Genomic DNA, 55,939 nt, shown 5'->3' on the forward strand with positions numbered 1-55,939 from the left:
AGCCCGCACCGCCGCAACCGACTTACCCGAAACCACCAACGCCACCGGACCGCCCTCAGCGGACTCCGCCGCAGGCACCAACTCCTCTTCGGCGGACTGCTCCAGCACCACATGCGCATTCGTTCCGCTGATGCCGAACGAGGACACCGCCGCCCGGCGCGGACGCCCCTCAGGCTCCCAAGGACGCGCCTCGGCCAGCAGCTCCACCGCACCCGACGACCAGTCCACCTCACCGGTCGGACGGTCCGCGTACAGACTCTTCGGCATCACCCCGTGCCGCATCGCCTCCACCATCTTGATCACACCCGCCACACCCGCGGCGGCCTGCGCGTGACCGATGTTGGACTTCAGCGAACCGAGGCGGAGCGGTTCGCCGTCCCGGTCCCGGCCGTAGGTGGCGATCAGCGCCTGGGCCTCGATCGGGTCGCCGAGGCGCGTGCCGGTACCGTGCGCCTCCACCACGTCCACCTCACCGGGCCGCACACCGGCGTGGGCCAGCGCTTCGCGGATCACGCGCTGCTGGGACGGGCCGTTGGGCGCGGTCAGGCCGTTGGAGGCACCGTCCTGGTTGACGGCCGAACCCCGCACCACCGCCAGCACCTCGTGGCCCAGGCGGCGGGCGTCCGACAGACGCTCCACCACCAGGACACCCACGCCTTCGGCCATGCCGAAGCCGTCGGCGTCGGCGGAGAACGGCTTGGAGCGGCCGTCCGGGGACAGCGCCCGCTGCCGGCTGAACTCGATGAACATGCCCGGTTCGGCCATGACGGTGGCGCCGCCGGTGAAGGCCAGGTCACATTCGCCCTGGCGCAGCGACTGGCAGGCCAGGTGCAGCGCCACCAGCGACGACGAGCACGCCGTGTCCAGGGTCAGCGCCGGCCCCTCCAGGCCCAGGGCGTAGGACAGCCGGCCGGAGACGACGCTGGAGGCCGTGCCGGTCAGCACGTGGCCCTCCAGGTCGGGCCGGGCCTGGTGCAGCGGCCTGCCGTACGGCAGGTTCATGACCCCGGTGAACACGCCGGTGCGGCTGCCGCGTACGGCGGTGGCGTCGATGCCGGCGCGTTCCAGCGCCTCCCACGAGGTCTCCAGCAACATCCGCTGCTGGGGGTCCATCGCCAGCGCCTCGCGCGGCGAGATCCCGAAGAAGCCCGCGTCGAAGCGGTCCACGTCCGCCAGCAGCGCGGCCTCGCGCTGGTAGAAGGTGCCGGGACGGTCGGCGTCGGTGTGCTGGAGGGCGGCGAGGTCCCAGCCGCGGTCCGCGGGGAACTCCGTGACCGCGTCGCGGCCGTCGCGTACCAGCTCCCAGAGCTGCTCGGGGGAGGTGACGCCTCCGGGGAACCGGCAGGCCATGCCGACGATGGCGATCGGCTCGTCGGGGTCGGCCGGTACGGCGGGGGTGACGGCGGTGCGAGGATCGGTGGCGTCCGTGGTGTCGCCGAAGAGGAGCCGCAGCACCTCCCGGGCCAGGACGCGCGGGGTGGGGTGGTCGAACACGGAGGTGGCGGGCAGCCGCAGGCCCGTCGCGTCGTTGAGGCGGTTGCGCAGGGTGAGGGCGCCGAGGGAGTCCAGGCCCAGCGACCTGAAGTCGCGGTCCGCACCGGCGGGTTCGCCGTCGGGGGCGGCCAGCTCCCGGGTGATGAGGGTGGTGACGCGGGCCAGCCGCTGGGCTTCCGGCAGCGGGCGCAGTTCCTCGCGCAGGCCGGTGTCCCCGGTCTCCGCGGTGGCGGTGTCCCGGTCGTCGGTGTCCGCGACGTCCAACGGGTAGGCGGGCAGCGGCACGCGGTGGGCGCCGTCGAACACCCGGTTCCAGTCGGGGGTGACGCCGTGCAGGTGGGCGTGGGTGAGGGAGCGCACGACGCGGCCGTATCCGGCGGCGTCCCGGCGCATCGTGTCCAGCACGGCCGCGTCGTGCCCGTGCCGGGCGGCGGTGTCCTCGATCGCCATGGCGAGCACCGGGTGGGGGCTCATCTCGACGAACACCCGGTGGCCGTGGTTCAGGGCGGCCTCGGTGGCGCCCTGGAAGTCGGCGGTCCGGCGCAGGCTGCGGTACCAGTACGCGGCGTCGAGGTCCGCGGTGTCCACGCGGTCGGCGGTGGCGGAGGCGAACATCGGGACGGTGGCGGGGCGCGGCCGGATCGGTGCCAGTTCCCGCAGCAGGTAGGCGCGGATCTGTTCGATCTGCGGTGAGTGCGCGGCGATGCCGATGGGCAGGAGCCTGGCCCGGACGTCCGTGTCCTCCAGGCGCCGCACCAGGGCGGCGGCTTCCTCGGGGGCGCCCGCGACGACCGTGGCGCGCGGCCCGTTGACGACCGCGACCTCCAGGGAGAGTCCGCAGGCGTCGATGAGGTCCCGTGTCTCGGCCACGGACAGGTTCACCGCGACCATCTCGCCCTGGCCCTGGATCAGCGCCTGCGCCTTGCTGAAGGCGGCGGCCAGCCGGGCGCCGTCCGACAGGGACAGTCCGCCGGCCACGGTCGCCGCGGCGATCTCGCCCATGCTCACCCCGGCCACCGCCGCCGGCGCCACCCCGTGCGCGCGCCACAGTTCGGCCAGTGCGACCGTGACCGCGAACAACGCGGGCTGGGCGACGTCGATGCGTTCGAGGGGGACGCCGCCGCAGAGCGCGTCGTCCAGGGTGAAGTCCAGGAACGGGGCGAGCGCCCGGCCGCATTCGGCGAGCTTGGCGCGGAACAGCGGGGAGGTGTCGGCGAGTTCGCGGGCCATGCCGAGCCACTGGCCGCCCTGGCCGGGGAAGACGAACACGGCGGACGGGCCGGTGGCGCCGGTGCCGCGCGACACGGCGTCGTGGGAGCGCCCGGCCGCTAGGTCGCGCAGGGCGGCGACGGCGGTTGGGCGGTCGGTGGCGTGCACGGCGGCGCGGTGTTCCCAGACCGTGCGGGCGGTCGCCAGGGTGAAGGCGGCGTCGGTCAGGGAGGTTTCCGGCCGGGCGTCGAGGTGGCCGGCGAGGGCGTCGGCGTGTGCCCGCAGGGCGGTCTCGCTGCGGGCGGACAGCAGCAGCGGTGCCGCGAACGGCGCCTCCGGGGACGGGGTCGCGGTGTGCGGGCGCGGCGCCAGCCCCTGGAGCTGGGCGGTCCGCTTGGCGGCGCCGCGGGCGAGGACGCCGTAGTGGTCCAGGCCCGGCGCGTCGAGCGTCAGGGCCACGGCCGGGGTGCCGGGGCCTTCGTACACGACGACGACGCTGCGGTCCGTTCCCCGGCCGCTGTCCGTCTCCCCGGCCGACTCCCGGCCGCCGTCGCGGTCCGCCGTACGCAGGCGGGCGGTGGCGGCGGCGAACGGTTCCTGACGCCGTGGTGCGCGCACCTCGACGCCGGGGATGCCGTTCAGGCCCGCGGACAGGTCCTCGGCGTCCGCTCCGGCGAACACGATGACGGGACGCGCGGCCGAGGGCACCACCCCGGCGTCCTCGATCGCGGCCCATACGGTCCCGGCCGGCGAACCGGCGCCCGGGGGCGCGGAGTGCGCGACACCGGCGACGACGACGGGGCGGATGCCTTTTGCCATTTCCCGACCACTCCCGGGGGTCCAACGTTCAGCACGGACAGCTTTCCCGTGACGGGAAACGTTCCAGTAGCTGAACAAAGAGTGAACACCCGGCGACACCCCACCCTCCCCCCTAAACCACCCCTAAGCCCCGCACCCCCTAAGGGGATGACCCGCGCCCGCCCCATTTCCTTGCCCACCCCGTACCCGTTACGTCCGCCAAGCCCGCCTCGGGGCGCGGCGCGCGGGCTGTACACTCCGCCGAAACCGAAGGAACACCGGGCCGTCCGGCGGACCATCCGCCCCCACCGACGAGAACGGATAGACATGCCAGTTTTTGATCCCCTGCCCGACGCGCCGGGAGTCGGCGACCTGCCGCTGCATTTCTGGGACGGGGCGGATTTCACGGTGGTGCCGTGGCCGGCGGACACCTGGGAAATCGGCTACAACTCGCACACCTGGCTGCTGGAACGCGACGGGGACCGCGCGGTGCTGAAAGCCGTACCGAAGGCGTACGGCGTGAAGTTCGCCTCCGGGCTGCGGGCGGCGGAAATGGCGGAACGGGCGGGCATACCCTCCGGAGCGCCGCGTCGTACCCGGGACGGCGCGGTCGTCGCCGAGCACGGCGACTGGTGCTGGGGGCTGCTGGAACATCTCGACGGCCGGCCGACCGACACCGACAATCCGACGGAACTTGCCCTGGCCGGGCGGGCGTTGGGGAGCATTCACGCGAGTCTGCGCACGGTGCCGCCGCTGCCGGAGACCATGGTCTGGTCGCAGATGGACTGGCTGCTGGAACCGCAGCCGTTCCTGGCGGGCCTGGACTGGATCCAGCAGGCCATCCGTGAGGGATTCGCCGCGCTGCCCGCAAACCTGTCGGACGGCATCATCCACTGCGATCCCCGGCTCACCGAGTTCCGCTTCGACGGTGACAAGGTCGGACTGCTGGACTGGGGCGAGGTGATGCACGGCCCGCATATGCTGGACGTCGCGTCCACGCTGAGTTTCGCGGAAGAGGAAATCGACACGACGCCGTTCCTGACCGGTTATCTGGAGACGTCACCGGCTTCCCCCGAGGAATACGCGTACCTGCCGACGATGCTGAAGATGCGGGCCGCCATCGAAGGCTGGATCTATGCCCGGCGACGGCATTTCGACGTAGATCTCGGACAGACCGGCGAGCACACGAACGACACCCTGATCGAACGGGCCCGGGAAAACATCGCGGCGGCCGACGCGTTGCCGAAGGACCATTACCTGCTCTGAGCGGAAGGCTTCGGGCGGGCACCTGGAGCGTCCCGCCCGGCGGCCTTTCTCGCGCGGGAGACGTCACCCGTGAGGCCGGGGCCGCGCGCTCACATTTCCGCGACGGCTTCCCGGATCGGAACGTCCCCGGCACAGACGGCCAGCGTGCCGCGTACCGGTCGCGGGGCGGTGAGGATCGCGCAGAGGGTCGTGGCCAGGTCGGCCCGGCTGATGCGTCCCTCGGGGCGGGGGTCGGTTCCGGCCCGTACGCGGACGCGTCCGGTCGCGGCGGTGTCGTCGAGCCGCCCGGGGCGCAGCGCACACCAGTCCAGGTCCCGTTCGCGCAGGTCCCGCTCGGCGTTCTCCTTCTCCCGCAGGTACGCCGGGAGCAGGTCGCCCAGCTCGGCCCGGACGCCGTCGTCCGGCAGCAGCGCGCTCACCATCGCGTACCGGCGTACCCCGGCCCGCTCCGCGGCCTCCGCCAGCAGACCGGCCGGGGAGACGGAGCGGGTGGCCGCGCCCAGCGAGCCGGGTCCCGTGCCGGTGCCGGCGGCCAGGACCACCGCGCCGGCTCCGCCGACCGCCTCCCGCAGGCCGTCACGTACCCGGTCGCTCGCGGTGTCCAGCAGAACCGTCTCGACGCCCGCGGCCCGCAGCGGCTCCCGCTGTGCCGCCTTGCGGATCAGCCCGACCGGGGTGCAGCCGTACTCGGGCAGGGCCCGCGCCAGGCAGGTGCCGAGTCCCGTGGTGACGCCCAGGATGACCACACGCATCGTCAGCCCGCCTCCACCGTGGGCTCGGAGACGTTCTCGCCGGCCGCGTCGGGTTCCGCGGCTTCCTCCGTACGCCGGGGCAGGGTGACGGCCAGCACCGCGGCGAGCACCGCGGCCACCGCGCCGGATCCGATGGACGCGGCGGGCCCGGCCAGGTCCAGCAGCCGGCCGCTGAGCGGCAACATGACGGCGGCACCGCCGGTCATCGCGGTGGCCAGCCAGCCGAAGGCTTCGGCGCGCCGGTGCTCCGGCGTCAGGTCGCCGATCCGGGAATTGCACGCGCCCATGCTCGGCGAGACCACGCTGCCGGTGACGAGCATCGCCAGGGCCAGCAGCCATACGGGGGTGGAGTCGAACGCCGGTGACAGCAGGCAGGCGAAGACGCCGATGCCGATGGCCAGCCCGCCGATGCCCAGGGCGCTGTTGCGCTTTCCGCCGCGGCCCACGGACAGCAGGCCGCCGAGCGCGGACCCCAGGCCGAACAGGGCGATCAGCGCGCCCGCGATACCGGGCGTGCCGCGGTCCCGGCCCCAGGCGACCACCGAGAGGTCGATCGAGAACAGTGCCGCCATCAGGAAGAACGGGACGAGGACGGCTCGCACGAAGACCGGGTCGCGCAGCAGCGACCGCTGCCTGCCGGCCTTCCCGGTCTCCTCCTCGCCCTTGGCGGCCGGCTCGGACCGGTCCAGTCCGGCCGCCCGCAGCACCAGTCCGAGGAGCAGCGACCCGCCGACCGCGAGCACCGCGCAGACCACCACGGCGGCCGTGCCCCCGGAGAGGGTGACCACACCGGCCGCGAGCAGCGGACCGGCCATGGACACGATCTCGTACCCCGTGGCCTCCAGGGTGAACAGGGACTCCCGTACGTCGCCCTTCGCCAGCCGCGGCCACAGGGCCCGGGATATCTGGGAGATGGGGGGCAGCGTCAGGCCGGTGAAGAAGGCGATGACGACGGCCACGGGCCAGGCCCCGGCGGGCAGCAGCAGTGCCGCCAGGATCAGGGCGAGGAGCCCCACGGCGTAGCCGCCGCCGGTGACGAACAGCACCGCGCTGGCGGAACTGCGGTCGGCGACCCGGCCCCGGATCGGGCCGGCCACCGCCTGCCCGATCGCCATCGCCCCGGTCACCAGGCCGACGGTGGTGTACCCGCCGGTCCAGCCGGCGATGAGGAAGGACAGTGCGACCGGCAGGCCGCTCAGATGGATGCGGCTGATCAGTGACAGCGGTAGCAGCATGCCCAGTCTGGGGACCTCGGACAGCGCGCGCAGCGAACCGAACATTCCTGACTCTCCTAGGGGTGGTGCGCTCAGTGGGTGGGCGGGGCCGCGGCGTCCCGTCCGGGCCCCCGACGACGGGACGCCGCGCGGCCGCCCTCTTATGCGCGGACCGCGCGGCCGAGCATGCCGTCCAGCGCGTGGCCGATCAGGTCGAGGACGGTGCGGCGCTCGTTCTCGAAGAAGAAGTGGCCGCCCTCGACCTCGTGCACGGTGCAGGTGCCCGTGGTGTGCGTACGCCAGGCCGCGGCGTCCTCGGAGGAGACGCGCGGGTCGGTGGTGCCGGTCAGAACGGTCATCGGGCAGGAGACCGCCGCACCGGGCTCCGGGACGTAGGACTCGGCCAGCCGGTAGTCCGCGCGCAGCGCCGGAAGGATCAGTTCCAGGACGCCCGGGTCGTTCAGCAGGGCGGGGTCGATGCCGCCCAGGACGCGTGCCTCGGCAAGGACCTGCCGGGTGGTCATCTCGCGTGCGCGGCTCGGCGGCCGGACCGAGGGGGCGCGGCGGCCCGACACGATCAGTCCGCGCAGCGGCCCGGCGTCGTCCCCCAGCGCCAGCGCGGTCTCGTAAGCGATCAAGGAGCCGAGGCTGTGCCCGAACAGCACCAGCGGCAGGCGCGGGCGGGCGCGCAGCAGTTCCGTGACGGTCTCGACCATCGGGCCGAACCGTTCGACGGGGGCCTCCCGGTGGCGTTCCTGCCGCCCCGGATACTGCACGCACAGCAGTTCACCCGTCGGCGGTACCGCCGAGCGCAGCCACGGGTAGTACGAGGCGGAGCCGCCGGCGTGCGGGAAGCACACCACGCGGAACTCCGGCTCGGGGCAGGTCCCGTAGGGGACGAGCCAGCGGTCGGCCTGCGGGGCGCTGTGTGGCGTCACCGGTTTCCTTCCTTACGGTCCGCACGGCCGGTCACCGGCTGCTCACCTGAGCTCCCAGTTCGGAACGGCGGCGGATCTTGAGCTTGCGGTAGATGCGCGTCAGATGTTGTTCGACGGTGCTCGCGGTGACGTACAGCGCGTCCGCGATCTCCCGGTTGGTGTATCCCTCGGCCGCCAGGTCGGCGACCTTCCGCTCCGCGAGGGTCAGCAGCGTCCGCCCGGCGTCCCACGTGGGCCGGGTGGCGGCGCTCTTGCCCTCGGCCGGGGCGGGTGCTCCCGGCGCCGGAGCGGCGGTTGTCCGCGCGGCGGCGGGCGGTCCCGAGGGGGCGGCGGGCGGCGGGCCGCCGGCGGTCCGGGTGGGAGCGGCCGTCCTGATCTCCTCCAGGGCCCGGACGCCGCCGCATTCCCGGGCGAGCCGCTCCGCCCTGCGCAGCGTCCGGCGCCCGTAGGCGAGCTCACCGGCGTGCTGGTAGGTCTGCGCCAGGACGCCGAGCGTACGGGCCAGTTCGAGCAGGTCGCCGCAGCGTTCCAGCATCGTCGCCGATTCCCGCAGGCCCGCGGCCCGCCGTGCCGGTGGTCCGGCCATGGCGCGCAGCCGCAGTGCGATCCCGCGGGTGCGCGAGGGGGTGTCCGGGACGTCGGGGAACAGGTCGAGGTGCTCGTCGGCCAGCGCCCTCGCCTCCTCGCGCTCCCCCAGGCGCAGTAACGTTTCCGCAAGGTCCAGGCGCCAGGGCACCAGCCCCGGCAGCTCCGTCCTCCACGACCGCAGGATGTCCCCGCAGCTGCGGAAGTCGGTGACCGCGGCGCGCAGTCCGCCGGTGGCCAGGTGGTGACGGCCGCGGGCCCGCAGGTGAACCAGTCCGTACGGGCTGCGCGCGAAGAACGCCGGCATCGGCCGCGCCAGTTCCTTCGCGGCCTCCTGATGCCGCCCCTGCTCCGTCATGGCGAGGAGCTGAAGGCCACGGGGCAGCCCGAGCAGGATGCCCCACTTCGGGGCGTCGAGCTGGTCCAATGCCCTCTCCACGCAGTCCACCGCGCCGGCCGGGTCGCCCCGCCACCAGGCGGCGACCCCCTGGGCCACGGACAGCATCGCCGTCCACTGCACCGGTACCGCCGCCTCGCCGTCCTCGGTGACGGCCCGCACGGACCGGAGCCCGTCGCCGGGCAGCCGTTCCGCCGCCAGCAGGGAGAACAAGGCGGCCTGTGCCGCCTCCAGGTCCGAGTGGCCGGGCCCCACCCGTTCCAGGATTTCCTCCGCGTGACGTACCACGGTGTCCTGCCGGCCACCGGTGAGCAGCCCGGGCAGCTCGCTGGCGCTGGTCAGCCACGGAAATCCGCCGCTGACCAGTTCCGGACTCAGTTCGCATCCGTCGCAGGCCGTGGCGTGCGGCATCCCGGGGAAGAGGTGGCGGATCCAGAAGTCGCTGATGGCGAGTTCGATGGGCGTCTCGGGGTCGTCCCGGCCGACCGCCCTGGCCAGCCCGAACACCTCGTCCGCCTCGTCGGCCCGCCCCTGCCAGGCCAGGCGCCGGGACAGCCGGGACATCCACCACGCGGACAGGCAGCCCGCACGGGCACTGTCCACCAGGGAACTCAGGCGCCGGGACACCGTGGCCGGATCGACCCACCAGGTGATGTCCAGCAGCTTGGCCTCGACCTCCACCCGCGTCATGTAGTCCGTGCACCGGTCCGAGGCGAGTTTGAGGAGCGCTACGGCGTCCCGGTATCGGTAGCGCCGCGCCGCCTGCTCCGCCGCCTCGCACAGGATGCCCACCGCCCAGGGCCACGGGGCATCCCCGGCGGCGAGCAGGTGCCCGGCGACCTCGTCGGCCGGCGCGTCGTCCTCGTAGAGCACCTCGGCGGCGCGCAGCCGCAGCCGGCGCAGCGCCTCCTGGTCCATGGCCCCCGTCAGCACGGCCCGGACGTGCGGGTGCAGCACCCGGTCCCGCGACAGCACCCCGCTCGCGGTCAGCCCGTCCAGGACGCGGTGCAGGTCGCGCGCGTCCGCGCCGACGGTGCGGGCCAAACGGTCCTGGTCACAGGACGCGCCGAGGACCGACGCCGCCTCCATCACCGCGGACGTCATCGCGCAGGCGGACATGCGCACCTGCGCCAGTACGGCCTCCGCGAACGTGGGACCGAAGACCGGTTCGAGGCCGCCTCCGTCCGCGGCCGCGACGTCGTCGAAGGCGGCCTGGAGAAGCAGCGGGTTCCCGCCCGTCACGGCGAACAGTTCGTCGACCAGCCGGGGTGGGGGATTGCGGCCGAGCCGGCCGCGGGCCAGTTCGGCGACCCCCGTACGGGACAGCGGTTCCACGACGAACCGGCGCCTGCGGGAACGGGGGAAGAGGGGGACGGTGGGCGGAGCGTCGTGGGAGCCGTCCGTCCGCCGGAAATCGGAGACCAGGACGTTCACCGGCACGTTGCCGAGCCGCCGGGCCAATTCCCGGAGCAACTTCGCGGAGTCCGCGTCCACCCGGTGGACATCGTCCACCACCAGCAGCAACGGTTCCGACAAGGCGAGCGCCACCAGGTGTTCCGCCAGTTCACGGGGCTCCCGCGGCGGTGCGGCCTCCGGGACGCGGGGCAGCAGGTCACGGACCGCGCCCACCACATCGACCTCGGGTGTCCCGTCGAGTCCGGGGCCGGTCACGGACAGGACCCGCACGCCCTGCGCCCGGGCGAGCGCCGACACCGAGTCCAGCAGCGCGGTCTTGCCGCACCCCGCCGGACCGCTGACGACGAAGAACTCTCCCCGTCCCGACGCGCTCGTCCTGATCCGGTCGGCGAGCTCCAGGAGCTGCGCTTCCCGCTCGACTAAGTTCATGCCACCTCCTGCGATGAGTGTCGCCCAGGGCCCGTCACGCTCGGGCACACCCCGCAGGGAGGACGCGTCCGGAAGAACGCGGTACCGATACCGTCAAGCCCCCCCACCCGTCGATCGACGACAGACGCGGTGCCGATAGGCGAAGCAGCGACACCCGGGCCAACTCCCGCTGGGGGTCGGACAACTCTCACGCCATATGATCACAGCGTGATCGCCACGCTCAACATTGCTCAGGCAAAACCTTCTCACCAGTCGGCCACCCCGCGCCCACCGCCCCACGCGATCGGCCGACCTGCCCAAATGGCGGACACTTTTCCCCGGGCGGGAACCCCGCAAACACCGTTCACCGATTACCGCAAGGCGCCACGCCGCAGCGCACCGGGCCCCCGCCCCCACCACCACGAAGCCGACGGCACGATAAGTGGTCACGATTTACCGGAAGTTGATTTCCACCCCATTGCCGTGACCGTGCAATTCGCGCGCTTTCTTGCCGCGTTCGGAATCTCACGCGACCATTGCGTTCGCAAGCCGATGCCCACACACATCCCGATCCGGCACACCGGCGGGACCCGGCGCCGGGGGCGGTATCGACAGCCGGATGACCGCGCCTCGCGCCGCCCGGCACCACCTTCGACGCGCCCGACCGCCCCCCGCGGACACCTCCGCGCGGCCGTGCGAGGACCTGATCCGCATCGTGCACGGCCCCGGCTCGGACCATGGAATTCCCCGACCTGACCGGCACCTGCCAGGGTTCGCCACCGAGGCCGGCCGCCCGGCCCCCGCCCTGCGCTGACGGGAACTCTCCCCCTCGCCAACTGAGCTGTTGGCACGTCAGCCGGAGCAGGTCCGCGTCGTCCGTAACTCTCGCCTTCGCGGCGGGCGGATTTCGACCGCACACCTCGGACCCCCTCCGCTGCCTGCCCGGGAGGGTGGGGCATCCTGCGGAAGGGCAGCGGACGTGCCGGCCAGGGCCGCCCGGTAAGGTCAGCCGGATTCCGCCGGACGGCCGGCGCCGCCCTGCCGACGCGAGACACCCCAGGAGGAGCCGTGGACGAGAACGAGCTCCACAGGTGGGACGCGACCGGGCTGGCCGAGCTGATCGGCAGCCGGCAGGTGTCCGCCACCGAGGTGGCCGAGGCGCACCTGCGCCGGATCGAGGCCGTCAACCCGAAGATCAACGCCATGGTGACGGTACTCGCCGACCAGGCGCTCGCCGCGGCGGCAGCAGCGGACGCGGCAGTGGCCGCCGGTCAGGACCTCGGGCCGTTCCACGGCGTGCCGTTCACCGTCAAGGACTCGCTGGACGTGGCCGGTGCGGTGAGCGCCCGCGGCTCCGCCCTGTTCAAGGATCATGTCGCGGACGTGGACGCGACCGCGGTGGCGCGGCTGCGGGCGGCCGGGGCATCCCGTTGGCCAAGACCAACCTGCCCCGGCCGTGGCCGGCGTCGTCGGCCGCCCCGGACGTCGGCCGGACACACTCCTCGCCGGCCGCGGCTACGGCCACGACAAGTACCGCCGCGAAGCCTTCCTCGGCCTCGCCACCTGCCTGATCACCCACCGCCACGTCCAACGCCTGCGGTAGAACCTCAGACTTGCCTGGTTGCCGTGGTCAGCAGGGTGTGAAATCGGGGTAGTAGGCTGCGGCGGCGGTTGCGGTCTCGATGTTCCGTGGGAAGAGCGCGGCTTCGTAGGCGCGGATGGCCGCGTCGATGTCCTTGGGCTGTTCGGCGATGGCGTTGCCGAGCTGGCCTGCGTCGAAGAGGGCCCAGTTCGCTCCTTCGCCGTCCGGCGGTGCCAGGTGCGCGGCGTCTCCGATGAGCGTGACCCCGGGTACATGTTCCCAGCGGTGCCCGATCGGCAGCCCGTACAAGGGGCGAAAGATCGGCGGGATGTCGCTGTCCGCGACCAGGGCGACGAGCTCCGGCGCCCACCCCTCGAACATCGCGGCGATCGTGCGGGCGGCCGCAGGGCCGTCATTGAAGTCGATGCCGTCGAACCAGTCGAGCGGCTGGTCGAACATGGCGTAGGCGTGCAGGGTGTCCGCGCGCTCGCGCTGCACGCCGAGACCTATGCGGTTGGCTTCGTCGTAGGCGGTCATCGACCCGCCGCCGACCAGCGCCAGGGTGGCAGGGTGCCGGGTGTCGCTCTCATACAGGTACGTCTCGACCATCGAGCGTCCGGCATAGGCGGGCGTGGCATCGGAGAGCAGCGGCCGGACCTTCGACCAGGCGCCGTCGGCACCGACGAGGATGTCGGTGACGAGCGTCGATCCGTTGGTGAAGGTCACTTCGTGACGACCGTCAGCGAGGGTCCGCACGCTCCGGGTCCTGTGGCCCCAGACGACACTGTCGGCAGGCAGGGATTCCAGCAGCAACTGTCGCAGCTCGCCGCGCTGCACCTCGGGGCGGCCTCCGGCGGGGTCGTCGGGCCGGTCCGCCAAGATGGTGCCGTCGGGTGCCACGTCGCGGGATGCCTGGCGGCCTTCGAGGACGAGGGACCGGAAGCCGTCCATCAGGCCGGTGGCACGGATCCCGTGCTGGCCGTTGAAGTCGTGGATGTCGAGCATGCCGCCTTGGCCCCGGGCCTGGGCAGACGCCTCCGCTTCGTACACCGTGGCCGGTATTCCATGAACCGCCAGGGTGCGTGCCAGTGTCAGTCCCGCAAGACCGGCACCGATGATCGTGATCTGAGTCATGCATGCGTTCCTTGCTGCTGGTGGGTGAACCGGTGGCTTTGCCCGCTGGGGCTCCCGGCCGCCGTGCGGGTAGTAGAGCCGGGTCAGGGAGAGCGGGGTGGCTCGATCCGGGACGCGAGCTGCTCCAGCAATTCATGGAGCCGCGCCTGCCCTGCGGCGCCCAGCGGCGCGAGGATCGACTCCTCGACATGGTCCATGGCCTCTTCGAAACCCTGGATCAGTTCGGAGCCCGCTGGAGTGACAAGCACCCGACGGCTGCGCGTGTCATCCTCCTGGGTCTGGCGCTCCACGAGTCCGCGCCGCTCAAGTCCGGCCAGGAGCCGGGAAATGCTCGGCGCACTGGTGCGCATGGCCCGCGCGACGTCACGCTGAATGGCATCCGGGTTCTTCGTCAGGTACGCCAGCACGGCACTCTGCTCGTGCGTGAGGCCGCGTTCCCGTATCCATTCATCAGCGATGCGTCGCTGCCCCCACACCACCCACCGCATCAGCTCCAGCGTGCTCTCGCGCTTCACTCTCTCCATAGTTAACACACTAACTGTTGTCAGGTTAAGGAACAAGCCTTCGCGGACTTCGGCCACATCCGCGCGGGGACACGTTCTGCCCCTGTCAGCAGTAGGTGTGCTCCGCGTACCCGGCGCCGGCCCGGCTTCCGTCAGGGCCTCTCGGGTCCCGGGGCCGGGGCTTCGCCCCCTCGCGCTCGTGTCAGTGGTCGCGGACCGGTTCAAGGAATTCGAGCCGATTGCCCAGCTTGTCGGACGTGTGGAAGCGGTCGTGGCCCGGGAAGTCGTCGTCCCAGGTCACGCTTGCTCCGCTGGTTTCCAGCCGCTGGGCGAGTGCGTGGAGCGAGGTCACCAGGATGCCCGGGTGGGCCTTCCGGTTCGGGCGGAAATCCTCTTCGACACCCAGGTGGACCTCCAGTCCACCACCTCGGAACCAGCACCCGCCGCGAGCGGCCAGCGCCGGTGGCTTCTCAAGCTCCGTCATGCCGAGCACGTCTCGCCAGAACTCACGGCAGAGTTCTTCGGCGCCCGGAGGAATGGCGAGCGGCGGATACGGCCGAAGGCTCGGCCGCGCAGACGCGACAGCGGAAAACTGTGCGCGGTACCGCCAGTAGTGGTCCCTGTCGTGGAGTGCTGGAGCCGGCGGCTACGGTCAGGGCGCCTGGCTATGCCGTTGCGCGACTCGGGCACCTCCCGGTTACATCATCCAGTGGAAGTGCCGACGACCAGGGCCTGCGGGCCGTGGTCGCCAGACATGTGCTGTCTGATGCGTCGCTAGAGCGCGGTGAAGCCGCCGTCAGCGGCGACCACGGCTCCCGTGACGAAGCTGGAGCGGGGCGAGACGAGGAAGCACAGGACTTCGGCGATCTCCTCGGGCTGCGCCACACGTCCCAGTGGCTGCGCCGCGGCGAAGGACGCCAGGTAGGCGCGGCTGTCGGAGCGGATCGTGTCGAGGAAGTCCGTCTCGATGACGCCCGCGGCTACGAGGTTGGCGCGGATGCCCAGCGGGCCGCCCTCGACGGCGAGCACCTTGGTCAGTTGGGCCAGAGCACCTTTCGACGCACTGTAGGCGACGCCTTCGGGCAGGGCGACGGTGGAGGCGTACGAGCCGGTGCTGACGATGGCGCCGCCGCCACTGCTCTTCATGGCCCGGAATGCCTCGCGGGCGCAGAAGAAGGAGCCGCGGGCGTTGACCGCCATCACGGTGTCCCAGTCCTCGGCCGTGGTTTCGGTGACGGGTTTGTTCTGGGTGCGCCCGGCATTGTTCACGAGGATGTCCAGCCCGCCGAAGACGTCCAGGGCCGTTGCCACCGCGCGGTGGGCGGTCTCCTCCTGGGTGATGTCACCGTTTGTCGCGACGACGCCTGGAAACTCCCCCGCCAGGTTCGTGACGTCGGGACGGAGGTCGAGGGCGACGACCCGGGCACCGCGGGCGTGGAGGAGCGCCACGGTCTCCCGGCCCACCCCTCGCGCGGCTCCAGTGACGAGGGCGATCTTCCCAGCGAACTCGGTGGATTCGGACCTTGCGGCGGATGCGGTTGCAGGTGTCATGATGCGGTCCCTGGAGAAGGCGAGTGTGAGTGCGGGCGCCGGTGCAGGGCACCTGAAGTGCTGTGCAGTGGTGCGGTGCGCGGACCGGGTGGGCCGCGCCGTTGACGCATTCACAGCAGGCCCACGTGAACGTCATACGGCTGGGTTGTTCAGTGCGCGGTGAGCCCGCCGTCGACCACCAGCTCCGCGCCGGTGACGAACGAGGAGTCGTCGCAGGCCAGGAAGAGGATCGCGGGTGCGATCTCGTCGGCGCGGCCGGCTCGGCGCATGGGGGTGCGTTGGATGTCCGGCTGCTGGTCGCCCTGGTCGTCCAGGAGTTCCTGGATCATCGGCGTGGCGATCACGCCGGGATGCACCGTGTTGATCCGTACTCCCTGCCGGGCGTACTCGACCGCGGCGGTCTTGCTCAACAGGCGCACGGCCCCCTTGGACGCCTGGTAGGCCGCAGCGGCACCGCTTCCTACCAGGCCGAGTACTGACGACGTATTGATCACAGAAGCGTTGCCGTTCGCACGCAGGAGCGGCATCGCCGCCTTCATGCCGAGCCATGTGCCTTTCTGGTTCACGTCGATGACGCGGTCCCAAGCCTCTTCCCGCGTGTCCTCGATACCTGGCCAGTCCAGGATGCCGGCGAGGTTCACGAGCACGTCCAGCGTTCCGAACCGGTCGCGTACGACGGTGATCACTTCGTCCCACTCCCGCGCGGAGGAGACATCGAGGCGAGCAGCGACGACCTCCGCGCCTTGTGCTCCGATCCGGTGGGACAGGTCCCGCAGGGGGCCTTCGGCGAGATCGGTGATCACTAGTCTGGCGCCTTCTCGGGCGAAGAGTTCGGCGGTCGCTGTGCCGAGGCCGCCGGTCGCGCCCGTGATCAGCGCGATCTTGCCGGCAAGTCGTTGTCCTGTCATGGATACGGTCCTTGATTCTCGTTGCTGACTGACTGGCTGACTGCTGTGCCGGGACTTCTGGTCCGCCGACGGCGGATTCGCCCCGGTGCCCAGGGCAGCCGTGGCCGGGCCTCCCTACGACGACTTCTGCTCCCGGTAGAGCACGAGGTGCTCGTGATAGAGCACCCCGTCCCGGATGTCGCCCGTGGCGGTGAACCCGGTGTCGTCGACGTAGTCCAGGTGGCTGCCGGTCACCGTGTACCGGCCGGTGTACGCGCTGTGCCGCTCGCCTCGGGCTTCGTCGTAGCGGCCGTCCGGCAGCAGCTCCTGACGGATGTGACCATCCGCGGTCACCCACATCCCGACCACGTCGACGTGGTTGCCCTCAACAGTTCCGGCCATGGCGGATTCCTCTCCTCAAATGGTGTCGTCCTTCCTGCTCCACCGAGTCTGGGCAGGTCAGCGTCTCTCAACCAGGACGCGCGCTGCCTGGGTGTGGCACACCCAGGCTGCGCACCGGGCCGCCGCCTAGCCTGAACACATGGACGACAACCACCTGGGAGATTTCCTGCGCGCACGCCGCGACGGCCTGCGGCCGGAGGACGTCGGCATGGCGAGCTACGGGGCCCGCAGAGTCGCCGGACTGCGCCGCGAGGAGGTCGCTGTCCTGGCCGGAGTGAACGCCGACTACTACACCCGCCTGGAACAAGGCCGCGAGCGCAACCCCTCACCCCAGGTGGTCGACGCGCTCAGCCGCGCGCTGCGCCTCGACGCGTACGCACGCGCACACTTGTACCGGCTGGCCGGGGCCGCGCCGAACGACCAGCCCTCCGTCCACGCCGCCGAGCGGGTCAGCCCTTCGCTGCGACAGCTCATGGACGGTTACCCGAACACTCCAGCGTTCGTCATGAGCCGGACCCTGGACCTCCTCGCCGTCAACGCCCTGGCAGATGCCCTCTATGCACCGTTCGAGCCGGCGGACAACTTGGCCCGCATGACCTTCCTCGACCCCGCGGGCCGAAACTTCTACACGGACTGGGGCCGGGCAGCACAGGCCACCGTCGCCAACCTTCGCGAGGCAACCGGATTCGCCCCGGACAACCCACGGTTACGCGAACTCGTCCGCACCCTCACTGAGCACAGCGCGGACTTCACCCGCCTCTGGAACGCCCACACCGTGCGCGGCAAGACCCAGGACGCCAAACACTTCCTCCACCCGGACGTCGGCCCCCTCACCCTCACTTACCAGGCTTTCGACGTACGCGACGCCCCCGGCCAGCAGCTCGTCATCTACCACGCCGAACCAGGCAGCCCTAGTGACCAGTCCCTCAATCTGCTCGGTTCCATCCACGCTACCCGGCGTCGGCCCGGTCCCCGGCCCCACCACTCATCAGCCGACGGAACATGGAGGTAGGTCGGCAACAGTGCCCGGACGATTTCGCCCCGCGTGTTTCATAGGTGGTCGCTCATGAAACACCCAGCCGGGCGGTCGCCACCTGCGGCGATCATATTTCATGAGCTGTTGCAAACGACTGGGCATCTGAAACGCCTCATGAAACAGTCCGGGGTCATGAGCGACGACTTCAAGTGTCAGCTTCCGGAGTGGGCTGCACGGATGACCGGAGTCGGCTGCACTTGAAGAGTGATCTTCGTGATCTCCATGGCGGGTGTCAGAATGGCGGCTCATCGGGCCAGGTTGACGGCGGTAGCGCCGCTGGCGGCAAGGGCAGGTTGGTCACCACGAACAGGTCCAGGATGTCGTGGGCCTCGGGCGTACGCATATGTCGGGCCGTGTGGCGCAGCGAGCGCGAGAAGCGCGGGACACGGGACATGGGCCACAAAACCGCAGATCGCTTTGGAGCGAGTCGGCAACCGCGTCCCACTCGTACTCGGCGCAGCGGCCTCGAATCTCCGAACATCCAGCCAGAGCACAGCGATCTCCAGATCACCATGCGGCCGCGGCCGCCCTCCGCGGAACAGATCCAGCCCACCCCGCCGCGTTGCACCAGGGCGTATCCACCTCATCCAACCGCTCCGCGACCTGTTTCGGCCGCCAGGCATCCACCCACCGGGCATCCAGCTCATTCGTATCGAGCTCAGCACCACCGGCCGGCAGGACGTCGGTCATCGGCACAACTGCCACGACCCGGACCCGAGTGCCGCTCTTCTGCAGGGGCCGACGCCAGGCCCTACCGGGACGGATACGACCTCATTGCCTGATCGCTCGGCATTTCGGAAGAGCCGCACCGTTTCACGACAGCACGCCTGAGCCACCCTCTGCCGCTCCGCTCTGCGGCGAGCATGACGGTCGCCCCAGAGGCACAGTGGCTCCCCCGATTCCTGAACCATTAGGGCTCAACGCGCCTTAACCCGATCACGATAGGGCAACGCGGTGCGAGCGTGCGCAGATCCTTGATGTCGGTGCACAAGTCTTCGTGAAGACCGATCCAGCCGGGGTCCTGTGAGTCATCTTCGGCGGTGCGTATCTGGCCCTGGAGGTCGGCCAACTCGCAGAGCAGGTCCCGCAGCCGAGGTCACGCCGCCATGCACGCTACACCACCAGCAGACGAAGAATCAGCTGGGTTTGCACACATGGACGAACTTGACCGCTGGGCGGACAAATGTCTCGGCGCCACTGCTCGAATGGAGAGCACAGCAGGACACCTGGCCGGCCATGTTCTCCCCGCTTTCTCACCGCCTGGAAGCAACCAAAGCGAAAGGCGCCTATAACAGGAATGTCCAGCCCGAGCAAAGAAACGGACTACGGCCGGTGCAACCCCGAGCTCATCAGCGCCACCTGGCGCGGGACAGCGAGCGCCGAGGAGATCGCCCCGACGTTCGGCTTATCGAGCTCGAAGGGCTGCGACCTTGTGCGCGTGTGGAATTTCTCTGCCGCGTGCGTCCGATAGGCCGCACCGCCCGCACCCTCGCAGTCCCGCTCCTCCGGGTTCTCGGGAGCGGCGAGCCCGGGTACGTACGACAGAGCCTCCAGCGCAAGCCACAATCCATCTTGACCAGCTTGCCGAACTGCCGCTGCATGCGAGCCCTCGCCGCGGCCCGGACCCCCCACCAGCGCTCGGACGGCGCCCGCAAGACGTACGCCCAGCACCTGGACGCCGACGCGGTACGGGCCCGGACGGCCGGGCAGCCGACGGGAGCAGCCCCGGGCATGCCCGGCCATGAAGGCGTCCGCGCTTGTCAGTTGGTGCGGTCGGCCCAGCCGTCGGGGAGGTCGCCGGGCGCGGTGGAGACCACCGAGTCGTCGTCCGTACCGACATGTTCGAACAGTGTGATCTTCGCGAATTCGGGGACGACGTAGATGGGGTAGGCCGGGCCTTGGTCGCGGTAGGCGCGCATCTGCTCCAGGTGGTCGTTCTGGAAGCAGACGGTGCGCTCGCCGTGCCGGCGGATCCAGTCGGGGAAGAAGATGACGCCGTGCAGGCGGCGCTTGCCGGGCATGACGTTGACGGCGACGGAGGTGCCGGTGGGCTCGGTCCACGACACCTTGTAGCTGTCGTCGTCGAGCTGGACGAGGTCGACTTCCTGGTCCTTGACCCAGCGCCCGCCGACGTGGCCGCTGTGTATGCGGTAGTCGATGGTGTGGTCGTTCTTCACGTACATCTCGTACTGCCAGCCGTTGGCGTACGTGTAGATGAAGCGGTGGCCGACGATCCCGGAGAGGTCCTGGGCGGGGGCGGGGTCGGCGACAGTGGTCATGGGTTCCTCCTTGGACGAGGGGTTCGGACGCGAGGCGTCACGGGTGTGCCGAGGGCGACGGGTCCGCGAGTGCGGGATCCTCACCACCCCGCTTCATTTTGCAACAAAACTGTTTTGTTGCAAAATTTTAGATGAGGCACAATGGGGCCATGGACACCGCGACCGAATTCGGCCGACTCCTCGGCCCGTTGCGCCGGGCCGTACTGCGCACCCGTCGCTCCGAGGGCCTGCCCGACCTCCCCGAGGCCCAGATCGAACTGCTGCGGGTCCTGGCCGAAGCCGGCACCGTCACCCCACGCGAGGCCGCCTCCCAGCTCAAGGCAGCCCCGTCCACGGTCAGCAACCTCATCCGCACCATGACCGCGTCGGGCCTGGTAGAGCGCACCCCCTCTCCCACCAACCTGCGCACCGCCCACCTCACCGCCTCCCCCAAGGCCCTCGACATGCTCGACCGGTACGACCGCACCAGCACGGCCGCCCTGCGCCGCGCCCTGGACGGCCTGCACCCGGAAAGCCGCGAGGCGCTGGAACGGTCGCTCCCCGCGCTCACCGAACTGCTCACCGCCCTGGAGGCACAGGCCCCCGCCGGCCAGGGATGAGGGCGTCGGTGTCGCAGACCTCGGTCAAGTGGGCCCTATAGCCGCCCCAGGACAGATCCCGCTTCGATCCGGGACGGGCTTCAAGGCCGCAGGGCGAGCGCAGGCGAAGGCTGCCGGGCGGCACGTCCTTCATGTCCCGCCAACGCTCTGCGTCGTCGCGGGCCTGAAGCTGCCGGATCCACACCTGTCGCAGGACTTCCCCTGCCCTGAGGTCTCTTACCTGCGGTGGCGCCTGCTCGGACCACATCGCGCGCAGCAGTTCCATGCCGTCCGCACCGACCTGGTCCGCCATGCCGGTTCGGACAGTGTGCCGCTTGGGATAGCGGGACTCCTCGGCCGGGTCGCGTAACGGTCGGACCACTCCGGCCGGGCCAGTGCCGCACAGGGGCGGAGCAAGCCAGCCGGGCTTTCACATGTCACGAGCGATCTCACCGGATGCGGGCCGGGGCCGTCCGGGAGGAACAGCCGGCCGCGCAGCGTGACGCCGCCTTCTGCCGGGAAGGACATCGAGCAGCGCAGCGACCGCAGCGGACCGCTCGACGTGCACCCAGTGCCCGGCGCCGTCGACCGTGGCTGCCTCGATGGAGCCGCAGCGCCTCAGCACTCCCCCGGTGACCAGCCCTTCGGTGATGAAGCCGTCGTCCGCGCCCCGGATCGCCAGCACGGGATACTGGTAGCGGCTCGGCCGCCGTCCGTTCGGGTGGCCGACGTTCCAGCAGCCCGCCAGCGCGCGCACCACCTCGTGCCGAACCCGGGCGCCGACCGCGGTGAGCCGGTCCAGCATGCACGGGCCGTCGGCGTCCGTGCGCTCGCCCAGTCCGGTCAGGTCCAGCCGTACGGTCCGGACACCCTGGGTCTTCAGCTCCCGGATCACGTCGTCCCAGAGGCGCTTGCCGTCGAGGAAGCCGTGGACGAAGACCAGCGTCCGACCGTCCCTGCCGGTGCGCTGGAGGCGGGTGCGCCTGCCCGCGCCGCCTTCGGCTCTCATACGGTTCCTCCTCTCCGGGGAGTCGTGGCGCTCCGGACGGAGACCACTCGGGCGTGTCGATCGGTGGCCATCGTGCCGAGCGGCCGTCCAGGCGCGTCGTCCGCCTGCCGTGGTGAGTGTCGAGCGCGCTGCCGTCGAGCTGAGCCGGTGAGCCCCGCAGGGACCTGGTCGCAGCCCGCTGAGCGAAAGAGCCATAGACCATACGGCCATGTCCGGCGAGAAGTGGGTTTACCGAAGACACCCAGGTGTCCTCGTGGTGTACATATTGGCGATCGGATCATTCGCACCAGTTGCCGACATACTCAAAAGTGCTACGGTTATTACATGCCTTTGAGGCAGTCCCCGTCACCTCCCCCGAGTGCCGGAGCGACCGCCCGCACCACAGAGCAGGAGTGATCCCCATGAATGGCACCACCAAGACGAACACCACCGACGAGGTCGAGGCCCAGCCCTGGACCAAAGCGTTCGCGGCCAAGTCCGCCGAGGCCTTCGCCGCCGCGTTCGCCGAGGACGTGGTTCTCGAAGCCAGCGCGCTGCGCAGCCCGGTCGAAGGGCGTGACAACGTCAAGCAGGTCATGGGTGCCGCCAGCGGCATCTACGAGGCCCTCGTCTTCACGTACGAGATCACCGACGGGACCCGCACCTGTATCGAGTGGGAGGCCAAGGCGTTCGGCGGCAAGGAGCTGCGGGGCTCCACCATCCTGACCGTCGACGAGGACGGCAAGATCGCCCGGGCCGTCATCCAGCACCGCCCCCTGGACAACCTGCTGGCCTTCTCCAACGAGCTCGGCAACCGCGTCGGCGGTGTCGTCGGGCGCGACCACTTCTACCGGGCCTGACCCGCAGGCCCGCACCCGTCGCCGTTCCGGCGGCGTCCGGGCGGGCAAAACCTCTCGCCCCCCGCACGATCGATCGGGGGCGCCCCACGGCTGGGTGCCGCCGAGGAGGTGAACAACCATGCAGGGCAACGGAGCGGTGGCCCTCGTCACCGGCGCCAACCGCGGCCTGGGGAGAACAGTTCGCCACGGCACTGCTGGAGCTCGCCACGGCACTGCCGGAGCGCGGCGCGGCCAAGGTCCATGCAGGTGCCCGGGGTCCTGAGTCCGTCCGTATCCCCGAAGTCGTGCCGATCCGGCTCGACATCACCGACCCGCGGCAGGTCCACGTCGGCCGCCCAGGCCACGCCTGACGTGATCCTGCCGAGCAACAACGCCGGACCGACCACCGGTTCGAACGTGCCGGCAAGCAGACTGGACGGCTGGCAGCTCGAATTCGACACGCACGTCCTCGGCACGCTCCGCATGAGCCGCGCCTTCGCGCCCGCCCTCGCCCGGAACGGCGGCGGCGCGCTGTTCAACGTGCTGTCCATGCTCTCCGTCCCGTCCTGGCTCGCCGTCCCCGCACCGCGGCCTGCACGACGGCCAAGTCCGCCGAATGGCCCCTCACCAACTCCCTACGCGTCGCCCTCGCCGAACGGGAACCCTGGTCACCGGCCTGCACGTGGGCCGCATGGACACCCGGACCGCCGCCGGCCAGGACGCGCCCAAGGCCGACCCCGCCAAGGTCACCGCCCTCGCACTGGACGGCTTCGAGGCGGGAGCCCACGAGGTCCTGGCCGACCACATGAACCGCCAGGTCAGGCCGCCCTGTCCGGCGAACTCGACGAGTTCTACCCACAACTGCGCTAACACGCCTGACCCCACCCACTCTGACGCACCGAGAGGAGATGGCCGCCATGGCCACCCCAACCCCCCTGTCCTACGAGGTCTTCGTCTCGCCCGGCGCCCCCCGCGCAGGCGACCAGCGCATGCCCGACGGCGAGGCCATCGTCTCCTCCCCGATCACGTCCACCCTGATCCACGGCGAGCGGGACGCCGTACTGGTCGACCCGCCCTTCACCCACGACCAGATCCGGCAGGTCGGCGACTGGGTGGAACGGTCCGGCAAACGGCTCACGGTCATCTACGCCACGCACGGGCACGGCGACCACTGGTTCGGCACGGCACAGCTCGTCGAACGCTTCCCCGGCGCCGTCGCGTACGCAACCGAGGGCACGATCCGCATGATGCACCAGCAGGCCACGACCGGCCGTGAGCAGATGTGGGACAAGGTCTTCCCCGGCCGGATCCCGGCCACGCCCGTCCTGGCCCGTCCCGTCCCCGCCGACGGCTTCCTGCTGGAGGGCAACGTCGTCCGGGCGTACGAGGCCGGGCACACCGACACTGACGACACCACCTTCCTCCACGTGCCGTCGATCGGCCTCGTGGTGGCCGGAGACATCGCCTACAACGACGTGCACCCCTACATCCTCGAAGGCGGCGGTGGCGGCCTGACGGCCTGGCTGGGCGCCCTCGGCCGGATCGCCGAGCTGCAACCGCGCGCCGTCGTCGCCGGGCACAAGAACAAGGACCGCCCCGACGACCCGGCCATCATCGAGGAGACGCGGCAGTACCTGCGGGACGCCCAGCGGCTGCTGGACGACAAGCCCACCGCGCGCGAGTTCTTCGACCGGATGATGCGGCTGCACGGCGACCGTCTCAACCCCGGACCGCTGTGGTACGGCGCGGTCGGCCTGCTCGGGGCCTGAACCGCCCCGAGTCCCCCGCACACGGGGAAGGAGGTGCCCATCATGACCCGGACGGCCACGGCCCGGCACGGCCTGGAACCCGCCGTGGCCATCATCGCAAGTGCCACGCTCGGCCTGCTCACCCAGTTGGGGGTGGGCCGGGCTGCGGCGGTCGCCCACACCACGACGCTCTCTCCGGGGGCTCTTCGCAGTCCGCGCATGCGGCCGAGGGCGCCCCGGAGGCTCACCCGCGCCGTGAAAGGATGAGAAGGCTCGCCAGTCCCCGTCGTCCAGGAGGTGTCATCCGCAATGCCGTGGCCCGCTACCGCACGGTACGACCTGGAGGCTGCCCCGGGCAGCCTCGGCCTGGTGCAGGACCTGCTCAACACCATCTCGGCCGGCTCGCCTCAGGAGCCCGATCTCCTGCAGGGCATCGAATCCGCCCAGAAGTGGGTGAACGAGGCCATGGCGCGATGGTCCGAAGGCGTCGGGCAGGCCGTTCCCGACATCATCCTGGACGCCGAGAGCCTCACCGAGTTGCGGTCCTTCCGCGACGACCTGCAGGCACTCGTCGCACTGGGACCCGAGGCCGCCCAGGACGCCCAGGAGGCCGTGCCGGTCCTGCACACCGCCACCGCAGCGCTCCAACTCGGCCAGGACGGCCTCGTCCGTCTCGAACCGCGTGGCTCCGGGTGGCGACGCCTGGCCGCGCTGGTCATCGCGGCGGCGTTCGAGGGTCAGCGGGCCGACACCCGCCGCCGCCTGAAGACCTGCCGCAACCCGCGGTGCAAGGTGGCCTTCTTCGACCGCTCCCGCAACAACAGCGGCGTCTGGCACGACGTCAAGACCTGCGGGAACACCGTTAACCTGCGTGCCTACCGCGCCCGTCGACGCGCCACCGGACAGGCGTAGCCCACACCCGGAGGCCGCTGGTGCCAGACAGCTGACCATTCCTCGACTGGCCCAGCCGTGGACGGTGTCGGCTGAGGGACGACGTTTTCCGGCACGGGGCGGGGAAGCGTGCGCCGGGTGTGGGTGCCCGGTACGGGATGGTTGGACCGGTCGATGGCCACATTGTTCCCTCTGCGGCACGCTCTGCCGCATGCGGTCTTGGGTGTCTGTTCGGTGTCGACCGCTCGACGGTCAGCCGGGCTGTCGGTGAGGTCCGTCGGCTGCCAACCGCGCGGGGTACGCGAGTGACGAGCGTCCGGGCCTGCGGCTCCGGACGCTGGAGGGCGTCTTCGCCTACGCCCAGGCCGAGGGTGTTGCACTGAGGCTGGACGCCACCGAGGTGCAGGTCCGCCGGCCCGCTGCCGGCCGAGGGGGCAGGCGGGCGTTCGTGTCGGGCAAGAAGAAACGGAACACGGGGAAGGCCACCACGACCGGCTGCCCGACACCTGCCGCGCCGTCGCCGGCCTGGCCCCTGATCGCAGCATCACCGTCTGAGACCAGTACACGCCCGGCCAAGCACGTCCCGCTCCCTCTCACGCACCAACTCGTCAGCCGCTGTCCGTGCTGCGTATATGCCGCATAGGTCGTCAGTTCCCGTCACCGGTCGGAGGTCCCCGGCCCCCGTCCGGCCGTGGCACGGACGCCCGCCGGTCGGAGCGCTCGGGCCGTCGGCACAGCCGTCCGCAGCAGGCCATATGAGGTACCCGCACGCTCTGTCCCCCGAAGAGACCATGGCGGCTTCCGAGAGGCCCCCCGCACAAACCCGCGGTACCTTTTTCCCTGATTGCCCTATCTGTCTGCCGTGAGGCGGCAGACCAAGCATGCGGGGACCGTCCCATGTCCACGACGCAGCACAGCTTCCGCCGGCGCTCACAGCGCCGCCGTCCAGCCCTTCCGGCTCCGGCCGCGGCGCCCGCGGGTCCGGGCGAGCCCGCGGAGGGACCGTACGACTACCCGCGCTTCAGCCGACTGGCCGGGCCGCTGACCGACCCGGAGCCCGGTGCGGACGGCGACGTCTACCGGGTGCGCTACCGCAGCCTGCTGGGTTCGGGGCGGCATCGGATCGGCACCGCGCTGCTGCTGGCTGGCGCGCCACTGGTCTCTTTGGGGCTGCTCGTGTGGCTGATGCAACCGCAGCACTGGGTGCACCGGCCTGGCGTGAGCGCCTGGGAGCGCGGCGCCGACCTGGTCATGCTCATATCCCTGGGGCTGTTGGAGACCTTCCGACTGGTCAACGTGGCGTCCAACGCGCACGCCACCTTGATGGCCCGTGACCCGGTCCCGGTGGCGCCCCGCCCCGGCAGCCGGGTGGCCCTGCTGACCAGCTTCGTACCCGGAAAAGAACCTCTGGCCATGGTGCGGGCCACGCTGCGGGGAGCGCGGGCGGTACGCCACGAGGGGCGGGTGGACGTATGGCTGCTGGACGAGGGCAACTCGCGCGAGGCGCGGAAGCTGTGCCGCGAACTGGGGGTGCGGCACTTCTCCCGGAAGAACGTCAGGAACTGGAACCAGCCGTCGGGACCGTTCCGCGCCCGCACCAAGCACGGCAATTACAACGCCTGGCTGGACCAGCACGGTCACGCCTACGAATTCATGGCCGGAGTCGACACCGACCACGTACCGCTGCCCGAGTTCCTGGAGCGCATGCTCGGCTACTTCCGTGATCCGGATGTCGCTTTCGTCGTCGGCCCCCAGGTCTACGGCAACTGCGAAAGCGCCCTCGCCCGCGCCTGCGAAAGCCAGCAGTTCCTTTTCCACGCCCTGATCCAACGGGCGGGCAACGCCTACCGCGCCCCCATGTTCGTCGGCACCAACAACTGCATACGCATCAGCGCACTCAAGCAGGTCGGCGGCCTGTACGACTCGATAACCGAGGACATGGCCACCGGAATGGAGATACACCGGCACCGCAACCCGGCCACCGGGCACCGCTGGCGTTCGGTCTACACCCCGGACGTCCTGGCGGTCGGCGAGGGCCCCGCGGCCTGGAGCGACTTCTTCAACCAGCAGCTGCGCTGGAGCCGGGGCACCTACGAGACCCTGGGCCGCCAGTTCCCGCGCGCCGTGTTCAGCCTCCCGCCCGGGCGGATCCTCAACTACGCCCTCATGATCGCCTACTACCCGCTGACGGCCGTCAACTGGATGCTGGGCGGCCTGTCCTGCCTGCTGTTCCTGGGGCTGGGCGCCTCGGGCATCCACATCGAGTCGCAGGTGTGGCTCATGCTCTACAGCGACGCGGCCGCCTTGCAGATCGGCCTGTATCTGTGGAACCGCCGCCACAATGTCAGCCCGCACGAGCCCCAGGGCTCCTCCGGCGCGGTCGGCATGGCGCTCTCGGCGCTGTCCGCTCCTCTGTACGCGCGGTCGCTGGCCGCGGCGGTGCTGCGCCGCAAGGCCGGGTTCGTGGTCACCGCCAAGGGGGACACCGCGAGCCCCGACACGTGGCGCACCTTCGCCACCCACCTGGCGTGGGCCGCCCTGTTCGCCGGCTGCCTGCTGGCCGCTCCGCTGCTCGGCCACACCCAGGTGGCCATGTGTGTCTGGGCCCTGATGGCGCTGGCCATCGCCCTGGCCCCGCCGGTGCTGTGGCGCTGGAGCCGGCGCACCCGACCCGCCCGCGTCCGCTTCGCCCGCCCCCGGCTCACGGCCGCGCAGGGCCCGGACACAGCCGTCGCCGTCGGCCCTGGCACACCCGTCATCACCGGCCCGGGCACACCCGTGACCACCGGTTCAGACGAACCCGTCACCACCGGCGCGGGAACCCCCGTCACCACCGGCCGGGGCCTGCCAACCGCGTCGTAACTCCGCGCAGCCGAGAAAGGGACCTTCGTGCCGTACCGCCCCAGCGCCCGCACCCGTAAAACGGTCATCGGGGCGGCCGCCCTGCTGACCCTGGCGGGACTGAACGCCCCGGCCGTCCACGGCATCGCCACCCGGGCCTACCACCAGTACGCGATCAGCCGGCCGGAGTATCTGGCCGACCACGGGCGCTGGGAGACCGTGGAGGTCCCCGAGCGGTGGCGCGTCAACGCCATCCACGCCGCGCTGCTGCACACCGGCAAGGTGCTGCTGATCGCCGGTTCCGGCAACGACGAGAAGCAGTTCGCCGCCGGCACCTTCCGCAGCGTGCTGTGGGATCCGGCCGGGAACACCTTCGCGGAGGTGCCCACCCCCAAGGACCTGTTCTGCGGCGGGCACGCCCAGCTGCCCGGCGGACGGCTGCTGGTGGCCGGGGGCACCGCCCGTTACGAGAAGCTCGAAGGCGACGTTCACCGCGCCGGCGGCACCATGATCGTCACCAATGAGTACCCCGACGCCCCGAAAACGCTCCCCAAAGGCACCGTCTTCCGCTCCCCGGCCGGCAAGACCTACCGCTCCCAGAGCGCCGTCCTGGTGCCCCGGGCGCGGAAGGTCACCCTCGACGGGGGCCGGCGGGTCCGGGTCACCGCCAGCCGGGTCCGGGTGTACGTGGAAGCCGACCGCCCCGGCCCCGAGGGCGCCACGCACACCGCGGCCCGGTACACCATCGACGGGCTCAGCGGTGCCGACGCCCGTAACCACTACGGCACGGCCAGCAAACTCGCTCTGGACAAGAAAGACTTCCAGGGCATCCGGGAAGCCTACGAATTCGACCCGGTCGCCGAGCGTTACGTACCGACCGCCCCCATGGCCGAAGCCCGCTGGTACCCGAGTCTGGCCACCTTGGCGGACGGCACGGTACTGGCCGCCTCCGGCCTGGACGACATGGGCCAGATCATCCCCGGCAGGAACGAGATCTACCGCCCCGCCACCCGCACCTGGTCGCCCGGGCCCAACCGCTACTTCCCCACCTACCCGGCCCTGTTCCTGACGGCCGACGGCAAGCTGTTCTACTCCGGCTCCAGCTCCGGCTACGGCCCCGCCGACCGCGGCCGCAGGCCGGGCCTGTGGGACGTACGCAGCAACACCTTCCAGCCCGTGCCCGGACTGGACGAGGCCGACCTGACCGAGACCTCTGCCTCCGTACTCCTGCCGCCCGCCCAGCAGCAGCGGGTCATGATCCTGGGCGGAGGCGGCGTCGGCGAGTCGCCGCGGGCGACCGGGCGTACCGCCATCGCCGACCTGACGCGGCCCTCGCCCCACTACCGCCGGGGTCCGGATCTGGGCCGCGGCACCCGCTACCTGAACGCGGTCCTCACCCCCGACGACCGTGTCTTCACCACCGGCGGGTCGAGCGACTACCGCGGCAAGGGGACCAGCGACCATCTGGTCGCCCAGTTCTACGACCCGGTGCACGACGTCTTCCGTCCTGCCGCCGAGCCCGGCGTGGGCCGCAACTACCACGCCGAGGCCCTGCTGCTGCCCGACGGGCGGATCGCCACCTTCGGCTCCGACCCCCTCTTCGCCGACGAGGCCAACACCCAGGACGGCTCCTTCGAACAACGCATCGAGGTCTATTCGCCGCCCTACCTCTACCGCCCTTCCCGGCCCCGTGTGCTGGCCGGCCCGTCCCGCATCGCGCGCGGTGCCGCCGCCACGTTCACGCTGGAGGCGGCCGGCACCGTGCGCGGGGCCCGGCTGATGCGTCCCAGCGTGGTCACCCACACCACGGACATCGAACAGCGCTCCATCGCCCTGGACATCGCCCAGCACGGCACCCGGCTGCGCGTCACGGTGCCCAAGTCCCCGGGCCTGGTGCCACGCGGCTGGTACATGCTCACCGTCAGCGACGCCCGCGGCACCCCGTCGCCGGCCCGGTGGGTGCAGGTGACATGAGGGACGTACGGGCTACCGCCGCTCCCGCCCCAGCTCGTCCCGGGCCAGCCCCACGGCGTAGGCCGTCCACCACTGCCCCGCCGGCGGCCCGCCCCGGCAGGTGCCGTCCGACTCGCCCGGAACCTTGATCCACAGGTACGCGTCCAGCCGGGGGTGCCCGGTGGAGGCGGTGGGCAGGCGCCCCAGCGCCCGCCCCGGCGGATTGCACCACTCCTCGCCGCCGGCCGGCTCCGCGCCGGGCACCGCGGGCGGCGGGCCGTTGCCGTTACGGCTGGTGTCGATCACGAAGTGCGCTCCGCCCAGCGCCTCGGAGATCTGTTCGCCGTACGCGAGGGTGGCCTCCGTGGTGTGGAAGCTGGCGACGTTGAGGGCGAATCCATCGGCCCGCACCCCGCCCGCGGCGGCGAGAGCGGAAGCCAACCGCCCCGTGTCGGGGACCCAACCAGGGTTCCCCGCGTCCAGATAGACCCGCGCCCCGGGCCGGCGTTTGAGCGTGCGCACCGCCTCGGCGAGCAGGCGCTGCCGCAGCTCCGTACGCGGGCAGCCGGTCAGGGCCTGCGCCACGGCGTCGGGCTCCAGGATCACGACGGCCCGCCGGTCCTCCAGGCCCTCCGCCAGGCGGGCGACCCACTGGCGGTAGCCGTCCGCGTCCGAGGCACCGCCGGCGGAGTACTGGCCGCAGTCCCTGCCCGGGATGTGATAGGCCACCAGCACCGGCACCCGTCCGACGGCCTCCGCCGCCACGGTGACCTCCCGGGCCCGTGGCAACGGATCACTCTGCGTCAGCCAGACCGCGGTCGGCTGCGCGGCGAGCCGGCGCAGTACGGCCCGCTCCTCCTCGTCACCGCCCGAGTGGCCGTCCAGCGCCCGGTGCGCGGAGCTGTCCGGATCCACCCACAGGCCCCCCTGCCAAGGCGCCGGTGGCAGGCCGGGGGCGCTGCTCCACCCGACGCACGTCAACAACACCATCACGGCCGGCAACCAGACCGCGCCCCGCCACTGCCTCCTGCTCCACCTGCCCATATCGCCGCCGTGCCTCCGTCCGGAACTGCCCTCGTCCTTTCAGACACACCTTCGCGGAGACCACTGCACACGGCAGTCCCGCCTAGACCGAACGGCCGGGCACACGGGACGGGCGCACTGCGTAGAGTCTCCGCAGCGGGGGCAATCACACGGACAAATGGCTATCGGCCCAGGCGCCTACGACGGCAGCAGCCCCGCCGTACGCGTCGTCGGCGAGGCAATACGCTGTGACGCCTCACCGGAGCAGCGCGAGAACTTCAGTACGGCTTCGATCTCCGCACCGTACGCTCCCAAGGTCTCGCCGACGGGGACGGATGTCAGCCGCCGGGTAGAACGGTTCCGGGCCGGCGGGCCCTGACGGCAACTGATGGACAGCTCGGTCGTGCCCTGGCCCCGGTGAGGATGTGCCGGAGTGAAAGGGCGGACCAAGGGGGCGCGCAGCGGCGGGCTCGCTCCCGTAGCCGCGGGTAGGCGGCCGGTTTTGGGGCACCCGTGACGGGTTCGTGCCCGTCGGCTGCGGCCCCCGGGTCGCTGAAATGGGTGTGTTACGCCATGTCCGAGACCGGATCAGATTCTGCACCTTCCGGCGACTTGCCGGAGCCCGGCGCCGCCTGCCACCACCCGCACCAGACTGTCGCGCCGGCACGGCGGCTGGCCGAGTACTGCCTGCACCTGCCCGGCGTCCAGGCCAGCGGCCTCCTGCTGGCCGACGGGCCGCGGCTGCGCCAGGAGGTTATCGCCACCGGCCCGGCCGCCGCCCGCCTTGAGCGGCTCCAGGTCGACCTGGCCGAAGGCCCGTGCCGGGACGTGTGCCGCACCGGCGCCCTGCTGGCCGACGTGCGACTGGCCGACCCGCGCAGCCAGGCACGCTGGCCGCGCTTCGCCCCGCAGGCGCTGGCGGAAGGCTTCACCGCCGCCACTGCCGTCCCGTTGCAGCACCCCGACCGGCTGCTGGGAGCCCTCAACCTCTTCCACCAGCACCGCCGCCTGGAAGCGGCCTACATCGGCGCGTGCCAGTTACTGGCCGAGACCACCGCCTGGGCCCTGGCCCGCGAACAGGAACTCGCCCGGGTACGGGAACACAACGCCCAGCTTCAAACGGCCCTGGACTCCCGCGTCATCATCGAACAGGCCAAGGGCCTGCTGGCCGAGCGCCTGCGCCTACCCCCGCAGGAGGCATTCGCCCGGCTGCGCGCCTATGCCCGAGCCCACCGGCGGAAGCTCAACGCGGTGGCGTACCAGGTCGTCTTCGGGCCCGCCGACCGCGGCCCCTTCCCCCGGCCCGAACCGGACTCCTGACCCGCAACCGAGCACGCGTCCCGGCCGGTGCCCTCTACCCGGGGGCGGGGAGGGCGCGCGTCCGGTAGGAGGGTAGGCCACCGACACGGCCAGCGGCGATACTCGCATCAGCCGCTCCCCCAGCCCCCGGAAGCGGTCGGTACGCCGGGGACCGGCGACCATGGCGCCGGCCCCCTACCCAACTGTCGTGCCGACGCGGTGAGCGACGCGCGACCGTTACCGGCGCCTGAAACCCGGCCACCGGGCGGTGACCGGGTGCCGGGCGGGTCCGCCATGGCATGCGCCGAGGGCCCCGCCGCACTGTGGCTCGACGCGGAGGCTGACCGGAACGCGCGCGCCGCGAACCTCGCGGGCCGTGCCGCGCGGTTCGTTCCGTGGGCACGGCCGGTCGGCATGCGGCCGGGAGGCGATCAACGGGTACGCCGGGCTCGCGGCGGACCTGGCGGCCGTGGCGGACCACACCGATGCGTGCCAGGTGTTCGGGCTGTCCATGGGCGCCGGTGTGGCCGTACGGCTGGTGGCCGAGCGCTCAGGCCGGTTCCGGCGTGCCGTCCTGCTGCGTCCGACGGCGCTGGATGTCCCGCCGGTCGACAGCGTTCAGCAGTTGGTGCTCGCCGTGGCGGCTGCCGCGGAGCGCGGTGACCGGGCGACGCTTCGGTGCTTCGTACAGCGGCGGTTCCCCGCTTCCCGGAGAGTCAGCCGATCCGTCGCCGAACTCGTCGAACTGCGGGTGGAGGTGCTGGCAAGTCGCGGCGGGCAACGCCGGCGGCCGTCGCCACCGACGGGGCACAGGCAGTATCGACGCAGTGGGCGCGGCAGCCGTGACCGGACCGGGACAGCGCCGTACCGCTTGCCTCGGACAGTAGGAGTCACCTGTCTGTCCGTATGGCCGGCACCGCGATGTGCCAGTCGTTGTACGTGTTGGGGACCGGAATGACTCGCCAGTTCCGTCGCGGAGGGGGCGGGATGGTGGTACCGCGGAGTACGAGGGCGTCCGGGGCGCGGTGCGGGTCTGGGGTGGCGGGGTGGCAGCGGGCCGTGTACGCGATGGGGACGACCGAACTGTTGCCGCCGAGAACGCAGTCGGGCCCGACGCCCTCCGCACGCAACACCGCCGTGATACGGGTCCAGTCCTGGCGCGCCGCGGACTGGATGACCGCGTTACGGTGCACGAGGACGAGCTGGGTGGCCAAGTGGGCACACAGCGCGGCACCGAGTGCGACGACGCCGAGACGGCTGTGCGCACGGGCCGCCTGCCACAGCGCACGCAACGCCACCGCCGCGGGGAGCATCAGCAGGGCGTACGAGATGAGCAGGAACCGGGGCGCCGCGTAGTCGATCAATAAGACATAGGTGAGTGCCGAGGACGTCGCGACCGCTGTCGCGAGCCGGAGTCCGGCGCGCTGAGCGGGCAGTGAGCGGCCGGCGAGCAGCAGACCCGCGCCGGACAGGAACGGCAGCGCCCACCACCACAGGGAGGTGGGCAGGGAGAGGTTGCCGCCCGCGCAAGGGCGGCACAGCAGTGGGCCGTCCAAGGAGGCGACCACGGCCGGAAGGTTGAACTGCGGTCGTACGCCGCCCTGCTGGTCGGTGGCCAGGGCGAGACGCTCGCCGATGCCGCCGAAGCGCGTGACCGACTCGACCACCCAGGGAAGTATCGCCGCGGACACGCCCACGGCCATCGCTGCGAGAGGCGCGACGCATGCGCGCCCAAGGCGGTGCACGAGCAAGGCGAGCAGCATCGGGCCCACGATCCACACCGTGTCATTGGGGCGCATCAGCGTGACCGAAGCCAGACCGAGGGCGAGGCCGTACAGCAACCTGTTTGCGCGCTCGCCGCCCGCATAGCGGGTGAAGCAGCCCACCGCCGCCGTGGCGCCCATCGCCGTGTAGTGGTTCGGCATCGCCGACGGGGTGTAGAACAGCGCGAACCAGAGGCTGCCGTACGCGGCGGCAGCCAACGGCACGACGGCCGGGGCGGCGGTGAACCCTCCCAGCCATGGCCGGAACCCCGCGTACAGCGCGATACCCGCGAGCACGCTCAGCCAGCCCCGCAACAGCGGCAGGGAGTCCGACCACACGGCCACCGGGGCGATCAGGACGGGGACGCCACGGGTGCGCGGCGCTTCGAAAGGGACATCGAGGCCGTGGGCGTACGGTGCGAAGCGGCTCGCGTAGACGATCTCGTCCCAGCCGAGCGGCAGCGTCAGAGGGAGGAAAGCCAAGGGGAGGACGACGAACGCGGCGCACACGGCAAGCAGGGCGTGGTGCGCGCGCCGATGGAGCCGCGAAAGGCCGGGGGGTTCTGTGGTGTCCGGCCGGTGCGGGACGGCTGCGGCGCCGGGGCGTCTGGTCGTCATCGTCTACAAGGGCTGAGCGAGGCGCGGCGCATCCACCACGCACGTGTGGCGGCCCCCCGGGGCGGGCAGGGCACTTCGATTCCCGGTATGGGCAACCGTTTCGCCTGGTTCCGGAAGCCGCAAACGTAGGCGCACGTCGTGCCACCCGGAGGAGGACGGAACCAGGTCGACTGCCTTCCTCGTTGTCTCGCGCCCCGGCAGGAGGAAGGGAAGCTCTTCCGGAGCCGGACGGAAATCGAGCGCGACAGGAAAACGGGAACAGCTCACAGGGGAACGTTAAAGGCAACGAACAGCCGTGGCATCAGCAGAAAGCCGTCGGCATGTACTTTCAGACGAGCTGTGGGCGGTGTTTCGACGCGTGGCGCGGTCACGGAGAGCAAGCGTCTGCACGGTGGCGACCGACGCCGGGCGCGTGACCGTGAGCCGCTCCTGCCCGCGATTGTCTTTGCAGCCGGTTCTCAGGCCGCACCGGTCCTTCTCGACGCGTTCGGCGCCCCGGAGAGCTGTCACCGGTGGCGCTTCCGACGTGTCCCAGTGTTCGCCGCGTGGCTCGGTACGGAGAACCAGCGCTCCTGCATCGTCACGGTGAGCGACCGACTGGATCCCGACCCGGCGGCGTCCCCGTACTCAGGCACCGCAGCGCCACAAGAGCATCACTCGCCGCGGGCGCCGTGGGTGACGACGGGGCGCGCCGGTGTCACTCCTCTACCACGCCGATCGCGTCGATTCCGGCGTGGCGCAGGGTCCGCGCCACGGTGCGGCGCGCGCCACGGAGAGTGAGCGAGGCGCCGTCGGGGCGCCGGGAGAGGGCGCGCAGAAGGGCGTACGCACAGGCCAGGTCGATGTGCGCCAGCTCATGCATCTCCAGCACCCAGGCATCGGCTTCGCTCAGACGCGGATCGGCGAACCGGGTTTCGAGCGCGCGGAGGGTACCGGCGTGCAGCTCGCCACGGAAGGTGAGCACGACTCGGCGATCATCGACGCTGGTCACGGTCACTGGTGGCGTGGGCATCGGGATGGAGCTGGCCCCGGTTGTCATGGCGACCTCCTGGTGCGTGCGCTCGCGCGGCGGGTAACGCGGTGACCTGGCCGCACCGCGTCCGACGGGCACCGCTTCCGGCACGGCCGTACCGACCGCGCGGCCGGTTTCCGCCAGGAGCCATGGCTTGCCGTGCGTCATGGCCCCGGTCGGCACGCGTCCGCGGAGGCGCTACGCAGTCGCCCCGCCGGGCGCCGGGCGCTGTGCCCGTTGCGTGCGCTCCGGGCAGTCCGGGTTGCGGCAGGGGCCCGGCTTCCAGACGGGGACGCAAATGCCCATCGTCTTGTATCGCGTGAGCACCGCGGGCACGGAGTGATGACAGACATGACAGATGTATCCGGCCTGCGGTCTCGTCGCACGCTCGTCTCTGTTCATAGGACAACGGTAGCCCTCTTTGCCCTTACTTGGTAGAGATTTTCCAAAAAGAGGGAAATGGGGCGCTTGGGACAAACCCCGCATCTGACTCGGTGGGGACACCACCTGGCGCGGCAGGCTTCGGAAACCGCACGCCGGACGTCGGTGGGTCAGCCACCCCGTGGCGGGTCTCCTGGTTTCCGTATCCCCTGCCCCTGCCCCTGCCCCTGCCCCGAGGAGCTTCCCTCCGCCGCCCCTGCGGCGGCACCGTGCCGGTCGGCCGGGTCCGGGAGTCTCACGCTCAAGACGACGGCCACCGCCAGGACGACGACGATGACCACCAGGCTGACCGAAGACGGGATCTCCGGAATGCTGAGGCTGAACAGCTTGTGGGACGCCTGGAGGACCAGCTTCACTCCGATGAAGGCGAGAATGAGCGCCAGCCCCTTGCTGAGGTAACGGAACCGGTCCAGCAGCCCCGCGAGCAGGAAGTACAAGGCGCGCAGGCCGAGGATGGCGAACGCGTTGCTGGTGTAGACGATGAAGGCGTCATCGCTGACCGCGAGGACGGCGGGCACGCTGTCCACGGCGAAGACCAGGTCGGCCGCCTCGATCGCGGCGACGACCGCGAGCAACGGGGTGGCGATCCGCTTGCCGGCCTCCTTGACGAAGAACTTCATCCCGGCGTACTCGTCCCGAACCGGAACAACCTTGCGCAGCAGCCGCACGGCAACGCTCCGGCCCGGGTCGAAGCTCTCCTCCTCCCCCTTGAGAATCTTGTAGGTGCTGTAGAAGAGGATGGCCGCGAAGGCGAACAGCACCGCGGTGAACCGGCTGACCACAGCCACGCCGGCGGCCAGGAAGACACCTCGGAACACCAGCGCGCCCATGACACCGAAGAACAGCACACGGTGCTGATAAGCACGCGGCACCCGGAAATACGCAAAGATCAGCGCGAAGACGAACAGATTGTCGACCGAGAGGCTCTTCTCCAGCAGCCACGCGGTCGTGTACTCCACACCCGGCGCCGCACCGAGCACCAGGAAGACGACGGCGCCGAAGACGACGGCGAGACCGACCCACACCCCGCTCCAGGCAGCGGCCTCCCGAAACCCGATGACATGCGCCTCCCGGTGCGCCAGCAGGTCCACGGCCAGCGACACGATCACGGTGACGACGAACGCCACCCACAGCCAGATCGGCACATCGAGCACGGGGAACCCCTCACGCAACAGGTTGAAAACCTGGCTCTACAAGAAAAGTCTGGCCCACCGACCCCAGCTTGTCGCCCGCACATGGTCGGCACACCCCGCTCTTCCCACCGTCCGCTGGCGCCGGGAGGTGGATTCCGGCAACGCCTGCTGGTGCGCGGTCTCCCGCCCATCCGCTTCCGTCCGTCCCGCCCCGGCGCCGACTGCCCGCGAAACTCCACGGCGTCAACTGCTACTCACCCGGCGACGGCGTGGTTCGGCGGCGATAGTAGGCGACGCCGAGAGCGATGGTGATGGGTCCCCACGCGGCGATCGGGGTGACGCAGACCGTCGCAAGCGCATGCCAGGTGCCGTTGGCGTATCCGACGGACTCCACGATGCCGTACAGGGTGAGCCAGCGACCGTCGCCGATCGGGACGTCGGTGAACAGCACGGTGAGGATCAGGCCGCCGAGGACGGCGGGCACGGCGGCGGCCATCGGCCGGATGCGTCTGCCACCGATGACCGGAATCCAGGCGGGTGCCACCTCTCCCCAGCCCCGGACCAGGCCGGTGGTCAAGAGCGCGATCGCTTCCGACAACACGCTGAGCGTGAGGACGTACGGGATGCTCACCCAGTAGGGCGGCATGGCGAGATCCTGGACCTGCCCCATGTCGAAGTGCAGGGCGAAGGGCAGCCGCCACAGGCACGACGGCAGCAGGAGCAGCGGAAGCGCGTAGGCCAGCCGCACGGCCCAGCGTGGGGCAGGCCGCTCGGTGTCACTGACGGGCGGGGGCGCGTGAACGATCTTCAGCTTCATGGCTCGATTTTCATGAAGCAGGCACCACCAGGAATCAGCCTCGGGGGCCGGACTGCTCCCCCGAGCGACGGACGCCGTACCGAGCAGTGTCAGCCGCAGGAAGGACGCTCGCCGCGTCAGCCTCACGATGATGCGTGAGCGGATACCGGGGTGCTCGCCGACGCCGCGGGATGCGGGAATGGCTGGAAGTCCGAGAACTCCCTTTACGCATAAGGGCTTTTGCCGCTTGATGCCTGTGGTCGCCGGCCGTCCGGCCGGCCCATCGGTCACTGCAGGCACCGACCGGAAGGAGCGCTCATACCGTTGACCGATGTGCTCGCCGCCGTGCTGCGGAGACGGCGTTGACAGCGCTCCAGGCCGCTTGGCACGGGGCCGACGGGAGAGGACAGAGCACTGACGAGACACCTCCGTCTGATGACGCGGGCCCCGTTACGGCGATGTGCCGTCGCCGTCCTGGCCGTGCTGGCGGCACTGGCCAGGAACGTGACGGTGGCCGCCCCTGCGGCGCAGGCCGTGAACAACGACGGCACCTCGTCGTTCGCCACGTACAACATGCACGTCTCCGACAACGGCCAGACCTGACGGTCGGAGATCGAGCCGCTGGCCGCGAACCACGCGGTGGTGGCGTTGCAGGAGGTCGGCGCCGGGCCACCCATGCCGGTGAAGGAAAACCGGGACAATGGACGCGGTCCCTTCTTCGGTTCCGACCACTGCTACATTTCGTGCTCCCACCAGCCGCGCGTGTCGATGTCTGCGGCATCCGCCAGCGCCTCCAATTCCGCGATCTCCTCGCCCGCGATCTGCGGGGTGAACTTCGTCGACAGTTGGTACTCGCTGCGGTGATGGCCCGTCAGTGCCTGGGCGAGGACGGTCTCCGAGCGGCCCATGCCGTACGCCACGGCGGTGTCCCACAAGGTGAGCCCGTTCGACCGGGCCTTCTCGACGACCTCTCGCAGGCCGGACTCGCTCAGCGGACTGCCGAAGTAGCCGTCGCCTGCCTCGCTGTCTCCCCAGTCCCATGTGCCCAACGCCACCGCCGGCACAGTCAGCGCCTTGTTCGTCATGTCGCATCTCCGTTGTCCGTTCTCGGGATCGTGTCGGAACGAGCGAGCCCCAGGAGACCGCGATCGCCACGACCGGAGAAGGTCGTGCCTGTGGGGGGTATAACCTCACCCCCCTCGCGCCGTGACCAGCGGCTACCCTCAATGACATGGACCAGCAGCCCGGAAACCGCGGCGAGATCCGGGACTTCCTTGCCAGCCGACGCGCCAGGATCACCCCGGCGCAGGCCGGACTGCCGACCAGCGCCCGACGCCGGGTCGCCGGGCTGCGGCGCGAGGAGGTCGCCGTCCTGGCCGGCGTGAGCAGGGAGTGGTACACGCGGTCGGAGAAGGGCCACATCGGTGGCGTGTCCGAAGACGTCCTTGACGCGGTCGCTCGTGCCCTGCGACTGGACGGCGACGAGCGTACCTACCTGTTCGACCTGGCCCGGTCATCGCGGCACGGGAGTCGCACGCCCTCGCGTCGCAGGGACGTCGAGGTCCCGCTCCGGGTCCAGTGGCTGCTCGACTCCATGACGATGTCCTCGGCGTTCGTACGCAACGGCCGTACGGACATCGTCGCCAGCAACCCCTTGGCCCGGGCCTTGCTCGCGCCGATGTTCGACAGCGTCACCATCGACGAGCGCGGCCGCCCCAACATCGCCCGCTACGTCTTCCTCGACCGTGGTGCACATGACTTCTTCGTCGACTGGGACGCCGCCGGTGTCGCCACCGCCGCCCTGCTGCGCGCCGAGGTCGGGCGCGAGCCCCGTGACCGGGCACTGCGCGATCTTGTCGGCGAGCTGTCCACCCTCAGCCCGGAGTTTCGCAGCCAATGGGCCGCGCACGACGTCCTGATGCGCCACGACGGCGTCAAACGGCTCCAGCACCCCAGCGTCGGCCACCTGGAACTGACCTTCCAGTCCCTCGACCTGCCCCTGCCGGGCCGAGCCGTGCACGACCTGATCATCTACACTGCCGAACCCGGCACCGCGTCCGAGGACCGGCTCAAACTCCTCGCCAGTTGGGCAGCTACGCACTCTCGGGCGGTACAGCCCACCCGCCATTCTCCTCAGCCCGGGCCGCTCTGATCCGTCGCGGTTCCCGCGAGGGTCTGACGGCGTTGCTTGCCTTGGTCGGGCCAGGCGACTCGATCACCGTGTCCACCCCCGACCGGCTTGGGTGCCTGCTCCTCGTCGCCGTAGCCCTGCGGCTCCTCGGCCATCCATTCACACCGACATGGACCGCGCTTCTGTACGTGGAGCCGACACCACTTTCTCCCATGGCCTTATCCTTGGGCCAGTAGGCACGTTCCGCTCGGCACGAGCCTGAGCAGGTCAGCCGGGCCTGTCCGGTAGCACCCCAAGTGCGTGGCGTTCCACAGACGACGCAGCAGTCCGGTTGAAGGCCCCGAGGGATGTCCGCGACCGGCTCATCGGGCGGGGGCCAGGTACGTAAGGGATGTTCACGAGGGCCTCCTGGTCGATGTCGTCCACCTCTGAGGACGGCCGTCGCCGGGCCGGAGTGTGGATCGGTCCGGTTCCCTCCGCCGTACGGGGTGGCTTCACGGTCGGAGCAGGACAGACATGGCGGGACGAAGCCATCGCGTGTCTCCTCGCCGGACAAGCTTTCGCGCTCGGGAGTTTGCGCGGTGGGCTTCCGTGGCCAGGCCCGTATGGGCAGCGCCGCTGCCCCGCCGGGCTCCGCCCTTCGCGTGCTGCGTGAACGGGCAAGTCGTGACCTATCGGTGCGGGGTCTGCGCGGTCCGTACAAGACGGTCGGCGGCGTCGCACTTCGGTCGCGGGCGCACACTCGCCGCGGAAGACTTGATTTGCCGCAAGGCGCCGTATTCAGGATCCCTTCCCGCCCCGCGCTGGAAGTACTCGCCGGCTCGCGTAAGATATCAATCCTTTGGCGTGATTCTTTCGGTGAGCGAATATCTGGCCTATGGGACCGGCAATTGAGTGTGGCTGGCCCCACCGGGTACGGGGCATAGTGGGATAGCGGACGCGAGTAGACGCACCGTACGTTTCCCGTGCCCGGCCGACACCGCCCCACCGCAGGCCGGGCGATTGCACGAGCCGCACGAGCCGCACGAGCCATGCGACATTCCATGAGGGCCGCGAAGGGATACGTCATGTCCGCAGTCATTGAGGTGCAGCATCTCCGCAAGTCCTACGGCGACCTCGTAGCGGTCGACGATGTGTCCTTCAGCGTCGAGGAAGGCGAGGTCTTCGGGATTCTCGGCCCGAGCGGTTCGGGGAAGAGCACGATCGTGGAATGCGTCAAGGGGCTGCGGGACCGGGACGGCGGCGACATCAACGTGCTCGGCCTCGACCCCCACCAGGACCGGGCCGAGGTGACGCGGAAGCTGGACGCCCAACTGCGGGCCGGGTGCTCGCCGGAGCGGATGCGCCTCGGCGAGGCGCTGTCGCTCTACAGCTCCTTCTACCGCGATCCGGCGGACTGGGGGCGCCTGCTGGCCGCGCTGGACCTGGCCCCGGAGGCCGGGCCGGACGAGGCGGCCGGCGGGGTGGCGGAGCTCTCCACCGTGCTGCCCCTGATCGGCAACCCGCAGGTGGCCGTCTTCGACGAGCTGACCACCGAACTGGACCCGCGGTCCCGGCAGGACACCTGGGAGCTGATCGAGAGCGTGCGGGCCAGCGGGCTCACCATCCTGATGGTCACCCGTTTCCTGGAGGAGGCCGTGCGGCTGTGCGACCGGATCGCACTGATCGACCAGGGCCGCATCAAGGCTTCCGGCACCCCGGCCGGGGTGGCCGACCGCATCAGGGCCGAGCGTTCGGCCGGGCCGGACCTGCGCCTTTCTCCGCGATGAGCCGGGTGTCGCGAAAAGGCGGGCCGAGAGTGGTCAACCGCGCCGGCGAAGCGTCCAGCCGGAACATTCCGCCGTCGGCGGGGGCGCGGCCGGGCAGCCGCGGGTGTGACCGGCCGCGGGACGCCTGCCTCGTACCCGGCGACGAGCATCCGTGCGGCGGCCCGCAGCGGCGGTACGTGACCGGCGAGAGGCGCACGGCCGACGAGAGATACGCGACCTGCGCTGGCCTTGCCGGTCGGCACCCGCCTGTCCGCTGCGCCGCGGCGGTGCCGAAACGCCGGAGGGCGGGACCGGCCGCACGGTGACGGTGCGGCCGGTCCCGCCCTCCGGCCGGCGCCTGTCGGGCCCTCGGCAAGGCGGCCCGGTCGGGCCCGGTCAGTCCGGATTCACGATGCGGGCGCGCCTGTTCAGCTCCTGGGCGAACCCGTCCCAGATCTGCGAGTTGCGCCGGGACAGCTCCACGATCAGCTCGATACAGTGCGAAGGCACCGAGGCACAGATGTCGTTCATCTCGCTGGCCCCCAGCACGTTCTCCCGGAACATCCGCAGCAGCCGCCGGCCCAGCTCGCTCTGACGCAGCGACGGGTCGCGCATGAGCTTGTCGAGTGTGACGGCGGTCGGCGGGGCGGCCGGTACGGGGGGCGGGTCCACCGGCTCGGGCTTGGCAGGTCCCGCCTCGCCCCTGCTGCGGCTCCGCTGGCTGGGGACGGGCTGGTCACCACGTTCCAGCCGGCGCCGTACGTCCAGCGCGGTGGCCGGTGAAACCCCTGCCGACCGGGCCACTTGGCGCAGCGAGGCGTCAGGGTTGTCCCGCATCAGCTCCGCCACCCGCAACCGGCCCTGCGCACCGTCCAGCGGGCGGACCTTGCCGTCCCGTCCGACGCGGAAGTCCGACTGCGGTACGGAGTCGGAGGAACGCCGCAGCTGTGCGACCGTCCGGGCACCCAGACCGGTCGACTTGGCGATGGCCCGGTCGGCCATGGTGGGGTGCGACTTGAGTATGCGCAGCGCTGCCGCCGTGCGATCGGCCTGCGACAGGGGGAGGCCGTGTTCGACGTTTGCCTCGACGCTTTTGAGGAAAGCCTCTTCGCGGTTTCCGTCGAAGAATCTGACATCGATGTCTTTCTGGCCCTTGAGGGAGGCGGCCATCAGGCGGTGCAGGCCGTCGATGACGCACATGGTGCTGCGGTCGACCAGTATGGGGGGCAGCGGGCCCTCTATCGCGGCCAGCCGCAGCACATGCCCTTTGTCCTCACCTGTCAGGCGGGGTGAGTCTCCGGGCAGGACCTGGATGATCGGGACCGAGACAATCTCCGGCTCGCCGCCTCCCCGGCCGGTGACTCCGGCCGCTGTTCCGACTGTCTGTGCGAGACTCACCACTGCTCCCCTGACAACTACGTATCATCATGTGCAGCCAAACGCCAACAGTGGCCTTGTGTACGGAACTTGAGGCGTACCCGGGTCAGTAGCGGTATACCTCGAGAGCCGTCCGGACCTCCCCCGAGTTCACGGTCGCTCACGCTGCTTTTTCAGGTCACCTGACACGGGGTTGAACGCCTTGCATGCCATCGAGGAAGTAAAACCGTCATCAACTCGATAACCCTTTCGCCGATTACCACCAGGTACTTGACGACAATGCGCGGTACGCGCGGGTTACGCCGTCGAAATGGTTCGTGACTCCACGATGAACACCGCACGACAGTCATCACCGCCGTGCGGCGAAAACGCCTGCACGTCCAACCGGATGCCGCGATCCTATCCCGTTCCCCCCGCGTAGTGGAGGTCCGGAGAAGCACCGCGGAGCCCGACGCGACGTGGAGCGCCCTGTCGTCCGCCCTGTTCCGACCCGGAAGACGGTTCCGGCCGCCACCTGGTTCCATGTACAGGGAATCCATCGCGTCACCGCACCACCGGCCCGGCGGGCGGGCATTGCGCCCGTGGCCGACGGCGGGGGCCACCGGCGCTCGGGGCCGAATGCGAATGACCGAATCCGGTGTTCAACTGCTCCCTCTGTTCAACCGAACTCCGTGAAACGGAGTGTGCGCGAAGGACGCTCAACCGTGCGGCGGGCATCGGTTGAACAGTCGGCCGAGGTCCGGCGAGCATCGATTCGCGACGGGCGCGGACCCGGCGGGCATGCAAAAACGCAGCGAGGCCAGGGCCAGGGCGGTACGGGAACTCGGCCTGGAATCCGGAGCTTCGCTGCGTTCGGGGCAGCCGCCTCGGCGGCTGCGGGCGTCCGGGGACGGGGCGGCGGCCCGTGCCCGCCCTCATGGGCGCCCTTGTCTCGTGCTGGGCCTTCTACTTGCCGACGGGCTCCTTGACCACCTCGCCGACCACCACGTCCCCGTCCTCGGCGGCGGGGGGCTGCGGAACGGCCGGCACGGTGAGGCCGGGCACGGTGAGGTCAGGGACCTTCTTCACCGCCTCCAGGGCGGATTCGATCGCCTCGGCCAGCGTGGGCGTGACCGTGTCGTCGAAGTCGACCTTCGTCACGGTGACCTCGGCGTCGGTGGGAAGCGTGTCGGTCGCGAAACTCGCGCCGGAGAAACCCGCTTCCTTCAGAAGTTCCCCCTCCTCGTCCGTGATCTCGCGACTCAGGACCAGGGAGAATTTGTGCCCCATGTACGTCACCTCTCAATGTCGCCACGTAATGCGGAACAGTAACCGGGGTCATCGGGACGACACAACAGGCGGCCACGTTCCCTCCTTTATACAAATACCATCGCGGTGCGGCCGTCTTCGCCGTTCAACCGTGCTTTTCCCACAGTTGACCGGGTACCTTCGGCGCCGGGTGCGTGTCCGTGATCGGACGCCTTGCAGGCGCTCCGGCAAGTGGCTACGTTTTCATCTCACTTGACGATTCGGCATGACTACCTTCAGGAGCGGCATGACCCAGCCTTCGCCCGGAGACGAACTGTGGTGCAGGCGTTTTCACCCTGCCGATAAGCCGACCGCCCGGCTGGTGTGCCTTCCGCACGCAGGTGGGTCCGCGCCTTTCTTCCTGCCGGTGGCGGCAGCGCTGAGCCCGGACGTCGACGTCGTCGCGATCCAGTACCCCGGTCGGCAGGACCGCCGCGCGGAGGCGCCCGTCGACGACCTGTCGGTGCTCGTCGACCGTATCCACCAGGTACTGCGGCGCCAGCCCGACCTCCCGCTCACCCTCTTCGGCCACAGCATGGGCGCCGTCATCGGCTTCGAACTGGCCCGCCGCCTGGAGGCCGACGGCCGGCCCCCGGTGCGGCTGCTCGCCTCCGGGCGGCGCGCGCCCGGCACGCACCGGGACGAGACCACGTTCACCAGCGACGAGGCGATCATGGCGGAGGTGCGCCGGCTCAGCGGCACCGCCGCCGCCCTGCTGGACGACGAGGAGATGATGCGGGCCGCGCTGCCCGCACTGCGCGCCGACTACCGGGCGATCGAGGTGTACCGGTGCGGGCCCGACGCCGTCGTGGACACCCCGATCACCGTGCTGACCGGGGACAACGATCCCAAGACCACGCTGGACGAGGCGAAGGCGTGGGACCGGCACACCCGGGGCGGCTGCGATCTGCGGGTGTTCGCCGGCGGCCACTTCTTCATCAGCGAGCGCAGTGCGGAGGTCATGCAGGTCCTGAAGGAGCACTTCCGGCAGGAAGGCGTACGCGGCGTCGGCTGACCGGCGTTCCGTGCCCGGTGCCGCAGCACGAAGGCCCCGCACCTCCCGTCGAAGCGGGTGGTCGCGGGGCCTTCGTGGTGCGGCGGTCCGCCGTCGCGGGCAACGGACAGGGCCGGATGCAACGGGGGATGCACCCGGCCCTGCCCGGTGTGCGGACGTGCTGCCGTCCGCGTGCCCGTCCGCTCCTGGTCCCGGCCGGGCCGGGACCGTCGCGGAGGGCCGGTCGTCAGGCCTTCTTCTTCTTGGCCAGCTTGGGGAAGACGCCGCGCACCGCGGCCCCGCGGGTGAGCACCGCGGCGCCGACCAGGGCCAGGGCGGAGACGCCCTGCATCGCGGCGTACCAGGCCGGGCAGAGCCCGGGGATCAGGTCGACGACGATGATCGCGATCGGCAGGATCACGGTCACCGTGGCCAGCCGGTCGTACTGGCGGGCGTCCCCCTGTGCCGAGCGGGTGGCCATCCGGTGGAAGAGCGGCCAGACGAGCAGCAGGATGGCCCCCCGGATCCACATGAAGGAGCTGGCCTCGTTCCCCGTGATGGCCATGGCGGCCACCGTACCGAGCACGATGACGCTGATCACGCCGTACAGCCCGATGAACTTGTGCACCGTCTTGAAGGTGTCCTGGACGCGGGGGTCCTCGTAAGTCTCAGGGGCCGTCGTGATCGCGGTGCTGTCCGCCATGTCGTTCTCCTCCGTCTCAAGGTGTTCTCCACGCTATGGAGTTGCCGGAAGAGGCGGTATGGGCCTGAGCGTACGGCTGGGTGGGGCCAGCCCCACCGTCGGGAGGGGCCCAGCCGTACGGCGCGTCCTCACCGTGCGCCACCGCGGACAGACATCGCCGCACCGTCCCCGGACTGCGGTGTTCAGCCGCTTCGGAAGGGCGGGCGGCGGCATCGGTGGCGGGCTGTGCGGGATGCTCGTGACACGGCTGCCGGGCGCGGTGGGGCTAGCCCCACCGGTGGCGGGGCGTAGCGGGATTCCGGCTCCGGTGTGCTCTGCGTACCGTCGGCGGTATCGGTCAGGGGTCCGCTCCCGGCTGACATTATGATCGCCGTGGTGAAGGGAACGAGACGATGAGGATACCTCCGGGAGGCGGCCCGCTGCGTTGGTGTGCCGAGGTCGGCCTCGGGCTGTACCGGTCCGTGGTGCTGGTCGGGCTCACCTGCGTGATGCCGCTCGTCGCGGTGCCCGTCGGGATCGGCGGCGCCCGGCTGGCCGGCTCCTGGACCGCCGGTCTGGAGGCGCCGCTCGCCGTGCGGGTGCTGGCCACCCTCGGGCAGGGGCTGGCGGTGGCCTTCTGGATCGCCGCGGCCCTGTTCGTCGTCTACCCGCTGACCAGCCGTGCCCTGGCCAGGGCCGCCCGCCGGTGCGCCGCGGACTGGCTGGAGGTACGGCACGAGGTGCGCTACCGCGCGGTCCCGCCGGTGACCCGTATGGCCACCGGATTCTGGTGGGACGGGGAGGAGTACCACAAGACCGAGCGGGAGGCCCGCCGACGGGCCGCGGTGCACGCCCGCTTCCACGACCCGCAACTGCACTGGGACGGGCTGTGGGCGGTGGTCGCCTCGGTGACCGTGCTGCCGGTCTCCGCCCTGCCGCTGCTCGCCCTCGGTTACGGCATCTACATGGCGGTGACCCCGGCCCTCGTCGGCTACGGCGTCGCCCTGATCGTGGCGGGCCTGGCCGCCGCCCCCTTCGCCTGGCGGATCCTGCGGCCGATGGCGACCCGCCTGCTGGGCCCGGTCCCCCGCACCCGGCTGAGCCGGCGGGTGGAGGAGCTGGAGGCCATCCGGGCTGATCTGACGCAGGCTCAGGCCGCGGAACTGGAGCGGATCGAGCGCGGCCTGCACGACGGGGCCCAGGCCCGGATGGTCGCGATGGGCATGTCGATGGGCGCCGCCGAGCAGTTGGTGGACTCCAACCCGGATGCCGCCAAGGCGGTGCTGGCCGAGGCCCGGGCCACCTCCGCCACCGCCCTGGCCGAACTGCGCACCTTGGTCCGCGGGATCAACCCCCCGGTGCTCGCCGAACGCGGTCTGGTGGACGCCGTCCAGGCGCTCGCGCTGGACGCCGCCGTCGCCGTGGACGTGCTCACCCGGGTGCCCTCCCGGCCGGAGCGCCCGGTGGAGTCGGCGGTCTACTTCGCCGTCGCGGAACTGCTGGCGAACGTGGCCAAGCACGCCGGGGCGGAGCGCGTCACGGTGGAACTCAGTTATGCCACGCGGACGCTGACCGCGACCGTGAAGGACGACGGGGTCGGTGGGGCCGATCCCGCCGGCGGCTCCGGGCTGAGCGGCATCGAACGCCGTATGCACGCGTTCGGCGGTCGTCTGGAGATCGACAGTCCGGCCGGAGGGCCTACCCGTATCACTGTGGCGGTGCCGTGCGAATTGTCGTAGCCGAGGATCTCTTCCTGCTCAGGAACGGGATGGTGCAGCTCGTCGAGGCGTACGGGCACACCGTGGTCGCCGCCGTCGAATCCGGGCCCGCCACCTTGGACGCACTGCTCGAACACCGGCCGGACGTCGCGATCGTGGACGTCCGGCTGCCGCCGACCTTCTCCGACGAGGGGCTGCAGGCCGCACTCGCCGCCCGCCGCGCCGTGCCCGGGTTGCCGGTGCTGATCCTCTCCCAGCACGTCGAGCAGTTGTACGCGCGGGAGTTGCTGGCCGACGGGTACGGCGGCATCGGCTACCAGCTCAAGGACCGGGTACTGGACGCAGACCAGTTCCTGGACGCCCTGACCCGGGTCGCGGGCGGCGGCACCGCGTTGGATCCCACGGTCGTCTCCAAGCTGCTGGCCCGGCCCACCCGGGCCGATCCGCTCGCCGCCCTCACCGAGCGCGAGCGCTCAGTGCTGGAGCTGATGGCCGAGGGGCTGTCCAACGCGGCCATCGCCGGGCGGCTGTTCTTGAGCGAGGGCGCCATCAGCAAGTACACCACCACGATCTTCGCCAAGCTGGGTCTGGTCAACGACGACGACACCAACCGCAGGGTCCGCGCCGTTCTGGCCTACCTGGAGGCGACCAGCCGCAGCGAGGAGTGATCTCGGCGGTGGGGCGGCCCGGGCGGGCGATGCGGCGCCGGCCGCACCGGCCGCCCGGGCTCGGTCATGTCTGCGGCGCGCCCTCGGCTGCCGTGTCCGTCGCGCGGATGCGGGCGGCCAACTGCCGCGGGGTGGACTGCTCGAAGATCTCGGAGAGGCCCAGCGAGCGGCCGCTGAGGTTCTGGAACTCCTGCATCGCCACGGCGGCCAGCATGGAGTGGCCGCCGGCGGCGAAGAAGTCGGTGTCCGCGTCGGCGTCCTCACGCCGCAGGACGGTGCGCCACACCTGCACCAACTGGTCCGTCAGGGCGTCCACGCCGGCCGCCGTCCCCGGCCGGTCGGCGGCGTCCGGAGCGCCGGTGCCGGAGGGGCTCGTTGCTGTGCGGTGCGTGCGGCGGGCGGTGACGATCCGCTCCAGTTCCCGGTGGTCCACCTTGCCGTTGCCGTTGACCGGCAGCGGATCGACGGTGACGAGGTCGCCGGGGAGCATCGAGCGGGACAGCCGGGCGCGGGCGTGCTCGTGGACGTCGGCGGTGTCCAGTGTGTCGCCGGACGGCTCCAGGCAGCCGATGAGTACGCCGTCGCCGCTCGGGTCGCCGACCATGATCACCGCGGCGGCGGCGACCTGCGGGTGGGCCGTCAGCGTCGCCTCGATCTCGCCCAGCTCGATGCGGTTGCCGCGGAGTTTGACCTGCCGGTCGCTCCGGCCGAACAGGTCGAGCAGACCGTCCGCCCGCCAGCAGGCCACATCGCCGGTGCGGTAGAAGCGGCCGTGCTCGGGGTGGACGCCGAAGCGCTCCGCGTCCAGCTCCGGCCGGCCGTGGTAGCCCAGTGCGACGCCCGTTCCGGAGATGCACAGCTCTCCCCGGACGCCCACCGGCAGGTCACGGCCGTGGGCGTCGCTCACGTGGACACGGGTGTTGCGGATCGGGCGGCCCACGTCCAGCCGGGCGCCGGGGTCCTGCGCGATCACGCGGGAGGTCGACCAGATGGTCGTCTCGGTGGGGCCGTAGGCGTGGTGCAGCTCGCACCTGGCCGCCAGCAGTCGCCGGGCCAGCGGGAGCGGCACCGGCTCCCCGCCGATCAGGACGCTGCGGCCGCGCAGGCAGTCCGCCGCCCGGTCGACGACCAGCCGCCAGGTCGTCGGGGTCGCCTGGACGAAGCGTACGTCGTGTCGCTCCAGCAGTTCGCGCAGTACCCGGCCGTCGCTCCTGGCCCGGTCCGGGGCCGCCACCACCCGGCCGCCGGAGACCAGCGGCACGAACAGTTCCACCCCGGACATGTCGAAGGCGAAGGTCGTCGTCCACAGCATGGTGTCGCCGGGCGCCGCGGCCAACTGGGCGGCGAAGTGCGCGGCCAGGTTGGCCAGGGCTGCGTGGCCGACCAGTGTCCCCTTCGGACGCCCGGTGGATCCTGAGGTGTACATCAGGTAGGCGCAGGCGGCGGGGTCCGCCACCGGAGCGTCGGGGGCCGGTGTCTGCGGGGCGTGGTCCGCCGGCGGCGCGTGCAGCACCGCGGGCCCGTCGGGGCCGGCCAGGGCGGCGGTGTGCTCGTCGGCCACCAGCACCGTGGCGGCGGAGTCGGAGAGCTGGTGGCGGATCCGCTCGCGCGGGTGGGCCGCGTCCACCGGCACGTACGCCGCGCCCGCCAGCCAGGTGCCCAGGACTGCCGCGACCAGTTCGGCGCCGCGTGGCAGGGCGATCGCCACCACGTCCCCCGGCCGTACCCCGGTGTCCTTCAGGCGGGTGGCCATGGCGTGTGCGGCGTTCCACAACTGCCGGTATTCGACGGTGCGTTCACCGTCCACGACGGCCGCCGCGGCGGGCGCGCGCCGGACCTGAAGGCGTACGGCGTCCAGGACGGTGGCCGGCTCGACGGGGCCCGCGGTGTCGTTGGCCGCGCCGATGATTTCGTGGTCCCGTCCGCTCCACCAGGACACGTCGCCGACGGCGCGGTCCGGGTCGGCGGTGAACGCGCGCAGCACCGTCTCGTAGCGGGCCAGCAGGAGTTCGGCCAGCGCGGGGTCGAACAGCTCGGTGCGGTAGCGCAGGCGCAGTGCGGTGGCGCCGTGCGTGTCCTGCGGGGCCGTCGCCGTCAGGTCCAGGTCGAAGCGGGCGGTGCCGCTGGTGGCGGGGAAGGGCCGGGCGGCCAGGCCGCCGAAGGTGAAGGCGACCGGGCTGGTGCCCGTACGGAACTCGAAGGTGTGCCGGAAGGGCAGCGGGAGGCGGCCGGGGGCGGCCGGGGGCAGCAGGCCGGACTGCGCCGCCTCGGCCGCCGCGGCGTGGGCGGTGGCGGCGGCCAGCCGTTCGGCGCTGCGCAGCACCAGGTCGCGGACGCTCTCCTTGTGCTCGGTCCGCAGCCGCAGCGGCACCTGGCCGGTGTGCCGGCCGAGCGCGTGGGCGGCGTGTACGGGGCGGAGGTCGATGGGGAGGCCGACCAGCAGGTCGGGGCCGGCGCCGTGGGCCTCCAGCAGCACGTAGTAGGCGGCCAGCAGGATCGCGGACTGTGGGACACCGAGGTCGTCGGCGAGCCGGCGGAGGCCGGCCGCGGCGGGCGGGGGGAGGGTGCGATCGAGCTGTGCGGCGGCCAGGGTCGGCCGGTCCGGGTCAGGGGCGGTGCAGGACAGCTCCAGGCTGTCGGTGCTCGCGCCGGCCAGCTCCGCCCGCCAGAAGGCCAGGCTCTGCGGGTTCGGCGCCGCGGCGTCCGGGGCGGGCACCGGGCCGGTCTGCGCGGTTCCCGCTGTTGCGGTGCCCTCCGTGGCGCGCTGCTCGTAGGCGGCGGCCAGGTGGTCGCGCAGCAGCGGGCCGGAGATCTCGTCCAGGATGAGCCGGTGCGCGGTGACGCAGACGACGTCGGTGTCCGGGGAGCGGAACAGCGCCGCCCGTACGGGTGGGGTGCCGTCCAGCGGGAAGGGGGCGGCGGTCACCGGTGCGAGGTCGGCGGGGGTGGGTTCGCCGGGCAGCTCCGTCTCCGCCACCGGCAGCGGGCACTCGGCCGCCGCCAGCACTCGTTTGACCAGCCGGGAGCCTGCGCCGCGGTAGGCGGTGCGCAGTGCCTGGTGGCGTTCCGCCACGGCGGCCAGCGCAGCGCGGAGCCGTTCGGCGTCGACGTGCCCGGCGACGGCGAAGGCCACCGAGACGTTGTTCACCGGGGTGTCCGGCGCCGACGACTCCAGCCGCCACAGCGTCTCCTCGGCCGGGGAGACGGCGGTCTCCGCCGTGCCGAAGGCGGGTGCCCCGCCGCCCGCCGCCCCGGGCGTGTGATCCTGCGCGAAGTTGTTCACGCCGCTCCTCCGTCGGTGCCCGGCACGATCCCCAGCTCCTTGTCGATGAGGTCGAACATCTCGTCGTCCGTCGCCTCGGTGATGTCCGTGTCGGAGGAGCCGTGGTCCGTCTCGGCGCCGCGGAACTCCTCCATGATGGTCTCGAAACGGCTCATGATCTCCGCCTTGCGGCCGCCCCGTCGGACGATCCCGGTGAGCAGCGACCTGAGCCGGTCCAGCTCGCCGAGCACCGGCCCGTAGTCGATCTCCTGCTCGGCGATCCGCTCCTGGAGGTACTCCGCCAGCTCCTGCGGCGTGGGGTAGTCGAAGACGACCGCGGCCGGCAGCCGCAGGCCGAGCGCGCCGCTGACGCGGTTACGGAATTCGACCGCGGTCAGCGAGTCGAAGCCGAGCTGGCGGAAGTACCGGGCGGGTTCGATGGACTGCGGTCCCGGCCGTCCGAGCACCAGCGCCGCCTGGGTACGCACCAGGTTCATGACGGCGTGGTGGAACTGCTCGGGCGGCAGCGCGGCCAGCTCGTTGGCCAGCTTCCGGCCGGCGTCCTGCCCCGGCCCTCCCGCGGTGCGCCGGCCGGGCCGGACCAGGCCGGTGACCAGGGCCGGTACGGCACTCGCGGTGCGGCGCAGCGCAGCCAGGTCCAGCCGGGTCGTGACCAGCAGCGCGTCCGACCTGCCGAGGGCGGCGTCGAACAGCGCGAGACCGTCGGCCGCGGGCAGTGGCCGCAGTCCCTGGCGGGACATCCGCTGTCGTCCGGCGTCGGTGAGCTGTCCGGCCATCCCGTCCTCCCACGGTCCCCACGCCAGCGATACGGCGGGCAGGCCGTGGTGGCGACGGTGGGCGGCCAGCGCGTCCAGGAAGGCGTTGCCGGCCGCGTAGTTGGCCTGGCCGGGGGTGCCCAGCACACCGGCCACGGAGGAGAACAGGACGAAGGTGTCCAGGTCGAGATGGCGGGTCAGGTCGTGCAGGTGCCAGGCGGCGTCCACCTTGGGCCGCATCACCTGCTCGACACGCTCCGGGGTGAGCGAGGCGAGCACACCGTCGTCCAGCACGCCCGCGGTGTGCACCACCCCGGTCAGCGGCGCCGCGGCCGGCACCCCGGCCAGCACGGCGGAGAGCTGTCGGCGGTCCGCGACGTCGCAGGCCAGGACCTGGACCGGGCGTCCGGCGGCGGCCAGTTCGGCGGCCAGGCGCGGCATTCCGGGGGCGCCCGCGCCCCGCCGTGAGGTAAGCAGCAGCCGCTCGGCCCGGCCGGTACGGGCCAGGTGCCGTGCCGTCAGGCCGCCGAGCGCCCCCGAGGCGCCGGTCACCAGCACCGTGCCAGGTCTGCCCGCCGCGGCGGGCGGCAGCGTCAGTACCGTCTTGGCCACCGTGGACGCCTCCGGGGCCTGCGTCCGGAAGACCTGTGCGGCCTGGCGAACGTCGCGGCAGGCCACCGGCAGGGGCCGCAGCGCTCCCTTCTCGAACAGCCCGGCCAGCTCAGCGAGGTGGAATTCGAGCTCCTCAGGGCACTGGCCGTCCGGTTCGGCGCCGTCTGCCGACAACGACCGGCCGCCGGAGCGCAGCAGTCGCAGCGCCGCGTCCGCCGCCGCTGTGTCCGGGTTCAGGGCCGGGGCGGGGCTCGGGGTCGGGTTCGGGCTCGGGGCCGCGGTTGTCGAGGGGAAGGTGAGCACGATGTCCATCCCGTGTCCGCCGGTCGCGGTGCGGAATGCCTCCTCGAAGCCTCCCGTCGCGGACGGCGCCAGGTGCTGTTCGTCCAGGCCGAGCCGGTGCAGCACCGGCGCGGCGGACGGCGGCGCCGTGGCGAACACCTCGGCGCCCAGGTGGCGTGCCAGCTGGACGGCGGCCAGGCCCTCGGGGCCGGCGGCGGGGTGGATCAGCACCCGCTCCCCGGGGCGCGGTGCGGCCTGCGTCAGCAGCCGGTACGCGATCAGGAACGCCACCGGCGCGGCGGCGGCCTGCGCCGCCGACCAGCCGTCCGGCACCGGCATCAGCAGCCGCGCATCGGCCACCGCGGTGGCCGCGAAGGCGCCCGGGAACAGGCCCGTCACCCGTTCTCCGACGGCCGGCCGGGTGACTCCTGGTCCGGTCTCCAGCACCACCCCGGCGCCCTCCCGTCCGAGCGGTCGCGACCATTCGGGGGAATCGCCCAGCACGTGCCGTACGTCCTGCCGGTTCACCGCGGCCGCGTGCACCGCCAACCGGACCTCACCGGCGGCCAGGGGCTGCCGCTCCACCTCGCAGCCCACCGGCCGCACCGGGTCGGCGGCGTCGGGTCCGCAGGCCGCCAGACGCCAGTCCCGGCCGTCCGGCACCGGCAGTTCCTCTCCGGCCGCCCGGACCAGTCGCGGCACCAGCAGCCGGCCGTCGCGCACCGCGAACTGTGGTTCGCCCAGGGCCACCCCGGCCATCACCAGAGGGCCGGAGCCGGCCGGTCGCGCCACGTCCGCCAGCACGATCCGCTCCGGATGCTCGGCAGCCGCCGTCCGCACCAGTCCGACGACTCCGGCGCCCGCCAACCGCAGGTCCGTGCCGGCGTCCGCGTCCAGCCCGCGCTCGACCACCACCACCAGTTGTGATCCGTCCAGCACACCTGCCGCCAGCCACGCGTGGACGGTCTCCAGCACGCGGACCGTGGCAGCGCGCGCCGTCTCGGGCACTGTCGCGTGGTCCGGGTTGGCGGCAGGGTTCGGGATGGCGGCGGGGCTCGGGGTGGCGGCGCGGTCCGGGTTGGCGGCGCGGTCCGGTTCCCCGGCAGGGGCGCTGTCGGACACGCAGCGCAGCACCACCGTGTCCGGCACCGGGGCTCCGTCCCGCACCGCGGCGACCAGCTCGGTGACGTCCGGGTACGCCGCCGCGCCGGGCACCTCCAGTCCGCCGTCGTCGCCGAGGACCGCCCACCGGCGCCCCGGCTCCCCGGTCTCCGGCACCTCGTCCACCGGGGACCACCGCACCCGGAAGAACCCGTCTCGGCCCGCCCCGGCGGCCTGTTCCAGCGCGCCGGGAGCCAGTGGTGCCGGGACCACCGCGCCCGCCGAGGCGATCGGCCGGCCGACCGGGTCGGCCAGCGTCACCGCCACGCCCTCGCCGGACGGGGACGGCACCACCCGTACCCGCGCCGTCGTGGCGCCGGACGCGTACAGCCGCACTCCGCTCCAGGCGAAGGGCAGCAACGGCCCCTCGGAATCCGTCCGGTGCTGCTCCGCCTGTTCCAGGCAGGTCAGGTGGAGGGCGGCGTCGAGCAGGGCCGGGTGCACGCCGAACCCGTCCACCGCCACGTCCTGCGGCAGGGCGATCTCGGCGAACAGTTCCTCGCCCCGGCGCCAGGCCGCCCGCACCCCCTGGAAGGCCGGACCGTAGCCGAGGCCGGTGGCCGCCAACCCGTCGTAGAGCCCCGGCACGTCGGCCGGTACGGCGCCGGACGGCGGCCAGTGCGCGCTCCACGCCGCGTCCGCGGCGGCCTCGTCGTCCGCCGCGGCCGGGGCCAGCGTGCCGCTGGCGTGGCGCGCCCACTCCCCCTCCGGCCGCCGCGCGAACACGGCGATCTCTCGGCGTCCCTCGGCGTCGGCCGTGCCGACGGTCACCTGTACCCGGACGCCGCCGCGCTGCGGGAGCACCAGCGGGGCGTCGACGAGCAGCTCTTCGATGCGGCCGCTGCCGGCCTCGTCGGCCGCGCGCACCACCATGTCCACCAGCGCCGAGGCGGCTACGACCGGACGCCCGGCCACCAGCAGTTGGCCCAGCCAGGGCTGCGTGGACCGGGTCAGCTGTCCGGTCAGCACCACCTCACCGGAGGCAGGCAGCTCGACGGTCGCACCCAGCAGGGGGTGCCCCGGGCGTTCCAGGCCCAGGTCCTCGGCGCGGCTTGTGGAGGCCGGGCTCAGCCAGTAACGCTGCCGCTGGAAGGCGTAAGTGGGCAGGTCCACGCGCTGGGCGCCGGTGCCGGTGTAGAGCGCGTCCCAGGCGACCGGGACGCCGCGGACGAATGCCTTCGCCAACGTGGTCAGCACGGCGCGCGGTTCGTCACGGCCACGGCGCAGCAGTGGCAGCCACACCTCGGAAGCCGAATCTATCTCGCTGTCGGTGTCGGTGCGGGTCTGCGGGCCCATGCCGGACAGCACGCCGTCCGGGCCGAGCTCGATGAAGGTGCGTACGCCAGCCTCCCGCATCGCCTCCGTGGCGTCTGCGAAGCGGACCGCCTCACGCACATGCCGCACCCAGTACGACGGATCGGTGACCTCCTCCGAGACGGGACCACCAGTGAGCGCAGAAACCAACGT

Annotated in this window: 42 protein-coding genes and 2 pseudogenes; 19 read left to right on the forward strand and 25 right to left on the reverse strand. The window is 71.5% G+C overall.

Features of this window, described 5'->3' with window-relative positions:
* Window positions 1-3,522 (reverse strand): beta-ketoacyl synthase N-terminal-like domain-containing protein (locus AB0A97_RS39555; RefSeq protein ID WP_361160287.1); only part of this gene is annotated, 3,522 nt, incomplete at its 3' end.
* A 147-nt stretch (window positions 3,523-3,669) separates the two neighbouring features.
* Here AB0A97_RS39555 and AB0A97_RS39560 point away from each other — a divergent pair.
* On the forward strand, window positions 3,670-4,767 hold the full coding sequence (locus tag AB0A97_RS39560; protein WP_361160290.1) for a phosphotransferase: 1,098 nt from the start codon (window positions 3,670-3,672) through the stop codon (window positions 4,765-4,767).
* Between the two features lie 89 nt (window positions 4,768-4,856).
* Here AB0A97_RS39560 and AB0A97_RS39565 read toward each other — a convergent pair whose 3' ends face one another.
* The 4 genes from AB0A97_RS39565 to AB0A97_RS39580 all read right to left on the reverse strand — a co-directional run bounded on the left by AB0A97_RS39565 (window position 4,857) and on the right by AB0A97_RS39580 (window position 10,498).
* Window positions 4,857-5,519 carry an NAD(P)H-binding protein gene (locus AB0A97_RS39565; protein WP_361160293.1) on the reverse strand — a complete coding sequence of 221 codons (663 nt, stop codon included), beginning with the start codon at window positions 5,517-5,519 and terminating at the stop codon, window positions 4,857-4,859.
* A gap of 2 nt (window positions 5,520-5,521) precedes the next feature.
* The gene (locus tag AB0A97_RS39570) at window positions 5,522-6,799 is read right to left on the reverse strand and encodes an MFS transporter (protein ID WP_361160296.1); all 1,278 of its coding nucleotides are present in this window, start codon (window positions 6,797-6,799) and stop codon (window positions 5,522-5,524) included.
* Between the two features lie 95 nt (window positions 6,800-6,894).
* Window positions 6,895-7,671: an alpha/beta fold hydrolase gene (locus AB0A97_RS39575; RefSeq protein ID WP_361160299.1), complete on the reverse strand. Its 777-nt coding sequence runs from the start codon at window positions 7,669-7,671 to the stop codon at window positions 6,895-6,897.
* Window positions 7,672-7,702: 31 nt separating this feature from the next.
* A complete protein-coding gene (locus AB0A97_RS39580; RefSeq protein ID WP_361160302.1) occupies window positions 7,703-10,498 on the reverse strand; it encodes an AAA family ATPase in 2,796 nt (931 codons plus the stop codon).
* 1,182 nt (window positions 10,499-11,680) lie between these two features.
* On the opposite strand from AB0A97_RS39580, the pseudogene AB0A97_RS39585 reads away from it, so the two are divergent.
* Window positions 11,681-11,842: pseudogene (locus tag AB0A97_RS39585) on the forward strand (amidase family protein); the annotation flags it as partial.
* 265 nt (window positions 11,843-12,107) lie between these two features.
* On the opposite strand, the gene AB0A97_RS39590 reads toward AB0A97_RS39585, so the two are convergent.
* The 6 genes from AB0A97_RS39590 to AB0A97_RS39615 form a co-directional block, all read right to left on the reverse strand.
* Window positions 12,108-13,193 carry an NAD(P)/FAD-dependent oxidoreductase gene (locus AB0A97_RS39590; RefSeq protein WP_361160305.1) on the reverse strand — a complete coding sequence of 362 codons (1,086 nt, stop codon included), beginning with the start codon at window positions 13,191-13,193 and terminating at the stop codon, window positions 12,108-12,110.
* A gap of 83 nt (window positions 13,194-13,276) precedes the next feature.
* Entirely contained in the window at window positions 13,277-13,717 is a 441-nt protein-coding gene (locus AB0A97_RS39595; protein WP_361160308.1) for a MarR family transcriptional regulator, read from the reverse strand.
* 181 nt (window positions 13,718-13,898) lie between these two features.
* Window positions 13,899-14,234, reverse strand: a complete 336-nt coding sequence (locus tag AB0A97_RS39600) for a glyoxalase (protein ID WP_361160405.1) — start codon at window positions 14,232-14,234, stop codon at window positions 13,899-13,901.
* Between the two features lie 236 nt (window positions 14,235-14,470).
* Window positions 14,471-15,247 carry an SDR family oxidoreductase gene (locus AB0A97_RS39605; RefSeq protein WP_361160311.1) on the reverse strand — a complete coding sequence of 259 codons (777 nt, stop codon included), beginning with the start codon at window positions 15,245-15,247 and terminating at the stop codon, window positions 14,471-14,473.
* Window positions 15,248-15,396: 149 nt separating this feature from the next.
* Window positions 15,397-16,155 carry a glucose 1-dehydrogenase gene (locus AB0A97_RS39610; protein ID WP_361160313.1) on the reverse strand — a complete coding sequence of 253 codons (759 nt, stop codon included), beginning with the start codon at window positions 16,153-16,155 and terminating at the stop codon, window positions 15,397-15,399.
* A 114-nt stretch (window positions 16,156-16,269) separates the two neighbouring features.
* Complete coding sequence (locus AB0A97_RS39615) at window positions 16,270-16,536, reverse strand: Atu4866 domain-containing protein (RefSeq protein ID WP_361160317.1); 267 nt, start codon at window positions 16,534-16,536, stop codon at window positions 16,270-16,272.
* A 139-nt stretch (window positions 16,537-16,675) separates the two neighbouring features.
* Here AB0A97_RS39615 and AB0A97_RS39620 point away from each other — a divergent pair, with 139 nt between their 5' ends.
* Complete coding sequence (locus AB0A97_RS39620) at window positions 16,676-17,548, forward strand: helix-turn-helix transcriptional regulator (protein WP_361160319.1); 873 nt, start codon at window positions 16,676-16,678, stop codon at window positions 17,546-17,548.
* 1,784 nt (window positions 17,549-19,332) lie between these two features.
* Here the strand turns inward: AB0A97_RS39620 and AB0A97_RS39625 are convergent.
* Window positions 19,333-19,851, reverse strand: coding sequence for a phenolic acid decarboxylase (locus AB0A97_RS39625; protein WP_361160321.1), 519 nt, complete (start codon window positions 19,849-19,851; stop codon window positions 19,333-19,335).
* Between the two features lie 149 nt (window positions 19,852-20,000).
* Here AB0A97_RS39625 and AB0A97_RS39630 point away from each other — a divergent pair, with 149 nt between their 5' ends.
* The gene (locus AB0A97_RS39630) at window positions 20,001-20,450 is read left to right on the forward strand and encodes a MarR family transcriptional regulator (RefSeq protein WP_361160324.1); all 450 of its coding nucleotides are present in this window, start codon (window positions 20,001-20,003) and stop codon (window positions 20,448-20,450) included.
* A 409-nt stretch (window positions 20,451-20,859) separates the two neighbouring features.
* Here AB0A97_RS39630 and AB0A97_RS39635 read toward each other — a convergent pair whose 3' ends face one another.
* Complete coding sequence (locus AB0A97_RS39635) at window positions 20,860-21,438, reverse strand: hypothetical protein (protein ID WP_361160327.1); 579 nt, start codon at window positions 21,436-21,438, stop codon at window positions 20,860-20,862.
* Between the two features lie 401 nt (window positions 21,439-21,839).
* Between AB0A97_RS39635 and AB0A97_RS39640 the strand changes: the two genes are divergently transcribed.
* A complete protein-coding gene (locus tag AB0A97_RS39640) occupies window positions 21,840-22,277 on the forward strand; it encodes a nuclear transport factor 2 family protein (protein WP_361160330.1) in 438 nt (145 codons plus the stop codon).
* Window positions 22,278-22,423: 146 nt separating this feature from the next.
* Here the strand turns inward: AB0A97_RS39640 and AB0A97_RS39645 are convergent, their stop codons facing one another.
* Window positions 22,424-22,807: a hypothetical protein gene (locus AB0A97_RS39645; RefSeq protein ID WP_361160333.1), complete on the reverse strand. Its 384-nt coding sequence runs from the start codon at window positions 22,805-22,807 to the stop codon at window positions 22,424-22,426.
* Between the two features lie 366 nt (window positions 22,808-23,173).
* Between AB0A97_RS39645 and AB0A97_RS39650 the strand changes: the two genes are divergently transcribed.
* From AB0A97_RS39650 to AB0A97_RS39675, 6 genes and pseudogenes are all read left to right on the forward strand, one after another.
* Window positions 23,174-24,025 carry an MBL fold metallo-hydrolase gene (locus AB0A97_RS39650; protein WP_361160336.1) on the forward strand — a complete coding sequence of 284 codons (852 nt, stop codon included), beginning with the start codon at window positions 23,174-23,176 and terminating at the stop codon, window positions 24,023-24,025.
* A 42-nt stretch (window positions 24,026-24,067) separates the two neighbouring features.
* Window positions 24,068-24,271 (forward strand): hypothetical protein, encoded by a 204-nt coding sequence (locus AB0A97_RS39655; protein WP_361160339.1) that lies wholly within the window; start codon window positions 24,068-24,070, stop codon window positions 24,269-24,271.
* Window positions 24,272-24,313: 42 nt separating this feature from the next.
* Window positions 24,314-24,916: a CGNR zinc finger domain-containing protein gene (locus tag AB0A97_RS39660; protein ID WP_361160342.1), complete on the forward strand. Its 603-nt coding sequence runs from the start codon at window positions 24,314-24,316 to the stop codon at window positions 24,914-24,916.
* 46 nt (window positions 24,917-24,962) lie between these two features.
* A pseudogene (locus AB0A97_RS39665) lies at window positions 24,963-25,382 on the forward strand (transposase family protein); the annotation flags it as partial.
* A gap of 410 nt (window positions 25,383-25,792) precedes the next feature.
* The gene (locus AB0A97_RS39670) at window positions 25,793-27,757 is read left to right on the forward strand and encodes a cellulose synthase catalytic subunit (protein WP_361160345.1); all 1,965 of its coding nucleotides are present in this window, start codon (window positions 25,793-25,795) and stop codon (window positions 27,755-27,757) included.
* Window positions 27,758-27,784: 27 nt separating this feature from the next.
* Window positions 27,785-29,710, forward strand: a complete 1,926-nt coding sequence (locus AB0A97_RS39675) for a galactose oxidase early set domain-containing protein (protein WP_361160348.1) — start codon at window positions 27,785-27,787, stop codon at window positions 29,708-29,710.
* A gap of 12 nt (window positions 29,711-29,722) precedes the next feature.
* On the opposite strand, the gene AB0A97_RS39680 is transcribed toward AB0A97_RS39675, so the two are convergent.
* Window positions 29,723-30,604 (reverse strand): glycoside hydrolase family 6 protein, encoded by an 882-nt coding sequence (locus AB0A97_RS39680; RefSeq protein ID WP_361160351.1) that lies wholly within the window; start codon window positions 30,602-30,604, stop codon window positions 29,723-29,725.
* A gap of 720 nt (window positions 30,605-31,324) precedes the next feature.
* Here AB0A97_RS39680 and AB0A97_RS39685 point away from each other — a divergent pair.
* Window positions 31,325-32,032 carry a GAF and ANTAR domain-containing protein gene (locus tag AB0A97_RS39685; RefSeq protein WP_361160353.1) on the forward strand — a complete coding sequence of 236 codons (708 nt, stop codon included), beginning with the start codon at window positions 31,325-31,327 and terminating at the stop codon, window positions 32,030-32,032.
* Window positions 32,033-32,387: 355 nt separating this feature from the next.
* The gene (locus AB0A97_RS39690; RefSeq protein WP_361160356.1) at window positions 32,388-32,969 is read left to right on the forward strand and encodes an alpha/beta hydrolase; all 582 of its coding nucleotides are present in this window, start codon (window positions 32,388-32,390) and stop codon (window positions 32,967-32,969) included.
* On the opposite strand, the gene AB0A97_RS39695 is transcribed toward AB0A97_RS39690, so the two are convergent.
* The 4 genes from AB0A97_RS39695 to AB0A97_RS39710 form a co-directional block, all read right to left on the reverse strand.
* The gene (locus AB0A97_RS39695; RefSeq protein ID WP_361160358.1) at window positions 32,902-34,257 is read right to left on the reverse strand and encodes a hypothetical protein; all 1,356 of its coding nucleotides are present in this window, start codon (window positions 34,255-34,257) and stop codon (window positions 32,902-32,904) included. The two genes, AB0A97_RS39690 and AB0A97_RS39695, sit on opposite strands and share 68 nt — an antisense overlap.
* Window positions 34,258-35,089: 832 nt before the next feature.
* Window positions 35,090-35,572 carry an STAS domain-containing protein gene (locus AB0A97_RS39700; RefSeq protein WP_361160361.1) on the reverse strand — a complete coding sequence of 161 codons (483 nt, stop codon included), beginning with the start codon at window positions 35,570-35,572 and terminating at the stop codon, window positions 35,090-35,092.
* Window positions 35,573-35,955: 383 nt separating this feature from the next.
* The gene (locus tag AB0A97_RS39705; RefSeq protein WP_361160363.1) at window positions 35,956-36,999 is read right to left on the reverse strand and encodes a TerC family protein; all 1,044 of its coding nucleotides are present in this window, start codon (window positions 36,997-36,999) and stop codon (window positions 35,956-35,958) included.
* Between the two features lie 229 nt (window positions 37,000-37,228).
* A complete protein-coding gene (locus AB0A97_RS39710) occupies window positions 37,229-37,795 on the reverse strand; it encodes a hypothetical protein (RefSeq protein WP_361160366.1) in 567 nt (188 codons plus the stop codon).
* A 414-nt stretch (window positions 37,796-38,209) separates the two neighbouring features.
* On the opposite strand from AB0A97_RS39710, the gene AB0A97_RS39715 reads away from it, so the two are divergent.
* A complete protein-coding gene (locus AB0A97_RS39715) occupies window positions 38,210-38,377 on the forward strand; it encodes a hypothetical protein (protein WP_361160369.1) in 168 nt (55 codons plus the stop codon).
* Between the two features lie 131 nt (window positions 38,378-38,508).
* Here AB0A97_RS39715 and AB0A97_RS39720 read toward each other — a convergent pair whose 3' ends face one another.
* Window positions 38,509-38,859, reverse strand: coding sequence for an aldo/keto reductase (locus tag AB0A97_RS39720; protein WP_361160371.1), 351 nt, complete (start codon window positions 38,857-38,859; stop codon window positions 38,509-38,511).
* Window positions 38,860-39,005: 146 nt separating this feature from the next.
* Between AB0A97_RS39720 and AB0A97_RS39725 the strand changes: the two genes are divergently transcribed.
* Both AB0A97_RS39725 and AB0A97_RS39730 read left to right on the forward strand, forming a co-directional pair.
* Entirely contained in the window at window positions 39,006-39,926 is a 921-nt protein-coding gene (locus AB0A97_RS39725) for a helix-turn-helix transcriptional regulator (protein ID WP_361160374.1), read from the forward strand.
* 1,046 nt (window positions 39,927-40,972) lie between these two features.
* The gene (locus AB0A97_RS39730; RefSeq protein WP_361160377.1) at window positions 40,973-41,674 is read left to right on the forward strand and encodes an ABC transporter ATP-binding protein; all 702 of its coding nucleotides are present in this window, start codon (window positions 40,973-40,975) and stop codon (window positions 41,672-41,674) included.
* Between the two features lie 375 nt (window positions 41,675-42,049).
* On the opposite strand, the gene AB0A97_RS39735 is transcribed toward AB0A97_RS39730, so the two are convergent.
* Both AB0A97_RS39735 and AB0A97_RS39740 read right to left on the reverse strand, forming a co-directional pair.
* Window positions 42,050-43,051, reverse strand: a complete 1,002-nt coding sequence (locus tag AB0A97_RS39735) for a ParB N-terminal domain-containing protein (protein WP_361160380.1) — start codon at window positions 43,049-43,051, stop codon at window positions 42,050-42,052.
* A gap of 924 nt (window positions 43,052-43,975) precedes the next feature.
* Complete coding sequence (locus AB0A97_RS39740; protein ID WP_361160383.1) at window positions 43,976-44,299, reverse strand: hypothetical protein; 324 nt, start codon at window positions 44,297-44,299, stop codon at window positions 43,976-43,978.
* A gap of 265 nt (window positions 44,300-44,564) precedes the next feature.
* On the opposite strand from AB0A97_RS39740, the gene AB0A97_RS39745 reads away from it, so the two are divergent.
* Window positions 44,565-45,332 carry an alpha/beta fold hydrolase gene (locus AB0A97_RS39745; RefSeq protein ID WP_361160386.1) on the forward strand — a complete coding sequence of 256 codons (768 nt, stop codon included), beginning with the start codon at window positions 44,565-44,567 and terminating at the stop codon, window positions 45,330-45,332.
* Window positions 45,333-45,558: 226 nt separating this feature from the next.
* On the opposite strand, the gene AB0A97_RS39750 is transcribed toward AB0A97_RS39745, so the two are convergent.
* Entirely contained in the window at window positions 45,559-46,014 is a 456-nt protein-coding gene (locus AB0A97_RS39750) for a hypothetical protein (protein WP_361160389.1), read from the reverse strand.
* A gap of 392 nt (window positions 46,015-46,406) precedes the next feature.
* Here AB0A97_RS39750 and AB0A97_RS39755 point away from each other — a divergent pair, with 392 nt between their 5' ends.
* Both AB0A97_RS39755 and AB0A97_RS39760 read left to right on the forward strand, forming a co-directional pair.
* Entirely contained in the window at window positions 46,407-47,732 is a 1,326-nt protein-coding gene (locus AB0A97_RS39755; protein ID WP_361160392.1) for a histidine kinase, read from the forward strand.
* Window positions 47,717-48,379, forward strand: a complete 663-nt coding sequence (locus AB0A97_RS39760; RefSeq protein ID WP_361160395.1) for a response regulator transcription factor — start codon at window positions 47,717-47,719, stop codon at window positions 48,377-48,379. The genes AB0A97_RS39755 and AB0A97_RS39760 overlap by 16 nt, the downstream gene beginning before the upstream one ends.
* 64 nt (window positions 48,380-48,443) lie before the next feature.
* Here AB0A97_RS39760 and AB0A97_RS39765 read toward each other — a convergent pair whose 3' ends face one another.
* Entirely contained in the window at window positions 48,444-51,662 is a 3,219-nt protein-coding gene (locus AB0A97_RS39765) for an amino acid adenylation domain-containing protein (RefSeq protein WP_361160398.1), read from the reverse strand.
* Entirely contained in the window at window positions 51,659-55,828 is a 4,170-nt protein-coding gene (locus AB0A97_RS39770) for an SDR family NAD(P)-dependent oxidoreductase (protein ID WP_361160402.1), read from the reverse strand. Before AB0A97_RS39770 ends, AB0A97_RS39765 begins: the two co-directional genes overlap by 4 nt.
* Window positions 55,829-55,939 lie beyond the last annotated feature (111 nt).

Source organism: Streptomyces sp. NPDC045470 (assembly GCF_040646595.1).
In the GTDB taxonomy this organism is placed as follows: Bacteria; Actinomycetota; Actinomycetes; order Streptomycetales; family Streptomycetaceae; genus Streptomyces.

What these genes read in the sequence shown, in the direction of transcription:
- AB0A97_RS39560 (WP_361160290.1), top strand. Translation starts at nt 3,670, where the DNA reads ATGACCCGCGCCCGCCCCATTTCCTTGCCCACCCCGTACCCGTTACGT.
- AB0A97_RS39565 (WP_361160293.1), bottom strand. Translation starts at nt 5,519, where the DNA reads ATGCGTGTGGTCATCCTGGGCGTCACCACGGGACTCGGCACCTGCCTG.
- AB0A97_RS39570 (WP_361160296.1), bottom strand. Translation starts at nt 6,799, where the DNA reads ATGTTCGGTTCGCTGCGCGCGCTGTCCGAGGTCCCCAGACTGGGCATG.
- AB0A97_RS39580 (WP_361160302.1), bottom strand. Translation starts at nt 10,498, where the DNA reads ATGAACTTAGTCGAGCGGGAAGCGCAGCTCCTGGAGCTCGCCGACCGG.
- AB0A97_RS39590 (WP_361160305.1), bottom strand. Translation starts at nt 13,193, where the DNA reads ATGACTCAGATCACGATCATCGGTGCCGGTCTTGCGGGACTGACACTG.
- AB0A97_RS39595 (WP_361160308.1), bottom strand. Translation starts at nt 13,717, where the DNA reads ATGGAGAGAGTGAAGCGCGAGAGCACGCTGGAGCTGATGCGGTGGGTG.
- AB0A97_RS39605 (WP_361160311.1), bottom strand. Translation starts at nt 15,247, where the DNA reads ATGACACCTGCAACCGCATCCGCCGCAAGGTCCGAATCCACCGAGTTC.
- AB0A97_RS39610 (WP_361160313.1), bottom strand. Translation starts at nt 16,155, where the DNA reads ATGACAGGACAACGACTTGCCGGCAAGATCGCGCTGATCACGGGCGCG.
- AB0A97_RS39615 (WP_361160317.1), bottom strand. Translation starts at nt 16,536, where the DNA reads ATGGCCGGAACTGTTGAGGGCAACCACGTCGACGTGGTCGGGATGTGG.
- AB0A97_RS39620 (WP_361160319.1), top strand. Translation starts at nt 16,676, where the DNA reads ATGGACGACAACCACCTGGGAGATTTCCTGCGCGCACGCCGCGACGGC.
- AB0A97_RS39625 (WP_361160321.1), bottom strand. Translation starts at nt 19,851, where the DNA reads ATGACCACTGTCGCCGACCCCGCCCCCGCCCAGGACCTCTCCGGGATC.
- AB0A97_RS39630 (WP_361160324.1), top strand. Translation starts at nt 20,001, where the DNA reads ATGGACACCGCGACCGAATTCGGCCGACTCCTCGGCCCGTTGCGCCGG.
- AB0A97_RS39635 (WP_361160327.1), bottom strand. Translation starts at nt 21,438, where the DNA reads ATGAGAGCCGAAGGCGGCGCGGGCAGGCGCACCCGCCTCCAGCGCACC.
- AB0A97_RS39640 (WP_361160330.1), top strand. Translation starts at nt 21,840, where the DNA reads ATGAATGGCACCACCAAGACGAACACCACCGACGAGGTCGAGGCCCAG.
- AB0A97_RS39645 (WP_361160333.1), bottom strand. Translation starts at nt 22,807, where the DNA reads ATGGACAGCACGTTGAACAGCGCGCCGCCGCCGTTCCGGGCGAGGGCG.
- AB0A97_RS39650 (WP_361160336.1), top strand. Translation starts at nt 23,174, where the DNA reads ATGGCCACCCCAACCCCCCTGTCCTACGAGGTCTTCGTCTCGCCCGGC.
- AB0A97_RS39655 (WP_361160339.1), top strand. Translation starts at nt 24,068, where the DNA reads ATGACCCGGACGGCCACGGCCCGGCACGGCCTGGAACCCGCCGTGGCC.
- AB0A97_RS39660 (WP_361160342.1), top strand. Translation starts at nt 24,314, where the DNA reads ATGCCGTGGCCCGCTACCGCACGGTACGACCTGGAGGCTGCCCCGGGC.
- AB0A97_RS39670 (WP_361160345.1), top strand. Translation starts at nt 25,793, where the DNA reads ATGTCCACGACGCAGCACAGCTTCCGCCGGCGCTCACAGCGCCGCCGT.
- AB0A97_RS39700 (WP_361160361.1), bottom strand. Translation starts at nt 35,572, where the DNA reads ATGACGCACGGCAAGCCATGGCTCCTGGCGGAAACCGGCCGCGCGGTC.
- AB0A97_RS39710 (WP_361160366.1), bottom strand. Translation starts at nt 37,795, where the DNA reads ATGAAGCTGAAGATCGTTCACGCGCCCCCGCCCGTCAGTGACACCGAG.
- AB0A97_RS39715 (WP_361160369.1), top strand. Translation starts at nt 38,210, where the DNA reads ATGACGCGGGCCCCGTTACGGCGATGTGCCGTCGCCGTCCTGGCCGTG.
- AB0A97_RS39720 (WP_361160371.1), bottom strand. Translation starts at nt 38,859, where the DNA reads ATGACGAACAAGGCGCTGACTGTGCCGGCGGTGGCGTTGGGCACATGG.
- AB0A97_RS39725 (WP_361160374.1), top strand. Translation starts at nt 39,006, where the DNA reads ATGGACCAGCAGCCCGGAAACCGCGGCGAGATCCGGGACTTCCTTGCC.
- AB0A97_RS39730 (WP_361160377.1), top strand. Translation starts at nt 40,973, where the DNA reads ATGTCCGCAGTCATTGAGGTGCAGCATCTCCGCAAGTCCTACGGCGAC.
- AB0A97_RS39740 (WP_361160383.1), bottom strand. Translation starts at nt 44,299, where the DNA reads ATGGGGCACAAATTCTCCCTGGTCCTGAGTCGCGAGATCACGGACGAG.
- AB0A97_RS39745 (WP_361160386.1), top strand. Translation starts at nt 44,565, where the DNA reads ATGACCCAGCCTTCGCCCGGAGACGAACTGTGGTGCAGGCGTTTTCAC.
- AB0A97_RS39750 (WP_361160389.1), bottom strand. Translation starts at nt 46,014, where the DNA reads ATGGCGGACAGCACCGCGATCACGACGGCCCCTGAGACTTACGAGGAC.
- AB0A97_RS39755 (WP_361160392.1), top strand. Translation starts at nt 46,407, where the DNA reads ATGAGGATACCTCCGGGAGGCGGCCCGCTGCGTTGGTGTGCCGAGGTC.
- AB0A97_RS39770 (WP_361160402.1), bottom strand. Translation starts at nt 55,828, where the DNA reads ATGCGGGAGGCTGGCGTACGCACCTTCATCGAGCTCGGCCCGGACGGC.